Annotated in this window: 58 protein-coding genes and 1 tRNA gene (2 of these 59 cut by a window edge); 24 read left to right on the top strand and 35 right to left on the bottom strand. The window is 63.8% G+C overall.

Features of this window, described 5'->3' with window-relative positions:
- The 5 genes in view from ACXZ1M_RS13945 to ACXZ1M_RS13925 are tightly spaced (at most 44 nt apart) and all read left to right on the top strand, a layout consistent with a single transcriptional unit that may run on beyond the window.
- Positions 1-701 carry the 3' portion of an ABC transporter substrate-binding protein gene (locus tag ACXZ1M_RS13945; RefSeq protein WP_459053727.1) on the top strand. Its footprint begins 604 nt before the window's first position, so 701 of the gene's 1,305 nt are visible here — the last part of the coding sequence; the start codon falls outside the window, past its left edge; its stop codon occupies positions 699-701.
- A gap of 5 nt (positions 702-706) precedes the next feature.
- A complete protein-coding gene (locus ACXZ1M_RS13940; protein WP_459053726.1) occupies positions 707-1,507 on the top strand; it encodes an ABC transporter ATP-binding protein in 801 nt (266 codons plus the stop codon).
- A gap of 8 nt (positions 1,508-1,515) precedes the next feature.
- A complete protein-coding gene (locus tag ACXZ1M_RS13935) occupies positions 1,516-1,866 on the top strand; it encodes an MmcQ/YjbR family DNA-binding protein (RefSeq protein ID WP_459053725.1) in 351 nt (116 codons plus the stop codon).
- Between the two features lie 2 nt (positions 1,867-1,868).
- Complete coding sequence (locus ACXZ1M_RS13930; RefSeq protein ID WP_459053724.1) at positions 1,869-3,131, top strand: phenylacetate--CoA ligase family protein; 1,263 nt, start codon at positions 1,869-1,871, stop codon at positions 3,129-3,131.
- A 44-nt stretch (positions 3,132-3,175) separates the two neighbouring features.
- Entirely contained in the window at positions 3,176-3,745 is a 570-nt protein-coding gene (locus ACXZ1M_RS13925; protein ID WP_459053723.1) for a hypoxanthine-guanine phosphoribosyltransferase, read from the top strand.
- On the opposite strand, the gene ACXZ1M_RS13920 is transcribed toward ACXZ1M_RS13925, so the two are convergent.
- Positions 3,726-4,715: a zinc-dependent alcohol dehydrogenase family protein gene (locus ACXZ1M_RS13920; protein ID WP_459053722.1), complete on the bottom strand. Its 990-nt coding sequence runs from the start codon at positions 4,713-4,715 to the stop codon at positions 3,726-3,728. The two genes, ACXZ1M_RS13925 and ACXZ1M_RS13920, sit on opposite strands and share 20 nt — an antisense overlap.
- Before the next feature lie 99 nt (positions 4,716-4,814).
- Between ACXZ1M_RS13920 and ACXZ1M_RS13915 the strand changes: the two genes are divergently transcribed.
- Complete coding sequence (locus ACXZ1M_RS13915) at positions 4,815-5,702, top strand: LysR family transcriptional regulator (RefSeq protein WP_459053721.1); 888 nt, start codon at positions 4,815-4,817, stop codon at positions 5,700-5,702.
- Positions 5,703-5,708: 6 nt separating this feature from the next.
- On the opposite strand, the gene ACXZ1M_RS13910 is transcribed toward ACXZ1M_RS13915, so the two are convergent.
- From ACXZ1M_RS13910 to ACXZ1M_RS13900, 3 genes are all read right to left on the bottom strand, one after another.
- A complete protein-coding gene (locus ACXZ1M_RS13910) occupies positions 5,709-6,662 on the bottom strand; it encodes an NAD(P)H-dependent flavin oxidoreductase (RefSeq protein WP_459053720.1) in 954 nt (317 codons plus the stop codon).
- 90 nt (positions 6,663-6,752) lie between these two features.
- Positions 6,753-7,661 (bottom strand): MBL fold metallo-hydrolase, encoded by a 909-nt coding sequence (locus tag ACXZ1M_RS13905; protein ID WP_459053719.1) that lies wholly within the window; start codon positions 7,659-7,661, stop codon positions 6,753-6,755.
- Complete coding sequence (locus ACXZ1M_RS13900; protein WP_459053718.1) at positions 7,658-7,807, bottom strand: DUF1289 domain-containing protein; 150 nt, start codon at positions 7,805-7,807, stop codon at positions 7,658-7,660. The genes ACXZ1M_RS13905 and ACXZ1M_RS13900 overlap by 4 nt, the downstream gene beginning before the upstream one ends.
- Positions 7,808-7,967: 160 nt before the next feature.
- Between ACXZ1M_RS13900 and ACXZ1M_RS13895 the strand changes: the two genes are divergently transcribed.
- The gene (locus ACXZ1M_RS13895; protein WP_373989830.1) at positions 7,968-8,381 is read left to right on the top strand and encodes a CopG family transcriptional regulator; all 414 of its coding nucleotides are present in this window, start codon (positions 7,968-7,970) and stop codon (positions 8,379-8,381) included.
- Between the two features lie 32 nt (positions 8,382-8,413).
- Positions 8,414-9,574 (top strand): extracellular catalytic domain type 1 short-chain-length polyhydroxyalkanoate depolymerase, encoded by a 1,161-nt coding sequence (locus ACXZ1M_RS13890; protein WP_459054014.1) that lies wholly within the window; start codon positions 8,414-8,416, stop codon positions 9,572-9,574.
- A 45-nt stretch (positions 9,575-9,619) separates the two neighbouring features.
- On the opposite strand, the gene ACXZ1M_RS13885 is transcribed toward ACXZ1M_RS13890, so the two are convergent.
- Positions 9,620-9,817: a cysteine-rich CWC family protein gene (locus ACXZ1M_RS13885; RefSeq protein WP_459053717.1), complete on the bottom strand. Its 198-nt coding sequence runs from the start codon at positions 9,815-9,817 to the stop codon at positions 9,620-9,622.
- Between the two features lie 176 nt (positions 9,818-9,993).
- Between ACXZ1M_RS13885 and argB the strand changes: the two genes are divergently transcribed.
- Together argB and ACXZ1M_RS13875 are read left to right on the top strand one after the other, a co-directional pair.
- Positions 9,994-10,887, top strand: coding sequence for an acetylglutamate kinase (argB, locus tag ACXZ1M_RS13880; protein WP_139260436.1), 894 nt, complete (start codon positions 9,994-9,996; stop codon positions 10,885-10,887).
- Between the two features lie 46 nt (positions 10,888-10,933).
- A tRNA-Thr gene (locus ACXZ1M_RS13875) sits at positions 10,934-11,008 on the top strand.
- A gap of 33 nt (positions 11,009-11,041) precedes the next feature.
- On the opposite strand, the gene ACXZ1M_RS13870 is transcribed toward ACXZ1M_RS13875, so the two are convergent.
- Positions 11,042-11,947, bottom strand: a complete 906-nt coding sequence (locus ACXZ1M_RS13870; protein ID WP_459053716.1) for a TraB/GumN family protein — start codon at positions 11,945-11,947, stop codon at positions 11,042-11,044.
- A 25-nt stretch (positions 11,948-11,972) separates the two neighbouring features.
- On the opposite strand from ACXZ1M_RS13870, the gene ACXZ1M_RS13865 reads away from it, so the two are divergent.
- The 3 genes from ACXZ1M_RS13865 to pabB are packed head-to-tail and all read left to right on the top strand — an operon-like array spanning position 11,973 to position 15,159.
- Positions 11,973-12,698 (top strand): HAD-IA family hydrolase, encoded by a 726-nt coding sequence (locus ACXZ1M_RS13865; protein ID WP_459053715.1) that lies wholly within the window; start codon positions 11,973-11,975, stop codon positions 12,696-12,698.
- Between the two features lie 32 nt (positions 12,699-12,730).
- Positions 12,731-13,306 (top strand): nucleoid occlusion factor SlmA, encoded by a 576-nt coding sequence (gene slmA, locus ACXZ1M_RS13860; RefSeq protein ID WP_459053714.1) that lies wholly within the window; start codon positions 12,731-12,733, stop codon positions 13,304-13,306.
- Positions 13,307-13,308: 2 nt separating this feature from the next.
- Entirely contained in the window at positions 13,309-15,159 is a 1,851-nt protein-coding gene (gene pabB, locus ACXZ1M_RS13855) for an aminodeoxychorismate synthase component I (RefSeq protein WP_459053713.1), read from the top strand.
- Here the strand turns inward: pabB and ACXZ1M_RS13850 are convergent.
- The 10 genes from ACXZ1M_RS13850 to ftrA form a co-directional block, all read right to left on the bottom strand.
- The gene (locus ACXZ1M_RS13850; protein ID WP_459053712.1) at positions 15,146-15,505 is read right to left on the bottom strand and encodes a DUF1428 domain-containing protein; all 360 of its coding nucleotides are present in this window, start codon (positions 15,503-15,505) and stop codon (positions 15,146-15,148) included. The two genes, pabB and ACXZ1M_RS13850, sit on opposite strands and share 14 nt — an antisense overlap.
- Before the next feature lie 42 nt (positions 15,506-15,547).
- On the bottom strand, positions 15,548-17,260 hold the full coding sequence (locus tag ACXZ1M_RS13845) for a ShlB/FhaC/HecB family hemolysin secretion/activation protein (protein ID WP_459053711.1): 1,713 nt from the start codon (positions 17,258-17,260) through the stop codon (positions 15,548-15,550).
- Between the two features lie 19 nt (positions 17,261-17,279).
- Complete coding sequence (locus ACXZ1M_RS13840) at positions 17,280-25,976, bottom strand: YDG domain-containing protein (RefSeq protein WP_459053710.1); 8,697 nt, start codon at positions 25,974-25,976, stop codon at positions 17,280-17,282.
- 9 nt (positions 25,977-25,985) lie between these two features.
- Positions 25,986-26,492, bottom strand: coding sequence for a DUF6916 family protein (locus ACXZ1M_RS13835; RefSeq protein ID WP_459053709.1), 507 nt, complete (start codon positions 26,490-26,492; stop codon positions 25,986-25,988).
- Positions 26,489-26,986 (bottom strand): GNAT family N-acetyltransferase, encoded by a 498-nt coding sequence (locus tag ACXZ1M_RS13830; RefSeq protein WP_459053708.1) that lies wholly within the window; start codon positions 26,984-26,986, stop codon positions 26,489-26,491. Before ACXZ1M_RS13830 ends, ACXZ1M_RS13835 begins: the two co-directional genes overlap by 4 nt.
- A gap of 1 nt (position 26,987) precedes the next feature.
- Positions 26,988-27,503 (bottom strand): phage tail protein, encoded by a 516-nt coding sequence (locus ACXZ1M_RS13825; RefSeq protein WP_459053707.1) that lies wholly within the window; start codon positions 27,501-27,503, stop codon positions 26,988-26,990.
- A gap of 9 nt (positions 27,504-27,512) precedes the next feature.
- Positions 27,513-28,001, bottom strand: a complete 489-nt coding sequence (locus ACXZ1M_RS13820) for a phage tail protein (RefSeq protein WP_459054013.1) — start codon at positions 27,999-28,001, stop codon at positions 27,513-27,515.
- 52 nt (positions 28,002-28,053) lie between these two features.
- Entirely contained in the window at positions 28,054-28,584 is a 531-nt protein-coding gene (locus ACXZ1M_RS13815; protein WP_459053706.1) for a phage tail protein, read from the bottom strand.
- 18 nt (positions 28,585-28,602) lie between these two features.
- Positions 28,603-28,872, bottom strand: a complete 270-nt coding sequence (locus ACXZ1M_RS13810; RefSeq protein WP_459053705.1) for a DUF6916 family protein — start codon at positions 28,870-28,872, stop codon at positions 28,603-28,605.
- A 132-nt stretch (positions 28,873-29,004) separates the two neighbouring features.
- Positions 29,005-29,961, bottom strand: a complete 957-nt coding sequence (gene ftrA, locus ACXZ1M_RS13805; RefSeq protein WP_459053704.1) for a transcriptional regulator FtrA — start codon at positions 29,959-29,961, stop codon at positions 29,005-29,007.
- A gap of 96 nt (positions 29,962-30,057) precedes the next feature.
- On the opposite strand from ftrA, the gene ACXZ1M_RS13800 reads away from it, so the two are divergent.
- Complete coding sequence (locus ACXZ1M_RS13800) at positions 30,058-30,450, top strand: rhodanese-like domain-containing protein (RefSeq protein ID WP_459053703.1); 393 nt, start codon at positions 30,058-30,060, stop codon at positions 30,448-30,450.
- Here the strand turns inward: ACXZ1M_RS13800 and ACXZ1M_RS13795 are convergent.
- Positions 30,447-31,052, bottom strand: a complete 606-nt coding sequence (locus ACXZ1M_RS13795) for a glutathione peroxidase (protein ID WP_459053702.1) — start codon at positions 31,050-31,052, stop codon at positions 30,447-30,449. The genes ACXZ1M_RS13800 and ACXZ1M_RS13795 overlap by 4 nt on opposite strands.
- Before the next feature lie 130 nt (positions 31,053-31,182).
- Here ACXZ1M_RS13795 and ACXZ1M_RS13790 point away from each other — a divergent pair, with 130 nt between their 5' ends.
- On the top strand, positions 31,183-32,199 hold the full coding sequence (locus tag ACXZ1M_RS13790) for an extracellular catalytic domain type 2 short-chain-length polyhydroxyalkanoate depolymerase (protein WP_459053701.1): 1,017 nt from the start codon (positions 31,183-31,185) through the stop codon (positions 32,197-32,199).
- On the opposite strand, the gene ACXZ1M_RS13785 is transcribed toward ACXZ1M_RS13790, so the two are convergent.
- From ACXZ1M_RS13785 to ACXZ1M_RS13775, 3 genes are read right to left on the bottom strand one after another with little or no spacing between them, the layout of a single operon-like run.
- On the bottom strand, positions 32,186-33,028 hold the full coding sequence (locus ACXZ1M_RS13785; RefSeq protein WP_459053700.1) for a PPK2 family polyphosphate kinase: 843 nt from the start codon (positions 33,026-33,028) through the stop codon (positions 32,186-32,188). The two genes, ACXZ1M_RS13790 and ACXZ1M_RS13785, sit on opposite strands and share 14 nt — an antisense overlap.
- Before the next feature lie 12 nt (positions 33,029-33,040).
- A complete protein-coding gene (locus ACXZ1M_RS13780; protein ID WP_459053699.1) occupies positions 33,041-34,672 on the bottom strand; it encodes an NAD(P)-binding protein in 1,632 nt (543 codons plus the stop codon).
- Positions 34,672-36,183, bottom strand: a complete 1,512-nt coding sequence (locus ACXZ1M_RS13775; protein ID WP_459053698.1) for a polyamine aminopropyltransferase — start codon at positions 36,181-36,183, stop codon at positions 34,672-34,674. Before ACXZ1M_RS13775 ends, ACXZ1M_RS13780 begins: the two co-directional genes overlap by 1 nt.
- A gap of 51 nt (positions 36,184-36,234) precedes the next feature.
- On the opposite strand from ACXZ1M_RS13775, the gene ACXZ1M_RS13770 reads away from it, so the two are divergent.
- Genes ACXZ1M_RS13770 through ACXZ1M_RS13745 form a run of 6 tightly spaced genes read left to right on the top strand, consistent with a single transcriptional unit; the run spans position 36,235 to position 40,087 of the window.
- Positions 36,235-36,621, top strand: coding sequence for a DUF350 domain-containing protein (locus ACXZ1M_RS13770; protein WP_459053697.1), 387 nt, complete (start codon positions 36,235-36,237; stop codon positions 36,619-36,621).
- 17 nt (positions 36,622-36,638) lie between these two features.
- Positions 36,639-37,673 (top strand): SPFH domain-containing protein, encoded by a 1,035-nt coding sequence (locus ACXZ1M_RS13765; RefSeq protein ID WP_459053696.1) that lies wholly within the window; start codon positions 36,639-36,641, stop codon positions 37,671-37,673.
- Positions 37,674-37,677: 4 nt separating this feature from the next.
- Complete coding sequence (locus ACXZ1M_RS13760; RefSeq protein ID WP_459053695.1) at positions 37,678-39,147, top strand: DUF4178 domain-containing protein; 1,470 nt, start codon at positions 37,678-37,680, stop codon at positions 39,145-39,147.
- Positions 39,144-39,323, top strand: a complete 180-nt coding sequence (locus ACXZ1M_RS13755) for a hypothetical protein (RefSeq protein WP_373989812.1) — start codon at positions 39,144-39,146, stop codon at positions 39,321-39,323. Before ACXZ1M_RS13760 ends, ACXZ1M_RS13755 begins: the two co-directional genes overlap by 4 nt.
- Positions 39,320-39,712, top strand: a complete 393-nt coding sequence (gene speD, locus ACXZ1M_RS13750; RefSeq protein ID WP_459053694.1) for an adenosylmethionine decarboxylase — start codon at positions 39,320-39,322, stop codon at positions 39,710-39,712. Before ACXZ1M_RS13755 ends, speD begins: the two co-directional genes overlap by 4 nt.
- 9 nt (positions 39,713-39,721) lie before the next feature.
- Complete coding sequence (locus ACXZ1M_RS13745; RefSeq protein WP_459053693.1) at positions 39,722-40,087, top strand: VOC family protein; 366 nt, start codon at positions 39,722-39,724, stop codon at positions 40,085-40,087.
- On the opposite strand, the gene ACXZ1M_RS13740 is transcribed toward ACXZ1M_RS13745, so the two are convergent.
- Together ACXZ1M_RS13740 and ACXZ1M_RS13735 are read right to left on the bottom strand one after the other, a co-directional pair.
- Positions 40,054-40,740 (bottom strand): CPBP family intramembrane glutamic endopeptidase, encoded by a 687-nt coding sequence (locus ACXZ1M_RS13740; RefSeq protein ID WP_459053692.1) that lies wholly within the window; start codon positions 40,738-40,740, stop codon positions 40,054-40,056. The genes ACXZ1M_RS13745 and ACXZ1M_RS13740 overlap by 34 nt on opposite strands.
- A complete protein-coding gene (locus ACXZ1M_RS13735) occupies positions 40,737-41,366 on the bottom strand; it encodes a glutathione S-transferase family protein (protein ID WP_459053691.1) in 630 nt (209 codons plus the stop codon). Before ACXZ1M_RS13735 ends, ACXZ1M_RS13740 begins: the two co-directional genes overlap by 4 nt.
- Before the next feature lie 78 nt (positions 41,367-41,444).
- On the opposite strand from ACXZ1M_RS13735, the gene ACXZ1M_RS13730 reads away from it, so the two are divergent.
- Both ACXZ1M_RS13730 and rsgA read left to right on the top strand, forming a co-directional pair.
- Positions 41,445-42,260 (top strand): DUF6597 domain-containing transcriptional factor, encoded by an 816-nt coding sequence (locus ACXZ1M_RS13730; protein ID WP_459053690.1) that lies wholly within the window; start codon positions 41,445-41,447, stop codon positions 42,258-42,260.
- 217 nt (positions 42,261-42,477) lie between these two features.
- The gene (gene rsgA, locus ACXZ1M_RS13725; RefSeq protein WP_459053689.1) at positions 42,478-43,530 is read left to right on the top strand and encodes a ribosome small subunit-dependent GTPase A; all 1,053 of its coding nucleotides are present in this window, start codon (positions 42,478-42,480) and stop codon (positions 43,528-43,530) included.
- A 64-nt stretch (positions 43,531-43,594) separates the two neighbouring features.
- Here the strand turns inward: rsgA and ACXZ1M_RS13720 are convergent, their stop codons facing one another.
- The 9 genes from ACXZ1M_RS13720 to ACXZ1M_RS13680 form a co-directional block, all read right to left on the bottom strand.
- On the bottom strand, positions 43,595-44,017 hold the full coding sequence (locus tag ACXZ1M_RS13720; protein ID WP_459053688.1) for a F0F1 ATP synthase subunit epsilon: 423 nt from the start codon (positions 44,015-44,017) through the stop codon (positions 43,595-43,597).
- Between the two features lie 58 nt (positions 44,018-44,075).
- The gene (gene atpD / locus ACXZ1M_RS13715; protein ID WP_373989805.1) at positions 44,076-45,476 is read right to left on the bottom strand and encodes a F0F1 ATP synthase subunit beta; all 1,401 of its coding nucleotides are present in this window, start codon (positions 45,474-45,476) and stop codon (positions 44,076-44,078) included.
- Between the two features lie 30 nt (positions 45,477-45,506).
- Complete coding sequence (atpG, locus tag ACXZ1M_RS13710; RefSeq protein WP_092280726.1) at positions 45,507-46,382, bottom strand: F0F1 ATP synthase subunit gamma; 876 nt, start codon at positions 46,380-46,382, stop codon at positions 45,507-45,509.
- Positions 46,383-46,434: 52 nt separating this feature from the next.
- The gene (gene atpA, locus ACXZ1M_RS13705; protein ID WP_459053687.1) at positions 46,435-47,976 is read right to left on the bottom strand and encodes a F0F1 ATP synthase subunit alpha; all 1,542 of its coding nucleotides are present in this window, start codon (positions 47,974-47,976) and stop codon (positions 46,435-46,437) included.
- 75 nt (positions 47,977-48,051) lie between these two features.
- Positions 48,052-48,597: a F0F1 ATP synthase subunit delta gene (locus ACXZ1M_RS13700; protein WP_459053686.1), complete on the bottom strand. Its 546-nt coding sequence runs from the start codon at positions 48,595-48,597 to the stop codon at positions 48,052-48,054.
- A gap of 2 nt (positions 48,598-48,599) precedes the next feature.
- Positions 48,600-49,070 carry a F0F1 ATP synthase subunit B gene (locus tag ACXZ1M_RS13695; RefSeq protein WP_459053685.1) on the bottom strand — a complete coding sequence of 157 codons (471 nt, stop codon included), beginning with the start codon at positions 49,068-49,070 and terminating at the stop codon, positions 48,600-48,602.
- Positions 49,071-49,112: 42 nt separating this feature from the next.
- Positions 49,113-49,391, bottom strand: a complete 279-nt coding sequence (gene atpE, locus ACXZ1M_RS13690) for a F0F1 ATP synthase subunit C (RefSeq protein ID WP_154375318.1) — start codon at positions 49,389-49,391, stop codon at positions 49,113-49,115.
- A gap of 61 nt (positions 49,392-49,452) precedes the next feature.
- On the bottom strand, positions 49,453-50,247 hold the full coding sequence (gene atpB / locus ACXZ1M_RS13685; protein WP_459053684.1) for a F0F1 ATP synthase subunit A: 795 nt from the start codon (positions 50,245-50,247) through the stop codon (positions 49,453-49,455).
- Between the two features lie 21 nt (positions 50,248-50,268).
- Complete coding sequence (locus ACXZ1M_RS13680) at positions 50,269-50,634, bottom strand: ATP synthase subunit I (RefSeq protein WP_459053683.1); 366 nt, start codon at positions 50,632-50,634, stop codon at positions 50,269-50,271.
- Positions 50,635-51,083: 449 nt separating this feature from the next.
- Between ACXZ1M_RS13680 and ACXZ1M_RS13675 the strand changes: the two genes are divergently transcribed.
- Entirely contained in the window at positions 51,084-52,094 is a 1,011-nt protein-coding gene (locus ACXZ1M_RS13675) for an IS110 family RNA-guided transposase (RefSeq protein ID WP_459053682.1), read from the top strand.
- A gap of 9 nt (positions 52,095-52,103) precedes the next feature.
- Here ACXZ1M_RS13675 and ACXZ1M_RS13670 read toward each other — a convergent pair whose 3' ends face one another.
- The 4 genes from ACXZ1M_RS13670 to mnmG all read right to left on the bottom strand — a co-directional run.
- Complete coding sequence (locus ACXZ1M_RS13670) at positions 52,104-52,973, bottom strand: ParB/RepB/Spo0J family partition protein (RefSeq protein WP_459053681.1); 870 nt, start codon at positions 52,971-52,973, stop codon at positions 52,104-52,106.
- A 9-nt stretch (positions 52,974-52,982) separates the two neighbouring features.
- A complete protein-coding gene (locus ACXZ1M_RS13665; protein WP_459053680.1) occupies positions 52,983-53,753 on the bottom strand; it encodes a ParA family protein in 771 nt (256 codons plus the stop codon).
- A gap of 102 nt (positions 53,754-53,855) precedes the next feature.
- A complete protein-coding gene (gene rsmG / locus ACXZ1M_RS13660) occupies positions 53,856-54,518 on the bottom strand; it encodes a 16S rRNA (guanine(527)-N(7))-methyltransferase RsmG (protein WP_459053679.1) in 663 nt (220 codons plus the stop codon).
- A protein-coding gene (gene mnmG / locus ACXZ1M_RS13655; RefSeq protein WP_459053678.1) for a tRNA uridine-5-carboxymethylaminomethyl(34) synthesis enzyme MnmG crosses the window boundary here: on the bottom strand, positions 54,515-54,737 show its final stretch. 1,703 nt of this gene lie beyond the right edge of the window; only the last 223 of its 1,926 coding nucleotides appear in the window; its start codon lies off the right edge, out of view — the gene reads right to left on this strand; it ends in the stop codon at positions 54,515-54,517. The genes rsmG and mnmG overlap by 4 nt, the downstream gene beginning before the upstream one ends.

Raw genomic sequence — 54,737 nt, 5'->3', positions numbered from 1 at the left:
AGATCCCGGTCACGCCGCCGGGCAGCGAACAGCAATCGCAATGGCTGCAGATCCGCCAGGCGCGGCCCGACCATGTGATCCTGTGGGGCTGGGGCTCGATGAACGCGGTGGCCATCAAGACCGCGCAGCGCAACGGCTTCCCGCGCGAGAAAATCCTCGGCGTGTGGTGGGCCGGATCGGAAGAAGATACCGTACCTACGGGCGATGCGGCCAAGGGCTACAGCGCGATGACCTTCAACACGCCGGGCAATTATCCGGTGCTCGACGAGATCCGCAAAAAACTCTACGACGCCGGCAAGGGCAACCTGGCGGACGCCAACCGCGTCGGCAGCGTGTACCACATGCGCGGCGTGAGCGCGGCCATCCTGTGGGTGGAAGCGATGCGCACCGCCCAGGACAAGTTCGGCAAGGGTAAGCGCGTGAGCGGTGAACAGATGCGCTGGGGCCTGGAGAACTTGAACGTGGACGAAGCGCGCCAGAAAGCCATCGGCGCCTTCGGCATGCTGCCGGTGGTGAAGACCAGCTGCGACGACCATGAAGGCTCGGGCGCGGTGAAAGTGCAGCAGTGGGATGGCAAGAAGTGGAACGCCGTCACGCCGAACTGGATCGTCGGCGACAAGGCGCTGACCCGCAAGCTGCTGGAGGAAAGCTCCGCAGCCTATGCGGCCGAGAAGAAAATCACGCCGGCCTGCGCGAAATGACGACGATGCCCTATCTCTCCGTGAATAACGTGGAAGTCATCTACGACCACGTTATCCTCGTGCTGAAAGGCGTATCGCTGCAAGTCCCGCAGGGGAAGATCGTCGCCCTGCTGGGCGCCAACGGCGCCGGCAAGTCCACCACGCTGAAGACCATCTCCACCCTGCTGCGCGGCGAGCGCGGCGACGTCACCAAGGGCGAAGTCCAGTTCAAGGGCGAACGCATCGACCAGCTGACGCCGAATGAACTGGTCAAGCGCGGCCTGTCGCAGGTGATGGAAGGCCGCCACTGCTTTGCCCACCTGACCATCGAAGAGAACCTGCTGACCGGCGCCTACACGCGCAGCGCCTCGCGCGCGGAGCTGAAGGAGTCGCTGGAAAAGGTCTACCACTACTTCCCGCGCCTGAAGGAACGGCGCGGCAGCCAGGCCGGCTACACCTCCGGCGGCGAGCAGCAGATGTGCGCCATCGGCCGGGCCCTGATGGCCAAGCCATCCATGATTTTGCTGGACGAGCCGTCGATGGGCATCGCGCCGCAAATCGTCGACGAGATCTTCGGCATCGTCAAGGACTTGAACAGCAAGGAGAACGTCTCCTTCCTGCTGGCCGAGCAAAACACCAGCATCGCCCTGCGCTACGCGGACTTCGGCTACATCCTCGAAAACGGCCGCGTGGTGATGGAAGGCGCGGCGGCCGACCTGTCCTGCAACGAAGACGTCAAGGAGTTCTACCTCGGCGTCTCCGGCGCCGGCCGCAAGAGCTTCCGCGACATGAAATTCTACCGGCGCCGCAAGCGCTGGCTTGCATAAGGACTTCAATGAATCTCACCAAGGCCAAGGCCTATTGCCGCAAACTGCCCGGCGCCACCGAAGACATCAAATGGGAATCCAACCTGGTGTTCTCGATCGGCGGGAAAATGTTCGCCGTCAGCGGCGCGGACGGCAGTCAGCGCGGCATCAGCTTCAAGGTCGACGACGACCGCTTCCTGGAGCTGACCGACCGCCCCGGCATCATTCCCGCACCCTACCTGGCGCGGGCGAAATGGGTCTACATCGAAGACCCCAAAGCCATCAGCGACGCGGAACTGGCGGAGCTGCTGCAACGCTCCTACGAACTGGTGTTCGCCAAACTGACCAAGAAGCTGCAACGAGAAATTCAAGGACTCTGAACATGGCCGATACTTTCGACAATCTGGAAACGCGCCCGCCGGAACAGCGCGAACGCGAACTGATGGCGCGACTGTCGCAACTGGTGTCGCGCGCCAAGGCGGCGGCCGGATGGTCGCGCATCCTCAAGGACGTCAACGCCGCCGACATCAACAGCCGCGCCGCGCTGGCCACGCTGCCGGTCACGCGCAAGTCGGACCTGCACGCGCTGCAGCAGCAGCAAACACCGTTCGGCGGCCTGAATACCACGCCGATGGGCCAGCTGTCGCGCGTGTTCATGTCGCCCGGCCCCATCTTCGATCCCGAGGGACGCGGCGCCGACTGGTGGCGTTTCGCGCGTCCCATGTATGCGGCCGGCGTGCGGCCCGGCGGCTTGATGCAGAACTGCTTCTCCTATCACTTCACGCCGGCGGCCTTCATGGTCGAAGGCGGCGCCGCGCGCATCGGCTGCGCGGTGATCCCGGCCGGCAGCGGCCAGACCGAGATGCAGGTACAGGCCATCCAAGCGCTGCGCCCGGACACCTACGTCGGCACGCCCTCGTTCTTGAAGATCATCATCGAGAAAGCGCAGGAGATGGGCGCGGACATCAGCAGCATCAAGCGCGCATTGGTCAGTGCCGAAGCGTTGCCCGAATCGCTGCGCACCTGGCTGGCCGAGCATGGCGTGCCGAATGTGCTGCAGGTGTACGCCTCCGCCGACATCGGCAGCATCGCCTACGAAACGCGCAGCGGCGACGTGCGCGATCCCGGCATGCTGGTGGACGAGGAAGTGATACTGGAAATCGTCCGTCCCGGCAGCGGCGAGCCCGTACCTGCGGGCGAAGTGGGCGAAGTAGTGCTCACCGTCTTCAATCCCGACTACCCGCTGATACGCTTCGCCACCGGCGACCTGTCGGCCATACTCACCGATACACCGCCCTCGCCCTGCGGCCGCACCAACATCCGCATCAAGGGCTGGCTCGGACGCGCCGACCAGACCACCAAGATACGCGGCATGTTCGTCCATCCATCGCAGGTGCACGAGATCGTGGGCCGCCATCCGCAAATCTTGAAGGCACGCCTGGTGGTCTCCGGCCAGATAGCGCAGGAGACCATGACGTTGCATTGCGAAGTGGCCGATCCGGCCAGCGCCAGCGCGGAGGACGGCGCGGACATCGTGGAATCCATCCGCAAACTCACCAAGCTACGCGGCGAGGTGCTGTTTGTCCCGGTAGGCAGCCTGCCCAACGACGGCAAAGTCATCGACGATGTGCGCGACTACCAATAATTGAGGGATAATGTCGTCCTTCACTTTTTTTAGATAAGAAGATCATGCAAGACTTCCACCACAACCGCGCCCGTGCGCTGCTGGAAAACGCCGAAGAACTGTACACCAAGCAGGACGTCGACCGCGCCGTCACCGCCATGGCCGATACGCTCAACGCCCGCTACGATCAACCGGACAGCGAGGAATTCCCGCTGGTGCTGGGCGTGATGGGCGGCGCCGTGGTCTTCACCGGCAACCTGCTGCCGCAACTGAGCTTCCCGCTCGAATTCGACTACATCCACGTCAGCCGCTACGGCGACGAGGACAAGGGCGGCGAAGTGGTGTGGAAAGTGGTGCCGCGTTCGAACGTCAGCGGCCGCACCGTGATCGTGCTGGACGACATCCTCGACGAAGGCGAAACGCTGGCCCACGTCAAGCAACGCCTGCTGGACATGGGCGCCAAGGAAGTAATCCTGGCCGTGTTTGCGGACAAGGCGATCGGCAAGGTCAAGCCGGTGCAGGCCGACATCGTCGGCATCACCATCCCCAACCGCTTCGTGGTTGGCTTCGGCATGGACGCTTACGGCTACTGGCGCAACCTGCCGGGCCTGTGGGCTATTCGCACCGAGAGCTGAGCACCACCTTGCCGTAAGGGCTGGACCCGAGGTGGTCCAGCGCCGCATCCACCTGGTCGAGCGGGTACAACGCATCGACGACGGGATGCAGGTCGTGCTCCAGCATGAAACGGTTCATGCGCTCGAACATGGCGCGTGAGCCGGTTTCCACGCCGCGCACATTGAGGTTCTTGTTCATCACCGTGTAGATATCGAGCGGGTTGGTCTGCTCCTGCACCACGCCGATGATGGCCACCGTGCCTTCATAGGCCGCTGCGCGCGCCGAACGGCGCAGCGAATCGCTCAACCCCATGTCCAGTACCAGTCGCGCGCCTGCGCCGTCGGTCAGCGCCAGCACCTGCTGGTCCCATTCCGGCGTGGTTGCCGTGTTGATGGTGGCCCAGGCGCCGGTGCGCCGCAGCTTGTCCTCCGAGCGCGACACCACGATCACGCGCGCGCCCAGCGCCTGCGCGAACTGCATCGCAAAGACCGCCACGCCGCCGGTGGTTTGCACTACCACCGTATCGCCTTTCCGCACCACGCCCAGTTCCGCCACCGCATGCCACGCCGTCAGTGCGGCCACCGGCAGCGTAGCGGCTTCGATGTCGCTCAAGTGCGGTGGCGCGGCCACCAGGTCGTTTTCGTGCGCGTCGACATACTCGGCCAGCACCGCCGGTGAGCGCGCCATGCTGCGCGCGGTCAGCGGTCCGTCGATCCAGTCCGGTAAAACCGTCGAGCACACGCGGTCTCCGACCTTGAAGCGCGTGACGGCATCACCCACTGCCGTCACCACACCGGCGGCGTCGGTCATCGGCACGCGGTCGACCTCCGCCGCACGATGGCGGTTGCCACGGATGACATACACGTCGCGGAAATTCAGTCCGATGGCGCGCACGGCCACCCGCACACCATCGGCCGGCAGCGGCGCGGCGCTGGTCAGCGCGCGCCGCAAACCGCCCTGGCCGTCGGTACGATATTCGATGTAGTTCATGGCTTCCTCCTGAAAAACCTAGTATCGATCTACGCTAAAAATTCCACAATCCGCTTAAAATGCAAAGGCTTGTTGATCTGATCGCAACGGAGGAATGGCATGGACATGCTGAAGGAAATGGCGATTTTCGCCCAGGTGGTGGACAGTGGTGGCTTTTCAGCGGCGGCGCGGCATTTGGGCGTGACCACGTCGGCAGTGAGCCGTCATGTCGGGCGGCTGGAGGCGCACCTCGGCGGGCGGCTGCTGTTGCGCACCACGCGTTCCCTGTCGCTGACGGAGTTGGGCGAGCAAGTCAACGCCGCCTGCGCACGCATGCTGAGCACCGCGCGCGAGGTGCACGCCATGGCCGGCAGCTACAGCGCGCGTCCCAACGGCGTGATCCGCGTCAGCGCGCCGGTGGTGTTCGGCCAGACCTGGCTGGCGCCGCGCCTGCCGGGTTTTCTCGATGCCTACCCGGAAGTGGATGTGCGGCTGACGCTGATCGACCGCACGGTCGACCTGGCAGAGGATGGCGTCGACCTGGCGATCCGCATCGCCCGCGAGCTGTCGCCGGGACTGGCGGCGCGGCCCTTGTGCGCCATGCGGTATGTTCTGGTGGCTGCGCCTTCCTACCTGGCGCAGCACGGCGCACCCGCAACGCCTGCTGAACTGGCGGCGCACCGTTGCTGCTATCTGGGCTATGGCCGCTTCGGCCCTGAGTGGACTATGCGGCGCGGCGACGAAGAAGCGACGGTCAATGTCGCCTCGCGCCTGACCATCAACAACAGCGCGGCGATCGTGGCGCTGGCCGAAACCGGCGGCGCCATCGGCCTGGTGCCCGATTTTGCCGCAACCGCAGCGCTGGCGGCCGGTCGCCTGCAGCCGGTGCTGGCCGACTGGGAGTTCGGCGAGCCCTACACCGGCAGCATCCACGCGGTCTACACACCGGGCCGCCACCTCGCACTCAAGGTGCGCGCCCTGATCGACTACCTGGTGCAGGCAGCGTAACGGAGATTACAGCGCCAGGCGGGCGCGGGCGGCGTCGTATTCGCGCTTGAGGCGTTCGACCATCTCGCCGGCCGACGGCACGTCGTCCATCAGGCCCACGCCCTGGCCGGCGCCCCAGATGTCGCGCCAGGCCTTGGCGCTGGCGGAACCGAAGTTCATCGCGGTTTTGTCGGCGCTCGGCAGCGCGTCCGGATCGAGGCCGGCGGCGACGATGGATTTTTTCAGGTAGTTGCCGTGCACGCCGGTGAACAGGTTGGAGTAGATGATATCGGCGGCCGTCGATTCGACGATGGCTTCGCGGTAGCCGTCGCTGACGTTCGATTCCTTGGTCGCCAGCCAGCGCGAGCCGATGTAGGCGAAGTCCGCGCCCATGGCCTGCGCCGCCAGGATGGCGTCGCCGGTGGCGATGGAGCCGGACAAGGCGATGGGGCCCTTGAAGAACTTGCGCACCTCGCCCACCAGCGCGAATGGCGACAGCGTGCCGGCATGGCCGCCGGCGCCGCTGGCCACCAGGATCAGGCCGTCGACACCCGCTTCCAGCGCTTTTTCAGCGTGACGGATCGACACCACGTCGTGCAGCACGATGCCGCCGTAGCTGTGGATCGCGTCCAGCATTTCTTTCGGGGGCGCGCGCAGCGAGGAAATGATGATCGGGATCTGGTGCTTCACGCACACTTCCACGTCGTGGGCCAGGCGGTCGTTCGACTGGTGCACGATCTGGTTGACCGCGATCGGGCCGACCTTCTTGTCCGGGTTGGCGGCCTGGAATTCGGCCAGTTCCTTTTGCAGGTCGGTCAGCCACACATCCAGCAGCTCTGCCGGACGCGCATTCAGCGCCGGGAAGGAACCGACGATGCCGGCCTTGCATTGCGCCGCCACCAGCGCGGGGCCGCTGGCAATGAACATCGGGGAAGCGATGACTGGAAGGGAGAGGTTTTGCAACACTGCAGGCAGGGTCATGGCGGGCTCGCGGACGTGAGTTGATCGATGCAAACGATTATAGATCGAAAATAGTACGATCGTGCCTAAACTAGGGCGCTTCCTCTATATTTACTCGTTGAGTAAGTACTCACCCTCGACGCGGGCAGCCGAACTGCGCACCAACTGGGTGACGGCCCAGCGGCCCAGCTCTTCCGGCGATTGCTTGAGATAGTTGCTGTTGGCCGCAGCGAACACCGGCATCGAGGTCAGCAGCACCGGCACATCGGTCAGCGCGATCCGCTGGCGCTCCAGCAGCAGGAACTTGAGCAGTACTTTCAGGGCGTTCTGCGCGTTGCGCACCGGGTCGGCGGCCAGGTATTCCAGCCGCGAACGGGCGCGCGCCAGGGCACCGGCGACATCGGTGAACGGTGCGCCGTGGCCGGGGATGACCACGTTCACGTCCAGCCCGGCGATCAGGTCCAGCGTGGCGCGCTCCTCGGCGAAGCCGGACTTGCCGTCCAGCTCGGGGAAGATGACGCCGAAGCCGTTTTCCCACAGGGCGTCGGCGGACACCAGCACTTTTTCCTGCGGGCAGTAGAAGATCAGCGAATGCGGATCGTGGCCGGGCGCGGCCAGCGCCTGCCATTCCATGTCGGCCAATTGCAACACATCGCCGGGGGCGATGGTGGCGTCGAAGGTGAAGCGGTCGCAGCGCTGGCCGGTGGCCTTGAAACTCAGCGCCTCCACGTCCCAATGCCGCACCTTTTCCGCTTCCGCCACGGGTATCGAGGTCTTGCCGCCGTAATGCGCCTGCAGGATGGCGTTGCCGCCGCAGTGGTCGGAATGCAGGTGGGTATTGATGATCTGGTCGAGATGGCGGCCGTGCAGCGCGTGGCGCACCAGCTCCAGCGTCTGCTGCGCGTGGCTGACGTAGCCGGTGTCGATGATGGCCGTATCGTGCCGGCCCAGCAGCATGACGTTGTTGGACGACAGCCAACCGCGTTCAAACACCTGGATCGATTCGGGCAGCGCGTTCATTCTTCCTCGTCGAAATGCACCGTCAGGCGGCGCTGGGGCAGTTCGGCCCAGACGCCGCGTTTGAAGTCGTCATCGGCCTTGCTCCAGGCAATGATTTCCGGAATGGTCCGCAGGCAACCCATGCAATAGCGGCGTTCTGTATCCATTTTGCACAGACTGACGCACGGCGAGGGCACGGGGGATGGAATTATGTTGGTTGCTTCACTCATGGCGACATTATGCCGCGAAGCCGCTTGACTTGGGGACAGTACCGCGTAGACTACCATCCATATAGATGGCGAATAGATGCCAATCGGATGGAGACATATGGCCAAGCAAGAAATAAAGCTGAAGATCGCTGAATCAGAAAAAATCACCATCAATCTGGGCCCGATCGATCTGGGACAGATAGACCTGCTGGTGCAGGAAGGGTTTTACTCGAACCGCACCGATCTGATACGCACAGCGATCCGCAACCAGCTGAACCAGCACGCCGAGGTGGTCAAGCAGACCGTGGCGCGCAAAAGCCTGGTCCTGGGCATGCAGCACTACTCGCGCGCCGACCTGGAAGCGATCCAGGCGGCGGGTCAAAGGCTGCAGATACAGGTACTGGGGTTGGCCAGCATTGCCAGCGACGTGTCCGTCGAACTGGCGCTGGCGACTATTGAATCCATTTTTGTCCTCGGCTCGCTGCATGCCAGCGCTGTCCTCAAGACTGCCCTGGCAACACGCATCCACTAAGGAGTGCCATGAAGCTCAATTTTTTAACGCAAATGCGCGAAGCTGCCCAGCAATTAATCAGCAAAGGCATCCCTCTGCAACGCGGTGCGCCCAAGGCGCCCACCATGAGGGATATTAACCCGCCGCCGCCGAGCGCGGCGCCATCCACGCCTGAGCCGAAGCCGGCGCCGGAGCAAACGCGAGCGCAAGCAGCACCGCCAACGGCCACGCCGAATCCTGCCACCCATCCGACCGAGTATGCGCAGGATATTCTCAACCGCATGGGCATCAGCGTCGATTTGCAGGCCAACCTGGACCGCGCCATCGATTTCGGCACGCTGCTGCACCCGGCGCCGGCCCAGCCGCTGCCCGATGGCGCGCAGTTTGTCGGCGGCAGCTACGTCAACCATGCGGGCAGCCGTAGTTACAAACTGTACATCCCGGCCAGCTACCACGGCCAGGCCATGCCGCTGCTGGTGATGCTGCACGGCTGCACCCAGAATCCCGACGACTTCGCCGCCGGCACGCAGATGAACCAGTTGGCCGAGGAGATGGGCTGCTTCGTGGTCTACCCGGAGCAGACCGCCAACGCCAACCACTCCAAGTGCTGGAACTGGTTCAACGCCATCGACCAGCAGCGCGGACAGGGCGAGCCGTCCATCATTGCCGGCATTGCGCAGCAGATCATCGACGAGTATCCGGTCAACGAGCGCCAGGTGTATGTCGCGGGGCTGTCGGCGGGCGGGGCGATGGCGGTGATCGTCGGCACGCTGTATCCGGAACTGTTTGCGGCGGTGGGCGTGCATTCGGGGCTGCCGTTCGCCTCGGCGCAGGATCTGCCGTCGGCGTTGATGGCCATGAAGCGCGGCGTGGACGGTGCGGCCAAGGCCGGCAACGGCTCGCAGCCGATCATCGTATTCCATGGCGACAGCGACACCACGGTGAACCCGGTGAATGGCGAACAGGTGATGGCACAGCGGCTGCACAACCATCGCGGTGCGCGGCCATCGGTGCAATCGGGGGCGGTGCCGAACGGCTACAGCTATACGCAAACCACGCACACACGGCAGGATGGCACGCCGCTGGGCGAGCACTGGGTGGTGCACGGCGCCGGCCACGCCTGGTCGGGCGGCAGCGCCTCGGGCAGCTATACCGACGCCAAAGGACCGGACGCCAGCCGCGAAATGCTGCGCTTTTTCCGCACGGTGAGCTGATCAGGCGATTGCCATCCGCACGAGCCAGCCGCGCCACTTTGCTTGTCAAGCGAGGTCGGGTTGAGGATGGTCCTTGATGTGCTGCCTCAGGCAGTCCGGGCACCAGCAGCTGGCGCCGGCGGCGGCGGGGACAGCGACGGCGGGCGGCAGGTAGGTGCACCAGCAGGGCTGCGCGGGGGCCGACGGATCGACGTCCGCCATGCCGCACGAGAACGCCGCGCCGCAGCGGGAACAGGTACTCATGGCTTCATCCCATTATTTCGATGACAATCATGACCAACGAGCCTAACCGAGCTTCCGGGAAATTACAACCGGAAGGCCCTATAATGCGTACTTGATGCGCTCGCAGGCTGTAAAATTGCGCCCAAAATCTTTCTACCGGACTCGCCATGACCCAACTGACCAACTTGAACTTAGGCATGAATGACGATTTGACCGCGGTCTCTCCGCAGATCAAGGCGCAGATTTTGGCTGAGGCTCTCCCCTACATCCGCAATTACCACGGCAAAACCATCGTCATCAAATACGGCGGCAACGCCATGACCGACGAACGCCTGAAACACGGCTTCGCACGCGATGTCATTTTGCTCAAGCTGGTGGGCATGAATCCGGTGGTCGTGCACGGCGGCGGTCCGCAGATCGACAACGCCCTGAAGAAAATCGGCAAGCAAGGCACTTTCGTGCAGGGCATGCGCATCACCGACGAAGAAACCATGGAAGTGGTGGAGTGGGTGCTGGGCGGCGAAGTCCAGCAGGACATCGTGATGCTGATTAACCACTACGGCGGCCAGGCAGTCGGCCTGACCGGCAAGGATGGCGGCCTGATCCGCGCCCGCAAGATGGCCATGCCGGACAAGGAAAACCCGGGCCAGACGCTGGACATCGGCTTCGTCGGCGAAATCGAAGCGATCAACCCGGCCGTGGTCAAGGCGCTGCAGGACGACGCCTTCATTCCGATCATCTCGCCGATCGGCTTCGGCCAGGACGGCCAGGCCTACAACATCAACGCCGACGTCGTCGCCGGCAAGATCGCGGAAATCCTGAAAGCCGAAAAGTTGATCATGATGACCAACATCGCCGGCGTGCAGGACAAGCAAGGCAACCTGGTGACCGACCTGTCGGCCCGTGAAATCGACGAGATGTTCGCCGATGGCACGATCTCGGGCGGCATGCTGCCTAAAATTTCATCAGCCCTGGATGCCGCCAAGTCCGGCGTGAACACCGTGCACATCATCGACGGCCGCATCGAGCACTCTTTGTTGCTCGAGGTCTTGACCGAACAAGCATTTGGCACTATGATCCGGTCTCACTGAAAAAAAGGCGGTCTCGCCGGACTTCGGTGAACCGCCACATTTGTATGCCCTTTTAGCTCAGTGGTAGAGCACTCCCTTGGTAAGGGAGAGGCCACGTGTTCAATCCACGTAAAGGGCACCATCTCTCCTGTTGTGCCCTCCCCCACAAAAAAATCTAGTAGATCCGCTCCACGGTCAGCCCGCGTTTGCGCAGCAGTTCCGGCACGCTGGTTTTGCCGACCAGATGCAGCACGCCGATCGCCGCCACACTGTTGTTTTCACGCGCCATCAAGTTGACCACACTATCGGCCAATGCCGGATTGCGTCCTTCCAGCAGCACCTGCTGCACAAAGCGGCCTGAAAACGTATCGTCCTGCTCGGCCTTGCGCGCCAGCGCGTCCAGCGCCTGCACGTCGGCGTGGCGCCAGGCGTCGGCGATCTCGCGCGCCTGGCCGGCCTGCTCCTTGTCCTCGATGCCGGCGATGGCCTCCTGCAGGAACTGCAGTTGTTCAGCCGCCGTCATCCTGTCGAACAGCGCCATCTGGCTGTCGGCCGATTCCAGCTCGACGATTTTCTGGCCGGCGGCGTGCGCCTGCTTCGACAGGTGCGCATCCACCGCCAGCGAGGCCTCATAGCCTTGCGTGGCGAATTCGCTCACGGTCAGCAGGCTGGCGAGCAGCCAGGGCTTCATGCTCGCCACCGCGTCCGCGTCGATGTTGTACTGCCGGAGCAAACGATCCAGGCGCTGGCGCAGGACCGGCGGCATGGCCGCCGCAGCCTTGTTGCTCAAGCCGTGGCGCTGCACCGCGCGCGCCAGCTTTTGCGGATCGCCCAGCGGATCGATCTCCAGCGCCAGCACCGGCGCCTGTTTCAGCAGGCCGGCCAGACGCGGTTCGAGCGGATAAAAATCCTTGGCGCCGACATGGATGGTGCCGAACAGGTAGATAGTCTGCCCGCTCTGCTGCTGCTGCACCTTGAACAAAGCGCCACGATTTTGCGCCGGCGCCTGTTCAGCGGCGCCAAGGCTTCCCACCACAAAAAAGAACAAACTACAGAACATCAATATAATCTGCCGCTGCATGATTTCCTTTATTGGTAGGTATGACGTGAATATTACTCGCTCCTCGCCCGTGTGGCTGTTTGATCTGGATAACACGCTGCACAACGCCTCGCACGCCATCTTCCCCGCGATCATGGCCGGCATGAACAGCTACCTGGCCCGCCTGCTCGGAGACGGTGTCACGCCCGCCGGCGAAGAGCTGGTCAACGCCACGCGCACCATGTACTGGCAACGCTACGGCGCCACCACGCTGGGCGTGGTCAAGCACCACGGCGTGACGGCCGCCCACTTCCTCGAAGAGACCCACCGTTTCGACGACCTGCCGTCCATGATCCGCGCCGAGCGTGGACTGCGCCAGCTGCTGCGCCGCCTGCCCGGCCGCAAGATCCTGCTCACCAACGCGCCGCACCGCTATTCGACGCAAGTGCTGCGCCACCTCGGGCTGCAGCGCCAGTTCCAGCACCACGTGTCGGTCGAAGCGATGACCGTGCACCGCCACATGCGGCCCAAGCCCTCCAAGCTGATGCTGCACAAGCTGCTGCGCCGCCACCAGCTCCCGGCCGGCCGCTGCATCCTGGTCGAAGACACGCTGGCCAACCTGCGCAGCGCACGCGAAATCGGCATGCGCACGGCCTGGGTCACGCAATACCTGACGGTCGGCGACACGGCCGGCCTGGCCCATCCGCAAAAGCGCTTAATTCGCCCCGCTTACGTCGATGTCAAAGTAAAATCTGTCAGGAACCTGGCGGCGCGTGTGCACCACCTGCGTTGACAAGAACCTATTCATTTAACCTGCGAGACCATATGGCAAGCACACCGCCGGGCCAGCGCCGTTTGCAAATCCTGCAGGCGCTGGCGGAGATGCTGGAACAGCCCAAGGGCGACAAGATCACCACCGCCGCCCTGGCGCGCAAGCTGGAGTTTTCCGAGGCCGCGCTGTACCGGCATTTCGCCAGCAAGGCGCAGATGTTCGAGGGCCTGATCGAATTCATCGAGTCCACCGTCTTCGGCCTGATCAACCAGATCGCCGAACGCCAGGACGACGGTTTGGCGCAGGCGCGCGATATCGTCGCCATGCTGCTCAACTTCGCCAGCCAGAATCCCGGCATGACGCGGGTGCTGATCGGCGATGCGCTGGTCAATGAAGACGAACGCCTGCAACTGCGCATGAACCAGTTCTACGATCGCGTGGAGCTGGCGCTGAAACAAGCCTTGCGCGTGGCGGTCGGCGAAGGCCGCGCGCACGAGGCCGACGTGGCGGCGCGCGCCGGCATGTTGGCCAGCTTCGTCATCGGCCGCTGGCATCGTTACGCCAAGAGCGGCTTCAAAAACAATCCGGCGCAGGACGCGGCGGTGCAAATCACTCTGCTGTTATCGTAAAAATGACCACCGAAGTATTCGCCCTGCTGGACGACGCCAGCCCGGAAGCCACCCAGACCGGCAGCCGTTCCCGCCTCTACACCGGCCACACCGCCACGCTGCGCTGCGACGACATCGCCGCCTGGCCGCATGTGCTGGCGCAGATGCAGGCGGCGCTGGCGCGCGGCGAATACGCGGTCAGCGTGTGCAGCTATGAACTGGGCGAGGAGTTGCTGACGCTGGGCCCGGCCCAAACTCCCACGACACGCAGCGTTCCGCTGGCGCAGATCCTGCTGTTCAACTGCTGCACGCTGCTGACGGCCGCCGAAGTGGCCGACTGGCTAGCGGCGCGCTCGTTCCCGATCGACCGTCCGGCCGGCATCGCCAACATCCGCGCCAATATCGACCAGGAGGCGTTCAGCGCGGCGCTGGCGCGCATCCACGACTACATCGCGGCCGGCGACACCTACCAGGTCAATTACACCTACCGGCTGCGCTTCGACGCCTTCGGCGGCATCCACGCCTTGTACGCGCGCCTGCGCGGCCGTCAGCCGGTGCCTTACGGCGCCCTGATCGGCCTGGACGACGGCGGCGCCGTGCTGTCGCTGTCGCCCGAGCTGTTCGTGCGCCACGCCGGCGGCGTGCTGACCGCGCGGCCGATGAAAGGCACTGCACCTGCAGCGCCGTCCACGCAGCAAGCCGAAAACATCCTGCGCGCCACCAACCTGGCGGCCGATCCGAAGAACCGCGCCGAGAACTTGATGATCGTCGACCTGCTGCGCAACGACATCGCGCGCGTGGCCGTCACCGGCAGCGTGGAAGTACCGGCGCTGTTCGAGGTGCACCGCTACGCCAGCGTGCTGCAGATGACCTCCACTATCACCGCGCAGCTGCGCGAGGACGCCACGCTGGCTGACATCTTCGACGCGCTCTATCCCTGCGGTTCCATCACCGGCGCACCCAAGCGCCGGACCATGGAAATCATCCGCGAGCTGGAACCGGATGCGCGCGGCGTCTACACCGGCGCCATCGGCTGGTTCGATCCGCGCCAGGATGGCCAGGTCGGCGACTTCTGCATGTCGGTGCCGATCCGCACGCTGACCTTGCAACCGCAAGGCGCGGACGGCGTGCGCGACGGCGAAATGGGCGTGGGCGCCGGCATCGTCTTCGACAGCGACGCGCTCGACGAATACGCCGAGTGCAAGCTCAAGGCACGCTTCCTCACCGGCCTGCAAAACGACTTCGATATTTTCGAGACCATGTACGCCACGCCCGGCGACGGCATACGCCACCGCGAGCGTCATCTGCAGCGCCTGGCGGCATCGGCCGGCTACTTCGGCTTCCCGTGGGACGAGCAGGCGGCCAAGGCCTATATGGACGCCGCCAGCGGCATGCTGGAGCCGGAACACGCGGCCTACCGCGTGCGGCTGGCGCTCAATCCTGCCGGCGCGTTCTCGGTGCAACACGCGCCGCTAACGCCGTTGAACGAACCGGTGCGCGTGCTGCTGGCCGACGACGCCACCAGCAGCGACGACCTGTTCCTGCGCCACAAAACCAGCATCCGCGCGCGCTACGACGCCGCCTGGCGCGACGCCGAAGCGCAAGGCGCGTTCGACACCCTGTTCTTCAACGAGCGCGGGGAATTGACGGAAGGTGGACGCAGCAGCGTGTTCGTGAAAGTGGACGGCCGCTGGCTCACGCCGCCGCTGGGCAGCGGCGTGCTGCCGGGCGTGATGCGCGGCGTCCTGCTGGACGATCCGGACTGGAACGCCGGCGTCGCCGTCATCACGCGCGCCATGCTGGACGCTGCGGAAGACCTGGTCATCTGCAACGCCCTGCGCGGCGCCGTGCGCGCCGTGCTTACAGGTCGATAACCATCTCGAAGCCGCCGTAGATCATGCGCTTGCCGTCGAAGGGCATGTTGGCGGGGTCCATGTAGCCGGCGATGCGCGGGTCTTTCATGACCTTGTCGTTGATCTCGTCCCGTTTCGCGCGCGACTCGTAGACGATCCACGAGAACACCACCACCTCGCCATCCTCCAGGTTCACGCTCTGCGGGAATGAAGTCACCTTGCCGGGCGGGACATCGTCGCCCACCGTCTCGCGGAATTCCAGCGCGCCGAATTCCTTCCAGACCGCGCCGCATTCCCGCGACATTTTCTTGTACGCCTCAAGATTTTCCTTGGGCACCGGAATCACAAAGCCGTCTACATATGCCATGGTCGCCTCCCGAATTGTGAGAGGCTTAGGTTAGCACGAAGCCTAGAAATAGGTCGAGACGTTGAACCATGCGCGCTTGCGGGCGGAGCTGCCATCGGCATCGTTGCCTTTGAGGTTGCGGCCGGGGTTGTCGCCCAGCTTGGCGGCGACCTGCAACTGCACCACGGTACGCTCCGCCACACGCCAGCTCCAGCCCACGCCCATGCCTTTCAGGCTGTAGCTGTTGCCCGGACCGCCAGCCGCCAGCGCGCCCTGGTACACGTCGTGGTTCAGCGTGATGTGGCCGTAATCGAAGAACAGCGACACGTCCGACTTCAGCTCGCGCAGCTCGTAGTGGCCTTCCAGCGTCAGCACATAGCCTTCATCGCCGCTGGCTTCGCCGGCCGGGTAGGCGCGCACGCGGCCTGGGCCGCCGAGCGACATCTTCTCGCCCGATTCCAGATTGGCCGTGGCCAGCTGGCCGCTCAGGCTCACCATCCCGGTCACGCCGCCGCCCAGGCGCTGGTAGCGGTTCAGCTGATAATTGGTGTGGGCAAACTGGCCCTGTGTACCGGCGGCATCGGCCAGCAGCGACGCCGCATTGGCCGACAGGTCCACCTTGCCGCGCGTGACATCCAGCGCCGCGCTGGTAAAGCCGCCGCCCAGCCATTGGTCCTGGCGGGTGTAGCTGATCCCCAGCGGCACCGTCTCCACGCGCTTGTCGCTGGTGCGGATGCCGTTGGCGTTGTTGGTGTAATGCTTGTTGTCGTACCCGGCGCGCAGCTGGATGTTGATGTCGCCCGTGCGCAGCAGCGGATGCGTCACCAGCAGCTGCGCCACCTTGGCGCCGCCGAAGCCGTTCAGCGCTTCAAACTCCGCGCCCAGATGGTAGCGCAGCGCCGAGTAGGCGGCGCCGACACGGGTGCCGTAGCTCCCGAGCGGCATCACATAGCCGGCACGCGCGTACTTGAAATCGGAACCGGTGGTGGACCCCAGCAGCGAGGCCTGGCCGCCGAAGCCGCCGATATCGTTGAAATTCAGCCCGCCTTGCGCGCGTACGCGGCCGGTATAGCGGTTGGACGAGTTGTCCACACCCAGCGTACCGTTGACCAGCGGGCCTTCGCTCAAGCCGATATCGACTTCGGTCTCGCCCTGCTTTGCCCCCGGCGCCAGTTCGGCGCGTGCCGACAGGCCGGGGAAATCGTCGGTCAGCAGCAGCGCGCGTTCCAGCGCCGAATCGCGCAGCGGCTGGCCTACCGGCGTCAGCGCGTCGAAATAGCGGCGCGCCTGGCCGGGATTGAGGCGCACGCTGGCGTCGGGCAGCAGATTGATCTTGCCCACGCGGCCTTCCAGCACCGTGATGCGTACTTCGCCCTGTCCCAGTTCCTGCGGCTGCAGCGTGGCGTAGGCGACCAGGTAGCCCTGCTGGCGGTAATACGCCGTGATGGCATTGGTGGCGTCGCTCAGTTCATCGAAGCTCAGTTCACGGCCGGTGTAGGACTTCAGCAGCTCCTGCAAGGTCGCCTCCGGCACCACGGTGGCGCCATCGAACACAAAGCGGCGCACCAGCACGCGCTGCGCGCCGGTCAGTTGCACTCCCTTGGCCGCTTTGGTGTCCGGCAGTACCGGACCACTCGCCTTGGGCGCCTGTATCAGCGCCGGTGCGCGGTTGGTTTCCAGCAGACGGCCAGCGTCCGGCGTCGCTTGCGCATACACCAGCGCGGGGGGCAGCAGGATGGCCAGCGCGATCGCGCCTGCGGTTTTCGTGTGATGCACAAGAGTCCTTTGTATCGAATTATTCCGCATTGCGGATGCCGCCATTGCGCGAGGCGATCTGCGTGCCGCCCGGCAGCAACGTGGTTTTCACCTCATCCGGCGCCGGCGCTCCGTTGACGCCATTGCCACCGTTGCCGCCATTGTTGTTGACGCCGATGGCGGCGGCACCGTTGTTGTTGCCGTTGCCGTTGCCACTGCTATTGCCGCTGCCGCCACCGCTGCCGTTGTTGCCGCCGGCATTGCCACCAGCGTTCGCATCAGCCAGCAGCAGTTGCAGCCGGCTGACAGGATTGGACGGCACGCTGAAACCGGCATTGCTGCCCGCCGGCGCCGGCGGCAACACCGGATTGACCACGGAAGCGATCGTATCGATCACCGGCGCGGTCGGGATCACCGGCGTGACCGGTGGTGCTGGATCGACCGGCGTGACTGGCGGCGTCGGATCGACCGGCGTCACCGGAGGCGTCGGATCGACCGGCGTCACCGGAGGCGTCGGATCGACTGGCGTGACGGGCGGCGTCGGGTCCACTGGCGTGGTTGGAATCACCGGCGGGCTCACCACCGTCAGCACGCCGTTCACCAGATTGACCTTGTAATTCGGCAGATCGGCGCCGGCCAGCGTGATCGGATAGCTGCCCGCCGCCGACTGCGCATCGGCGCTGGTGCTGGCCGTTACCGCGCCCACGCTGTCGCCGGCCACCAGGCCGCTGACGGTATAGCCGAACGCCGGATTGGCGGCGCCCGTGTCGCGCACCTGGTTGTTGGCCGTGATGAGCAAGTCCTTCTGCCCGACGCTGGCGATGGTTTCGCCGCCGGTCGAGGCCAGCGTGTAATTGCCCGCATCCGCGCCGCTCAGCGACAGGCCGCTGACGGTGACCGTCTTGCCGTTGCCGGCGTTCTTGTCGTTGAAGGCCGCACTGCCGCCGCCCACCTGCAGCACGTCGCCGGCCAGGCGGTTGTCGGTCACGGCAAACTGCGCCACCACCGTGCCGTCGTACACCTTGTCGCTGGCGGTGACGCTGGTGCTCAGCGTGCGCGGCGCGATCGAGGCGTTTGCCTGCAGGCCGGCGCTGCTGAAGGTGTAGTTGCCGGCGTCGGCGCCGGACAACTGCACGCCGCTCACCATCACGGACTTGCCGACACCGGCATTTTTGTCACTGAACGCACCGCTGCCGCTGACCTGCACCAGGTCGCCGGCCAGCGCCGTGCTGCTGAACGCGATACTGGCGGCGGTGGTGCCGTCATAGACCTTGTCGCTGGCCGTCACGCTGGCGGTCAGCGCGCGCGGTGTGATGGCCGCGCTGCCGGCGCTGCCCACGGACAGCGTGTAGTTACCGGCATCGGCGCCGCTCAGGCCCACGCCGCTCAGCGCCAGCTGCTGTACGCCGACGTTCTTGCTGGCGAAGCTGGCTTTGCCGCTGAGCGACAGCGCATCGCCGCCGACACGGTCGTCTGTCAGGTCGACCGAGGCCGCGATGGTGCCGTCGTACACCTTGTCGTTGCCGCTGGCGCTGACGTGCAGCGTGCGCGGCGTGATGGCGGCGCTGGCGGTGCCGCTGGTGCTGGTCAGGGTGTAGTTGCCGGCATCGGCGCCGCCCAGGGTCACACCGCTGACGTTGATGGCCTTGGCCGCGCCGACATTCTTGTCGGCGAAGGCGCCACTGCCCGACAGCGTGAGGCTGTCGCCCGACAGGCGGTCGTCGCCGAAGCTCAGGCTCGCGCTGGTGGTGCCGTCGTACACCTTGCCCTGGCCGGTGGCGCTGAAGCTGAGGCCGCGCGGCGTGATGTTGCCGCTGCCGCTGGCCACATTGGACGTCAGGCGATAGTTGGCCGCATCGGCGCCGGCGATGCTGATCGCCCTCACCGTCACCGTCTTGCCATTGCCGGCGTTCTTGTCGGCGAAACTGGCCGCACCGCCGCTGACGGTGAGCGCATCGCCGCCGATACGGTTGTCCTTCAGCGTGGCGCTGGCCGCGGTGCTGCCGTCGTACACCTTGCTGGCGGCGGTGGCGCTCACCAGCAGCACGCGCTGCGTGATGCTGGCCTGCGCCGTGGCGTTGGTATCGGACAGCAGGTAGTTGCCGCCGTCCGTTCCACCCAGCGTGATGCCGCTGACGGTGACGGTCTTGCCGTTGCCGGCGTTTTTGTCGCCGAAGGCCGCAGCGCCGCCGTAGGTCAGCACGTCGCCGTTCACGCGGTCGTCCTGATAGGCGACGGTGGCGACGGTGGTGCCGTCGTACACCTTGTTGACGCCGGTGGCGGTGACGTTCAGCGTGCGCGCCGTGATGTTGCCGGTGCCGACGGTGGTGTTCAGGTCCACCGTGTAGTTCTGCGCATCAGCGCCGGTCAGCGTGGCGCCGCTGATGGTGATGCCCTTGCCGGTGCCGACATTCTTGTCCACATAGTTGGCGCTGCCCAGGGCCACCATCAGGTCGTCGCCGCTCAGGCGGTCGTCGCTCAGGGAGACATTGGCGTGGGTGCTGCCGTCGTACACCTTGTTCATGCCGGTACCGCTGATCACCAGCGTGCGCGCCGTGATGGCGGCCTGCGTGGTGGCGCCGGCCGCGGTCAGCACGTAGTTGCTCGCGTCCCAGCCACTCAACGCAATGCCGTCCATGGTGATGGTCTTGGCGGCACCCACGTTCTTGTCGGCGTAGCTGCTGCCGTTGCTGCTGAAGTTGAGACGGTCGCCGTCGACGCGGTCGTCGCTGAGGGTAACCACGGCCTCGGTGGTGCCGTCGTACACCTTGCCGGCACTGGCGATGGCCACCGTCAGCGCGCGCGCCGAGATGCTGGCCGTGGTGCTGGCGGAGTTCGACGCCAGCACATAGTTGCCGGCGTCGTTGCCGCCCAGGGTCAGGTTGCTGATGTTGATGGTCTTGCCGGCGCCGGCGTTTTTGTCGCTGAAGGCGGCGCTGCCGCTGACGGCGATGGTATCGCCGGCCACGTGGTCGCTTTCGCTGTAGCTGACGGTGGCGGCGGTGCTGCCGTCATACACCTTGTCGCTGCCGCTGACACTGACGGTCACGGTTTTCGGCGCGATGGTGGCGGTGCCGCTGGCGGTGCTCGACGCCAGCACATAGTTGCCGGCATCGGCGCCGGCCAGCGACAGGCCGCCGATGGTGATGGTCTTGTTGACGCCGGCGTTCTTGTTGGCGTAGGCGGCGCTGCCGCTGGTGTTCAGCGTCAGCTGGTCGCCGTCGATGCGGTCGTCGCCGAGCGTGGCGATGGCGCTGGTGGTGCCGTCGTACACTTTGCCTGAACTGCTGGCGGTGGCGGTCAGAGTGCGCTGGCTGATGTTGGCGCTGGTGGTGGCGCTGGTGCCGGCCAGCGAGTAGTTGCCCGCGTCGGCGCCGGTCAGCGTGATGCCGCCGATGCTGATGGTCTTGCCGGTGCCGGCGTTCTTGTCGTCGAAGGCGGCGCTGGCGGTAAAGCCGACGTTGTCGCCCTGCACGCGGTTGTCGCTGTAGCTGACGGTGGCGCTGGTGCCGCCGTCGTAGACCTTGTTCACGCCGGTGGCCGCGATCACCAGCGCACGCGCGGTGATATCGCCGCTGCCGACGGCGCTGCCCGGCGCCAGCACGTAGTTGTCGGCATCCACGCCGGACAAGCTCAGTCCATTGATGGCGATGCTCTTGCCGGTGCCGGCGTTCTTGTCGCTGTAGGTGGCGCCGGTCGAGATCACGGTCAGCTGGTCGCCGGACAGATGGTTGTCCGACAGCGTGATGGCGGCCGTGGTGGTGCCGTCGTACACCTTCGTGTTGCCGCTGGTGGTCACAGTCAGGGTGCGCGCCGTGATGTCGCCGCTGGCGTGCGCCGTGTTCGAGGCCAGCACGTAGTTGCCGGCGCCGGCGCCGGTCAGGCCCATGCCGGTCACGGTGATGTCCTTGCCGATGCCGACGTTCTTGTCGGCGTAGGCGGCGCTGCCGGTGAGGGACAGCACATCGCCGCCGATGCGGTCGTCGCTCCAGGTCACGGCGGCGGCCGTGGTGCCGTCGTAGATCTTGTCGCTGCCGGTCGCGGTGGCGTTCAGCGTGCGCGCGGTAATGTTGCCGCTGGTGGTGGCGGTGGCCGAAGCCAGCGTGTAGTTGCCGGCGTCCGCGCCGCCCAGCGCAATGCCGGCGACGCTGATGGTCTTGCCGTTGGCGGCGTTCTTGTTGTTGTAGCTGGCGCTGGTGGACGACAGCGTCAGGGTGTCGCCGTCGATGCGGTTGTCGCTCAGCGTCACGACGGCGCTGGCGTTGCCGTCGTACACCTTGTTGCTGCCGGCCGCGCCGACGCTCAGGCTGCGCGCGGTAATGGTGCCGGTGGCGCTGGCGTGGTCCGTCGCCAGCGCGTAGTTGCCGGCGTCGGTGCCCGACAGCGACAAGCCGTTGACGGTGATGGTCTTGCCAACGCCGACGTTCTTGTCGGCGTAGCTGGCGCCGCTGCTGTCCACCGTCAGCACGTCGCCGCCGAGGCGGTCGTCGGCCAGCGTGGCGCTGGCGCTGGCCAGGCCGTCGTAGGTCTTGCCGCTGCCGGTGGCGGTGATGGCCAGCGCGCGCGGCGTGATCGCGGCGGTGGTGCTGCCGGTGCTGGCGGACAGCGTGTAGTTGCCGGCATCGGCGCCGCTCATGCTGATGCCGGTGACGTTGACGGTCTTGCCGCTGGCGGCGTTCTTGTCGGTGAAGCTGGCGCTGCCGGCCAGGCTGATCGCGTCGCCCGCCACCGCATTGCTGGTGTAGTTGACGGTGGCGGCGGTGCCGGCGTCGTAGGTCTTGTCGATGCCGTTGACGTTGACGTTGAGCGCTGCCTTGGTCACGGTCTGCTTGGCGCTGTTGGCAACAAAGGTCAGCGTATAGCCCATGGCGTCGGCCAGCGAGCCTTGGTTGACGTTGTACACGCCGACATTCTTCGAGCCGTTCACCAGGCCCAGCTCACCGCTCAGCGCTTTGGCGGCGGTATCGCCGTCGATGTAGCCGGTGGCGGTGTAGGTGATGCCGCCGATCACGCCATCATAGGTTTTGGTCGACGTGGTCGCGGTCACCGTCAGGGTCGGCGCCACCGAGTACAGGAACCAGTTGCCGCTGGCCGCGTAGGCCGGCGTGGTGCCGGTGTAGCTCTGGGCATAGTGTTTTTTGTAGCTGCTGCTGGTGTTTTCCAGGGTCAGGGACGGATCGCTGGAGTACACCAGGTAGCGGCCGCTGCCGCCGAGCGTCAGGGCGTTGGTGCCGTTGTTGTTGGTGAACTTGCCCAGGCCCTTGCTGACCACGACAATCGCGTCGCCGCTGCCGCCGCTGGCCAGCCTGCCGGTGGTGCCGAACACCACGTCGTTGCCACTCTTGGCGCCGAGGTTGCGCACCTGCACCGAGTTGCCGCCATTGACAGCGGCATTGATGGTGAGCGCGCCCGACGCGGTATTGGTCTTGAAGGAGCCGGCTTGGTCGAGCGTGAGGCTGATATCCTTGGTCGCGGACAAGTCGGCGTTGACGGTCAGCACCGCCGTGCCGCTGTCGCGGTCCTTGTCGACCGGGCCGGTATTGGCGTTCGGCTTGCTGGCATTGGCGGTGAGCACCAGGCTGCTGTCGCTGCCGAACAGCGACACCTTGGAGTTGAGCACGATGCTGCGGCCGGCCTCCAGCGTCAGCGACCCGGTGGTGGCAATATCGGCGCCGGCGTTGAGCGTGATGTCGTTGCTCGCTTGCAGCGTCACCTTGCTGCCGAGGTTGAGCAGGCCGGCCAGGGAGCCGGCGGAGATCAAGGTGGTGCCGCTGCTGGCACCGGGTTCGACATAGCCGAGATCGGGCACGGCACTGCCGCCGCTTTGCAGCGCAAAAGCGTACACGCCGCCGCTGGCGCCGCTCTGGTTGGCGTCGTCGGCATAGGGGGCGCCCACGATCAGGCGATCGCCGGCGCCGTTCAACGCGACGGCGAAGCCGAAGTTGTCGTAGCTCTTGGAACCGATGGTGCCATCCGGCGCAAACGTGTAACCGCGGCCAACGGTGCTGGCCAGCGTGGCCGAACCGTAGCTGTTATTGGCGAAATCGAAAATGCGCACGCTGCCCGGTCCCAGCGTGGGGCCGGCATATTGGGGCGCATTCGGCGCACCGACCGCCAGGCGGGTGCCGGCGGCATTGAAGGCCAGCGCCGAACCGAAATATTCACCATCAAGCAGTTTCACTTGGGTATTGATGCCGCTGGTGGTGGCGTTGCTCAGCGTGGCGCCCAGCGTCGTGGTGGCGCCGGACACGGTGTACAGATACACCTTGCCGCTGCCATTGTTTTCGTTGATGGCGCCCACCGCCAGATGGCTGCCGGCGCTGTCGAGCGCCACGGCGGTGCCGAACAGGTTGCTGCCCGCGCCATTGAGCGTGTAGCTGACGCTGGCCAGGTGGTTGCTGAAGTCATTGTTGAGGCCGTAGACGGCGCCGGCGCTGTTGCCCTGGTATAGCGCGCCGACGGCCAGCTTGCCGCCGTCGCCGTTCAGGGCCACGGCGGAGCCGAAAGCGATCGCTGCGCCGTTGACGTTGGCGGTGTTGTAATGACTGCCGATGTCGATCTGGTCGGAGAGCGTGGTGAAGCCGGCCGCCGCGTAACGGTACTCATGGACGGCGCCGGCGCCGCCGTATTGGCCGGGCGCGCCAACGGCCAGCACGCGGCCGTCGCCGCTCAGCGCCACGGCCGCGCCAAACAGCGAGTCCGCAGCCAGCGCGACGTTGAGGTTGCCGCCGCCGGTATAGCCGGAACCGATGGTGCCCTTGAGCGCGGCGCCGGAAAAATCGTTGCCGTTTTCGAAAGTGTACAGCCGCACCGCGCCGGCATTCGGCGTCGGATTGGTTTGCGCCGGGGTCTGCCCCTGGGCCGCGATGGTGGCGCCGCCGTCGAAGGGCGCGCCCACTGCCAGCTGGGTGCCGTCGGCGCTCAGGGCCACGCCGAAGCCGGCGCCGTCGCCCGCTTCCAGCGTGGCGTCCGTCCCCAGCAGCTTGCTGTACACCCACTGCGCGGCGTTGCTGGTGATGATGATGTTCTTCGGATCGAGCAGCAGGCTGCCCCCGGCGCCCAGCGCCAGCTGGTCGAGGTTGACGTAGCGTAGCGACTCGGCCGAGGAAATTTCCACGGCGCCGCCGGCGGCCGCGCCGGTCGCCTTGAGCGCGCCCAGCATGGTGGTCTGGTCCTGCGACCACACGATCGCGGTGCCGCCCTGCCCGGCCGTGCCGCGCGCGCTGACGTCGATGGCGGTGCTGTCGTTGATGAACACGCTGTCGGCATTGGCGATGGCGGCGCTCTGGCCCCAGCGCTGCAGGAAGCGGTCGGCGTCGGGCGCGTCGGGACGTGCGTTGCCGCCCTGGAAGGCGCCGCCGATGCGGACCAGGCCGCCCTGCGCGCCGCCGCTGGCGTCCAGCGTGCTGCTGAACAGCGTGACATCCTTGGCGGTGACGTCGATGCGGCCGCCCGTGCCGCTGCCGCCGCGCGCGCTGTGCGCGCCGGACGAGGTCAGGCCGGCGCCGGCGCTCAGCGTGGTGCTGCCGCCATCGGTGGCGCCGTCGACGCTGGTGACGGCGCCGGTGTTTTCCACCAGCGCGTTGCCGGCGCTGTAGCGGATCACGCCGCCCGCGCCGCTGCGGCCGGCGGCGCTGGCCGTGGCCGCCGCCGACAGGTTGCCGCTGCTGCTGACCGCAATGCTGCCGCCGCTGGCGCCGTCCGCCTTGAGCGCGCCATCCACCGACACGAAGCGGCCCTCGGCCGCGATGCTGCCGCCCTGGCCGGCGGCGCTCGACGCATCGAGCGCGCCGGTGTACACCTCGTCGGCCACCAGGCGGATGCTGCCGCCGTCGGCGACGATGCCGCGCGCCTGCACGATGCCGGTGTTGTTGACGGTGGCGCGGGTCAGCGCGTCGGCCGCCGTCGCGCTGAGCAGCACGCTGCCGCCGTCGGCGCTGATGGCGCCGCTGTTTTGCGCCAGCGCCTGCAAGGCGCCGCGCGTGGTGCGCACGCCGATCAGGCCATCGCCACGCAGGTCGATGCTGACTTGCTCGCCGGCCGCCAACGCCACGCTGCCCTGCGCCGCGCTGATGCTGCCGCTGTTGCTGACCGACGGCGCGATCAGCGCCACATAGCCGCCCTTGGCCGCGTTGATGCGGCCGGCATTGCTGACGGCGCCGGCGCTGCTGCCGCCGGCGAAATCGTATTGGCCGCTGAGGAAGGCCTGGTCGGACAGGCCGAGCGAGGAGGCCGTCAGCGCGCCCACGTCGACTTGGGCGCCGGCGTTGAACAGCACGCCCTGCGGGTTGATCAGGAACACGCTGCCGTTGGACGACAGCTTGCCGTAGATCTGCGACGGGTCGCTGCCGACCACGCGGTTCAGCGCCACCGCCGACGCCGACGGCTGGTCGAAGCGCACGGCCGCATTGGCGCCGATATCGAAACTCTGCCAGTTGACGATGGCCTGGTTGGAGCTTTGCGTCACCGTCATCTGGTTGCCGCTGGTGGCGATGCTGGCTTGGCCGGCCACCAGTTGCGCGCCGCTCGGCAGCGCATTCACGGCGGGTGGCGGCGCCGCCAGGGCGCCTCCGGCCAACACCGCTCCCGCCAGCACGGCGCCCAGGCGGCGCGCGGCGCGCACGCTGGAGTTGCTCTTGCCACGGCCGCGCGCGCTTTCAGCGACGACGACCCAGCAGGCATGGACGTGACTCCAGACGAGACGGTAGAAACGGTTGGCGGAGGCGTGTTTGTGCATGGGAGATCCTTAAACCAGCAGGCTGAATTCAGCGCGGTAGGTGTTTTCGAGGGTGCGTTTTTCACCCGGGACGAGGTACAGCGCGAAATGGCCGACCACGCCGTTATCCATTTCGTAGCTACCGGCGCTGATGCCGGCGCCGCCGGGACCGGTGAACAGCAGGGAGAATTGCTCCAGTGGCGGCGCGCTGGCGGCGGCCAGCGCCAGCTTGAGGGTGGCCGCGCTGTCGGCAACGCCGGGATCGGCAGGCGCCGGCGCCGCAGCCGGCTGGGCGATCACCGCTTCCAGCTGCAGGCCGATGGCGCCCTGCTCCGGATGATTCAGCCAGAACTGTTGGCCAAGCAGCGCCTGCGCGCCGGCCTGCGACCAGCGGTAGGCATTGCCGGCGGCCGCTTCGACGCCGGTTTGCGCATCGGCCGCGCGCGCCGGCGCAGCCAGGCCCAGCCCCAGGCCGGCTCCCAGCCCGGCCAGCGAGCCGCCGCCCATTTTCTTCAACAGATCGCGCCGATTCATCATGCTGTTTCTCCGTAATGTAGGGCAGTGGCGGTCGCGCGCCACTGCATCAGGCGGTACAAGCCTGCCGTGCTGATTTCTTGAAAGCCCAGCCGCTGGTACAGCGACTGCGCCGGATTGTGGATTTCAACGTGGATGGTGACGCTGGCGTCGCTGGCCTCGGCCTCCGCCATCAGGGCCGCCAGCAGCTGCGTGCCGAGGCCGCGTCCACGCCACGGCGGCAGGATCGCGATGTCGATGACGTGGATGCGCTGCGGCATGCGCTTGACGTACAGGCGGCCGATGGCCTCGCCATCGAGCTCGATCACATCGAAACGCGCCTCAGGATGGTGCGCGTGGTAATGACGGTGTTGGGCGTCGAACTGCATGCGCACAAACGCTTCGGCCTGCGCCGCGTCCCAGCCGGTCTGGGCGATTTCGTCGGCCCGCACCGACGCATACACGCTCAGCAAGAACGCGTCGTCGTGCGGCAGGCAGGGGCGCAGGGTGCAGGCCATGTCAGCCGCGCGGCGGGAACACGCCCTGCAGCGCGATGCAGAAACTCAGCGCCAGGTAAGGCGGCAGATTGTTGTGCGCCTGGCCGGCGCCGGCCGCAGCCAGGCTACCGCGCGCCACCGGTGCGCCGGCGGTGCTGTAGACCGGCACCGACCCGGTGTTGGCCTGCGTCACCGAGACGCCCGGCGTGCTGACCGTGGCCGCCGTGTCCTGCGCCCGCATCAAGTGCGTGTGGGATGGAATTTGCGATGCGTTCAAGCTGACGCTGGCGGAACCGCCCTGTTCGCCCAGGTCGTGCAGGCTCAGGCCCGGTCCCTGTCCGGGATGCATGGGCGCGCGGCCCTGCAGGTTGGGCAGCGCGAAGATGCTCTTGCCGTCGCCGCCGTAGGTGGTGCCCAACAGCGAAAACAGCGCCGTGTTCTGCGAAATCGGCAACAGCTGCCCCTGGCAAAAGGCCCAGCCATTGGGGGCGAAGTTGAATCCGACGATGCGGATTTCTGCTACAAATGGATCTGCCATTGCGGTTCCTTAATTCTGACTCGGGAAAATGCCGAACAGGCTGATGATGAAATTGACGCACAGGTAGGGCGCCATATTGCTGTGCGGCTGGCTCTGTCCGTCGCTGGCGCCGATCGCATCGACCGCCATATCGACCGGAGCGCCGCCCGCCATGGCGTAGGCCGGCGTGCCGCCGGTGCTGGCCAGCACCCCTGCGCCATTGGCGCCATACTCGGCATTGCCACGCGCGACGGTCGACGGTACGCCGCCGTGGTTGTGCGCCGGAATCTGCTGCACGGTCAGCGTGACTTCCTCCACGCCGCCGGTCTCGGCAAGAATGTAGCCATTGCCGTTGTGAACCGGGATGCGGCCGCGCAGGTCGGGCAAGCAGTACGTCTCCTGGCCATCGCCGCCGTAGGTGGTGCCGATGAGATTGAACAAGGTCTCGTTCTCGGAAATCGGCAGCATTTGTCCCTCGCAGAACATCCATCCGGCAGGGGCGAAGTTGCCCGCAAAAATGCGAATTTCGCCTACAAAAGGTAGTGGCATGGGCTGATCCTGTGAAATGTAATTAGTTCCGGCTGGGGAAAATGCCGGTCAACGCGATAACAAAGTGCAGCGTGAGGAAGGGCTGCATATTCAAGTGGGGCTGGCTACCGCCGATATTGGTGACCGTGGCCGGCGCCAGCGTGTCGCCGCCCGCCGCGCCCAGCATGTCGCGGCCGAAGCGGCCCTTGGCCCCGAGCAGGTTGCCGGTCGGCGTGCCGGTGTTGGCCAGCGAACTGCGGCCATTGAGCGCATGCGTGTGCTGCGGCATTTCCTGCTGAGACAGCGTATGCGCCTCCTCGCCGCCGCGCTGGCCCAGGGTCAGCGGCTCGGTATCGCTACTGGTACCGTCGTAGCCCATGCTGAACGGCGTGCGCCCACGCAAATCCGGCAAGGCGAAATTAACGCGGCCATCGCCGCCGTAGCTGGTGCCCAGCAGCGAGAACAGCGCCTGGTTCTGGTTAATCGGCAGCAGCAGTCCGTCGCATCGCGCCCAGCCCTTGGGCGCAAACCCAAAGGAGAGGATGCGGATTTCGCCCATGAAGGGTTCGCTCATGTCGGTGTCCTGTCGGTGTCAGTTGAAAACTGCTTGGTAATGGATGGTCTCGCCCTGGCGGGCGACCGGGACCAGGAAAATGTCCAGTGCGCCGTGCTCGGGGTCTTCCAGGGTGTAGGTCGCCTGCGGCAGGGCCGGCAGCGGCCCGCTGAACAGCAGGTTGTACGCGTCCACGCCCGGCATGCTGGCGGTGGTGCGCTCGGCCTGCAGCAATTCCAGCACGACGCCGGAATCGCCGCTCAGGCGGAAACGCTGCTGCAGGCGCTCAGCGAAGAATGTATAGGACAAGGCGGCAACCATAATATTTTTACAATGAAAATACCGGCCATTATATATCGAATATTCCTCTCGGAAACTATCGATTTGTTGCGCGAGACGATAACCGGCCAGCCTGCAAACCGCATCAATACTGGGTTTGCGCTAATCCGTATGGCCGAAGCGGCGGCGGTAGGCGCCCGGCGTGGTGGCCGCCAAGCGGCGGAAATGGTGGCGCAGCGATTCTTCCGAGCCGAAGCCGGCGCGCTCGGCAATCTGCGCCAGCGGCACATCGGGCTGCTCCAGCATGTCCTTGACGATGGCCACGCGTTCGCGGATCAGCCATTCGACCGGGCCGAAGCCGGTGGCCTGCTGGAACTGGCGCTGCAAGGTGCGCGGGCTCATGGCGGCACGCTCGGCCATGCTGGCCACGGTGTGCGGCTGCGCCGGATGGCTGCGCAGCCAGTCCATCAACTTCGATAGGCGGCCCTGCTCGCCCTGCGCCATGGGGCGCGGCACGAACTGCGCCTGCCCGCCCTCGCGGTGCGGCGCCACCACCAGCCGCTGCGCCACCAGGTTGCCGACCTTGGCGCCGTGGTCGCGCCGCACCAGGTGCAGCAGCATGTCCAGCCCGGCGGCCGAACCGGCGGCGGTGATAACCTGGCCGTTATCCACATACAGGTCGTCGGGCTGCACGGCGATCCGTGGATAACGCCGCGCCAGCCGTTCGGCGTAGCGCCAGTGGGTGGTGGCGCGCTGGCCGTCCAACACGCCGGCGGCGGCCAGCACGAACACGCCCGAGCAGATCGAGCACAGGCGCGCGCCGCGTGCGTGGGCCGCGCGTATCCAGTCCAGCAACTGCGGCGGCGGCACTTCGTCGGCGTCGCGCCAGCCGGGGATGATGATGGTGTCGGCCAGCGCCAGCAGCTCCGGCGCGTAGGGCGCCTGCACGGTGATGCCGCCGGCGGCGCGGATCGGCCCCTGCTCCACCGCGCAGACGGCAAAGTCGTACCAGTCCACGCCCAGTTCCGGGCGCTCCAGGGCGAACAGTTCGACCGTGCAGCCGAACTCGAATGTGCACAGGCAATCGTAAGCCAGCGCCACCACCAAATGTTTTTTCATGGCGCAATCTTACCGCATCTTGGCATATGCGCCACTTCTGGCCGTGGTGGTGGCGCCGCACAATGACGTCATTGCCCACCACCACAGGAGATCAGCATGTCCCACGTTACCGCCATCCCAGCCGCCGCCAGCGCCGACGCCCTGGCCCACTTTGAAGCGAGCTTCAGCTACGAAACCGATTGCTGGGACGTGCACGATGCGCTCGCCGGCGGCAAGCAGGATTTCGTGTTGCTGGATGTGCGCGGCACGGAGAAGTATGCGGCCGGCCATGTGCCGGGCGCGCTGGACCTGGCGCACCGCAAGATCATCGGCTCGAAGATCGCCGAGTTCCCGGCCGAGACGCTATTCGTGGTGTATTGCGCCGGGCCGCACTGCAACGGCGCGGCCCGCGCCGCCGTGCGGCTGGCGCAGCTGGGCCGCCCGGTCAAGGTGATGCCGGGCGGTATAACCGGCTGGATCGATGAAGGATTCGAACTGGCGCGGGCTTAGGAACCCAGCGCTTTTTCGACGGCGCTGACCAGCTGCTTGTCGCTCGGCGTGGTCTTGCTGCCGAAGTTGGTCACCACATTGCCCTGGCGGTCGATCAGGTATTTGTGGAAATTCCATGCCGGGGCTTTGCCGGTGGCCTTGATCAGGTTGGCGAACAACGGATTAGGTTCCTTGCCCGACACCACCGATTTGGCGAACATCGGGAACTTCACGCCGTAGGTGTTGAAGCAGAAATCGGCGATTTCCTTGCTGGAGCCCGGCTCCTGCTGGCCGAAGTCGTTGGATGGGAAGCCCAGCACCACAAAACCCTTGCTGCCGTATTTGGCGTACAGGCCTTCCAGTCCTTCGTACTGGTTGGTGAAGCCGCAGTAGCTGGCGGTGTTCACCACCAGGATCACCTTGCCGGCGTACTGGCACAGGTCCTGCGGCGCTTCGTCCTGCAGGCGCTTGAAGGTTTGCTTGAGGATGGCCGGGCAGCTGGCCGGCGCAGCGGCAGCCGCAGGCGCGGCGGCAGTGACGGCCGGCGCTTGCGCCAACGCGGAAGCGCTGGCCAGCATGGTCAGCGAAGAAACGAGGCACAGCTGGGCGAAGGATTTGGACATAGTGGTCGGCCGGAAATGATGAAATTAAATTCATTCTAGTCCAATTTAGTGCCCCTCGCACGATTGACCCAGATTAAGCAAAGTTCACACAAGCGTCCTATCGTCATAGCAGTGGGACGCGGGAGGTGCTATGCGTATTTTCTGGCTGTTAATGTTGCTGGCCGGCGCGGTCCACGCGCAGGTGGCGTCGTTGCCGGCAATGCGCGCGAGCCAGGTCAGCGTCTCCGGCCTGTCCTCCGGCGCCTACATGGCGGTGCAGTTCGAGGTGGCGTTTTCGCGCACCGTGATCGGTGCGGGCGTGGTCGCCGGCGGGCCGTATTACTGCTCGCAGGGCAGCGTCTTCACCGCCACCACCAGCTGCAGCTGTACCAGCGACTTGTTCGAATGCCGCGTGCGCCCCGGCGGCACCCGCGTTTCGGAGCTGATCGCCCTCACCGACTGGTTCGCCGCATCGCAAACCATCGATCCCACCAGCGCATTGGCCGGCCACCGCATCTGGATGCTGTCCGGCAGCATCGATACGGTGGTGCCGCAGGCCGTCATGAACGACCTCAACACCTACTACCGCCACTACGTCGACGCCAGCCGCATCTTCTACCGGCGCAGCCTCAACGCCGAACACGCCATGCCCACCGATAGCTACGGCAACAGCTGCCGCTCGCTGCGTTCGCCCTACATCAACAACTGCAACTACGACGCCGCCGGCGAATTGCTGACCTGGATCTACGGCCCGCTCGACGCGCGCAACACCGGCGCGCTGCGCGGCCGCTTCATCGCTTTCGACCAGTCGGAATTCATCGCCCTGCCCGGCTGGCACGGCATGGCGGATTTCGGCTACCTCTACATTCCGCAAGCGTGCGGCATCAGCGCGGGAGCGGGCTGCAAGCTGCACGTGGTGTTCCACGGCTGCCAGCAAAATCCCGACAGCATCGGCGCCGATTTCGTGCGCCACGCCGGCTACAACGCCTGGGCAGACAACAACCGTTTGCTGCTGCTGTATCCACAGACCGCCGCCACCTTCACCAATCCGAATGCGTGCTGGGACTGGTTCGCCCACGACGACACGCGCTACGCCCAAAAAACAGGCCGCCAGATGGCGGCCGTCAAGCGCATGGTGGACCGCCTGACCGGCACTAATCCACCGTGAAGGACGACAGGTCCGGATGCGGCGGCGGGTAGCTGAGTTCCATGCCTTCCAGCGTTTCCAGCAGCAGGCTGGCGATCACCAGGTTGCGATGGGTTTTGGAATTGGCCGGCACCACGTACCACGGCGCGTGCGGGACATTGGTCTCGCGGATCGCCTTTTCGTAGGCGCGCAGGTAGTCGTCCCACTTCGCGCGTTGCTTGATGTCTTCCGGATTGAATTTCCACTGCTTGTCCGGATCGTCCAGCCGCTCCTGCAGGCGCTCGCGCTGTTCTTCCTTCGAGATGTGCAGGAACACCTTGACGATCACCGTGCCGGTTTCGGCCAGCATGCGTTCGAAATCGCGGATCTGCGCGTAGCGGCGCTTGCATTCGTCGTCGTCGATCCAGCCCTGCACCCGCGTGATCAGCACATCCTCGTAATGGCTGCGATTGAAGATGGCGATCTCGCCCTTCACCGGTACATGCTGGTGCACGCGCCACAGGTAGTCGTGCGCCAGTTCGTTGTCGGTCGGCCCCTTGAAGGCCACCGCGCGCAGGCCCATGGGGCTGATGCGGCTGAACAGCGCGCGCACCGTGCCGTCCTTGCCCGAGGTGTCCATGCCCTGCAGGACCAGCAGCACCTTTTGCTGGTGCTGCGCATACAGCTTGTCCTGCAGCGCGGCGATGCGGTCGATCAGCGCGGCGGTGCGCTCAAGATCGAGCGCTTTGCCGCGCGACTTACCGAGCTTGGGATTGGCGGCGCGGCTGGAGAAGGTGGCGTCGTCCGCATCCTCGTCGCGCAGTTTGAGTTTGGCGGAGGCGCGGAAGCGCTGGCGGGCATCATGTGTCATTGCCTCAGGATATCACCTGGCGGCCAACTGCGCAGCACGGTAGCCCCACCATGCGGCCTCCTCGAAGACCGAGAAGCCCGACAGGTCGGCGTGCGCGAACAGGATGGGACCATCCACCTCGCGCAACGCCTTCATGCCGGCGTTGCTGCGGAAGTTGGGCCAAGGGACCGCCATCGCATGGCCGCGCAGCGTGATGTCGACCCGTTCGACGCAGGACGCGAACTGCGCGCCGTAAGCGGTTTTCAGGTCGGCGCTGGCCAGCGCCAGCAGCTCCTCCGGCTTGGCCGACGCCATCCAGCCGCGCGCGCTGCTGGCCTTGCGGTCCGACAGCGCCACGTAAGCGCTGAACACGGTCTTCTCCGGCGGCCGCACGCGGATGTCCTGGTGGGTGGAGACCACGAAGCCCAGTCCCGGCTCGCCGTACACCACGTTGTCCCAGGACAGCGGTTGCGGATTGGCGCCGCCTTGCAGCTCTTCCGGGAAGCGCTTGAGCAGGAAATTCGCCACCATCCACGGCGCGTATTCCGGCACGTGCTTGGCGGGGTCGAAACCGTAAGCCGCGATATTCTCCACCACGCGCGCCGCCACATAGGTCGGCATGGCGCAGATGGCTTTGCGGGCGCGCACCAGATAGGTGGACGGCTTGCCGTTTTCCAGCTTGAAGCACAGCGCCTCGACGCCGTCCGCCGTTTTCTTCAGCGACAGCGCCGTTCCCGCCATGCGCTTGACGGCCGCCGCACGCTCCATGCCGGAAGCCAGCGGTTGCAGGCCGCCCGGCCACGTGAGCCAGGCGCCGTCGCCGGCATTGGCCGCCTGTCCCCAGCGGCTGCAGTAGTAATGCAGGCCGGCCCACGCCGATACCTTGTCGTAGCGCGTGCCGTAGTCGTCGCGGCAGCAGTAGTTCAGATACCAGTGCAAGGTCGGCGACTTGTAGCCTTGCTGGTCCATCCACTGCTTGAGGGTGATGCGGTCCAGCGCCTGCCACTGCGGATCTTCCGACGACATCACGGTCGGGAACACGAACACGCGCCGGCCGTCCGCACCGTGCATGCCGCGCAAGCGGTGCACCTCATCGAAAAAGCGCTTGTGCTCATCGAGCTCCCACTGCGGCACGCCTTCGGTGGGGATGAAGCCTTCCTGCCAGTGGCCGTTGTACAGCAGGCGTTCCTCCGGCGCGTGCAGGATGAAACGCTCGTCGTAATACGGCTTCTCGGCCATCGCATCTTTTTGGATGATGCCGAGGTCCGCCAGGATCTCGCGCACGTGCGTGGATTCCGGCGACGGCAGCGGCAGATAGTGGCCGCCGGTCGGATACTCGTATTCGCCGAAGGCGCCGCCGGCGGCGTTGCCGTAGGGTTGGGGGCCGTCGATCATCAGCACATCGGTCTTGCCCAGCTTTTTCAGCTTCCATGCGGCCGTCAGGCCGGACATGCCCGAGCCGAGGATGGCGATGTCGGTGTGGATAACTTGCGACGGCGGCGGCAAGGCGCCGCGCGAGGCATGGTCGCGCAGGAAGTGGCCCTCGTCGCGGCCGACGTAGTGCACCTTCGGCGTGATCTCCTGCCAGCGCTGGAACGCCAGTCCGCTGCCGGCGGCGGCCAGCCCGGAAGCGCCGGCCCACACCAGGAAAGAGCGGCGCAGCATCAGCGGATCACCCGGCGCCAGTCCTGCTCGAATTCATGCACGAGCGACTGGGTGTTGAGACGGTTCGGCGCCATCGGCAGCGGCTTCATATCGGGCGGGAAGATGAACATCTCGCGCGTGGTGTCCGCGTTCAGGTAGCGCATCGGCAGGCGGTAGCTGGTGGGCGGCGTGTAGTTGGCCTGCGGCGTCGCCAGGATGAAGCCCCACTCGCCGAACGACGGCACGTAGGCGTGGAAAGGATAGGTTTTCAAACCCACCTCGCGCAAGGTGGAGTCGATGGTCCAGTAGGCATGCGGCGCGAAGAACGGCGACGTCGATTGCACCACCATCAAGCCGTTGGCCGCCAGGTGCTTGCGCACCATGCCGTAGAACGGCACCGAGTACAGCTTGCCCAGCGCGAAGCTGGAGGGATCGGGGAAGTCGACGATCACCGCGTCGAACATATCGTCGTTATGCTGCAGCCAGATGGCGGCATCGGCGTTCACCACGCGCACGCGCTTGTCCTTGAGCGAGCCGTGATTGAGCTTGACCAGTTCTTCGCGCTGCATGAAGGCGCCGGTCATGGCCGGGTCCAGGTCCACCAGCGTGACGTGCTCGATGTTCGGATAGCGCAGGATCTCGCGCAGCGCCAGGCCATCGCCGCCGCCCAGCACCAGCACGCGCCGCGCCCACGGCATGGGCTGCAGCACCGGATGCACCAGCGCTTCGTGGTAACGGTATTCGTCGCGCGAAGAGAATTGCAGGTTGCCGTTGATGTACAGGCGCGTGTCATCCTTCCAACGTGTGATCACCAGGCGCTGATAAGGCGTGGTGGTGGCGTAGACGATTTCATCGCCGAACAGGCCATGCTCGCCCCAGTAGGTCAGCTTGTCGGCGAAGGCGAAGCCGAACACCAGCACGCACAGCACGCCGCAGGCGCGCAGCATGCGGCCGGCGACATTTTTCAGCTCTGTGGAAAACACCTTGATTGTCCACAGGGCCACGCCGACGTTGAGCATCCCGAACAAAAAGCCGGTGCGCACCAGCCCCAGATACGGCGCCAGCACCAGCGGGAACAACAGCGATACCGCCAGCGCGCCGAGATAGTCGAAGGTCAGCACCTTGCTGACCAGTTCATTGAATTCCGTCTTGCGCTCGTTCAGCGCGCGCATCACCAGCGGCACTTCCATGCCGACGAAGGCGCCGATCAGGAACACCATGGTGTACAAGAGCGTGCGGAACGGCGCCGGCATCCAGGAAAACGTCAGGAACAGCAGCGCCGCCGACAGGCCACCGACCAGGCCGACCGCCAGTTCGATATCGACAAACCGCGCCAGCACATCCTCGTCGCGCACATACTTGGAGAAGTGCGCGCCGACGCCCATGGCAAACAGGTAGCATCCGATAATCGTGGAGAACTGCAGCACCGAATCGCCCAGCAGATAGCTCGACAGCGCGCCGGCGATCAGCTCATATGCCAGCCCGCAGGACGCCACCACGAAGACGGACAAGATCAGAATCTTTTTGGTCATTTACGTTCGTTTGCATTATTATCAAGTAATCACTTTACCTGAAGGTGCGCCGTGCCCGCCATCCTAAACTATCTGATTCACCTGCTATTGGCCGCCGTGCTGCTGGCGGTGTTCTTCAAAGCCTACACCTGGATGACGCCGTACGACGAGGTGAAGCTGATCCGCCAGGGCAACCACGCGGCGGCGCTATCGCTGGGCGGGGCGCTGATAGGTTTTTCCATCACCATCGGTTCGGCGCTGATGCATACTGCCGATTACCGCGAATTCTTCGCCTGGGCTTTCGGCGCCATGGTGGTACAGGGACTGGCCTACGCCATCACCACCCGTGTGCTGAACATGGCGAAAGACCAGATCGAAGCAAACAACACTGCGTTTGGCGGCCTGCTGTCCGCCATCGCCATTTCCATCGGCGTGATCAACGGCGCCTGCATCTCCTAATTCAAGCGAGGACCATCATGGGTATCGGCAGCTTTATCAAGAAGCAGTTTATCGATGTACTGCAATGGAACGAGGACAGCGACGGCGTGCTGGCGTGGCGCTATCCAATGGCCGACCAGGAGATTCAGAACGGGGGCCAGCTGGTGGTGCGTGAATCGCAGGTGGCGCTGTTCGTCAACGAGGGCCAGATCGCCGACGTGTTCGGACCCGGCACCCACACGCTGACCACGCGAACCCTGCCGGTGCTGACCAACCTGAAAAACTGGGACAAGCTGTTCGACTCGCCGTTCAAGTCGGATGTCTATTTTTTCAGCACTCGCGTGCAGACCGGCCGCAAATGGGGCACGCCGCAACCGATCACCATCCGCGACAAGGATTTCGACATGGTGCGCGTGCGCGCCTTCGGCATGTACTCGTACCGTGTGACCAATGCGCGCGCCTTCTTCACGGAGATCAGCGGCACCCGCGAGACCTACACCCGCGACGAGGTGGAAGACCAGCTGCGCGGCATCCTGATGGCGACCATGGCCAGTTCGCTGGGCGCGTCGCAAGTGCCCTTCCTCGACATGGCGGCCAACCAGGCCCTGATGGCGCAGCAGGTCAAGGGCGACCTGACCACCGCCTTCGCGCGCTACGGCATCGCGCTGGATGAATTCAACGTCGCCAGCGTCAGCCTGCCAGAAGAACTGCAGGCGGCACTCGACGATCGCATCTCGGCCGGCATGAAGGGCGGCCTGAGCGCCGACAAGATGGCCGGCTTCACCAAGTACCAGGTGGCCAGTTCGATTCCTCTGGCGGCCGGCAATGAAGGCGGCCTGGCGGGCATCGGCGCGGGTTTGGGCGCCGGCCTGTCGGTCGGCCAGGTGATCGGCCAGAGCATGGGCGCGGCGCTGGCGCCGCAGGCTGCACCTCCGGCTGCGGCTGCGGCGGTTGGTGAAGAACCGATCGAAGCGCGCCTCGAAAAACTCAAGGGCCTGCTCGACAAGGGCCTGATCTCGGCCGCCGACTACGACAGCGCTAAAGCCGAACTCCTGAAAAAACTGATCGGCTAAGCACGTGCAAATCGTTTCCTGTCCCAGCTGCGGCGCGGAGGTCAAATTCCGCTCGCATGCCTCGGTCATGGCCGTCTGCGAATATTGCAGCACGCGTGTGCTCAAGGATGCGGACGCGGTCAAGGACCTAGGCAAGATGTCGTCCGTGCTGGAGGACTATTCGCCGATCCAGATCGGCACCGCCGGTGTGCTGGGCGGGCGGCCGTTCACGGTGGTGGGCCGCATCCAGCTGCGCTATTCGGCCGGCATGTGGAACGAGTGGTTCCTGTTTTTCGACGATGGCAAAACCTCGTGGCTGGGCGATTCATCCGGCATGTACACCATCACCGCCGAATACCAAGGCGAGGCGCAACTGCCCTCCTTTGAGGAACTGACGCCGGGACGGACTTACCCGATCAACGGCGCGCCCTACCTGGCGGCCGAGATCCGCGTCGCCGATTGCGTCGGCGGCCAGGGCGAGCTGCCGTTCAAAGTGGGCGACGGCTATCAGGCGCGCGTGGCCGATTTCCGGCGCGGCGCGGAATTCATCACGCTCGATTATTCGGACTCGCCGCGCCCCGTGATCTACACCGGCCTGGCGGTGACGCTGGACAGCCTGCAATGCCAGCTGCTGCGCGACGACGACACCATCCAGCGTGCCGCAGGCCGTTATCGCGGCAAGCTCGATGCGCTCGATTGCCCGGCGTGCGGCAGCCCGATCAAGTACCTGCCGGGCGTGACGGCCAACCTGGTGTGCCCGGCGTGCGCCACGCAAGTCGATGCGGCCAGCCCGAAAGCGCAAGTGGTGGCGGCCGGCGAACGCGTTGCCGCCGTGCCGCTGACGCTGGAACTGGGCGCCACGGCCAAGATCAACAACCAGGAGTTCACCATCATCGGCATGATGCGCCGTGCCGACGATGAAGGCACGCAGTGGAACGAATACCTGATGTACGGCCCGCGCTCGGGCTTCTCGTGGCTGGTGGAGACCGACGAAGGCTGGTCCGGCGCCAACGTGCTGGCCGAGTGGCCGCTGGCCTATCAGCCGGGTGCACCGACGGTGCTTGTGGATAAAGTCCAGTTTTCCCGCCTGTACGATTACGGCTCGGTGGTCACCTACGCGGTCGGGGCCTTCAACTGGCGCGTGGCCGTCGGCGACCGCACCCAGGTGGAGGAATTCCAGGCCGGCCAGCTGCGGCTGGCGGCCGAGACCAGTGAGCATGAAATGACGTGGTCGCGCTCGTCGCCGGTGTCGGCCGACCAGCTGGCGCTGTGGTTTGGCGCGGCCTTCAAGGGCCGGCTGAAATCGCCGTCGAAGTCCAAGCCGTTCGCCAACAACCGCTATCGCAACACCGCCAAGTACATCATCTGGTTCATGCTGGCGGTGAACGCGATTCCGTTGTTGGCCAATTTTTCCGAGACCTGGTTCTTGAGCGCGGTCGGCGCGCTGGCCATCTACCTGCCGGCGGTCTTCCTCGATAACAATGACAAAGCATGAGTAAATATTTCATCTACGCGATCATCGTCACGCTGCTGACTTCCGGCAGCAGTTGGCTGCGCATGGGTGCAGGCGGCGGCGGAGGTAGCGGCTATCGCGGCAGCACCTGGAGTTCGCACACGGGCGGCGGCGGTGGCAGCTGGGGCGGCGGTTCCGGCGGCGGAGGTCACAAATGAAGCGCGAAGCCATCCCGACGGATACAGTGGCGGGCGCGGTGCACGCGCCTTCCGGCACTCACATGCTGGCCGACCTGAGCGGCATCGCCGCCGAAAAATTGTGCGATTGCGGCGCGCTGGAAGCGCTGTTGCGCAGCGCCGCCGAAGCGGCCGAGGCGCGCGTCCTGTTCAGCCACTTCCACGGCTTCGGCGAAGGCCTGGGCGTGACCGGCGTGGTGCTGCTGGCCGAATCCCACATCACCATCCACACCTGGCCCGAATGCGGCTTCGCCGCCGCCGACATCTTCATGTGCGGCAAAGCGCAACCGGAGTTAGCGCTCGCTCTCATTCAAAGCGCTTTACAGCCTCAGACAACGCATATTCACACCGCGCGGCGCGGGCCGCCATAAGGAGCCATCATGGGATTGTCCACCCTGGGGCAGATCGCCCTTCCCGTCACCAGCGCAGATCGCGCGGAGCAGTTTTATGGCGAAGCACTAGGCTTGCCCAAGCTGTTCCGCTTTGGCGACCTGGTGTTTTTCGACTGCGGCGGCGTGCGGCTGATGCTGGAAGGCGGCAAAGACAAGATCGACGCCGGCACCGGCGTCTGCCACTACTTCAAGGTCGAGCAGATCGAGGCCGTGGCCGCCGACCTGCAAGCCAAGGGCGTGAAGTTTGAACGCGAACCGCACCTGGTCGCCAAGATGCCCGACCACGAACTATGGATGGGCTTCTTCCGCGACCCGGACGGTCATCTGCTGGCGGTGATGGAAGAAAAACGCTGATCCTGGCGCGCTGCCAGTTTTTTCAGCAGCAGCGGCAAAAAGATCAGCGCTGAATCGATCAGCGCATGGGCGATCATGCAGGCGACCAGATCGCGCTGCCAAAGGTAGAGGCCGGTCAGCAGTACGCCGCCCATGGCCACGCCCACCAGATGGCTCCACGACCAGCTGCCCAAATGTGCGAGCGTGAACACGACCAGCGGTATCAGCGCCGCCAGCCACAGGCTGCCCGTGAGTTCATGAAGGCGTTCCATCGGGTAGCCGCGGAACATGATTTCCTCGGTAACGCCGGCCGTGATCGGCACGGCCCAGTGAAACCAGCGTGGCATGTCCAGCAGTTGCGCCAGCCCTTCCGATTTGATCTCCTTGCCCGCGCGGCTGGCCTGGATCACGCCGATGACGGACATCGCCAGCATGGTCAAACCCAAAGCCGCACCACCCAGCCAAGCCACGTAGTTGCCCCAAACGATGCCGATGCTGGCCAGCGTCCGCTGTTCCCACAGCAGCACCAACGCCAGGACCAGCAAACAGCCGGCCCAAGCCGTCGTCAGGCGGCGTACCTGCTTGGCAGGCCCGCTCTTTTCCCGGCGGCGGACATAGGCCAGCAACGACGGCAAGCCCAGGGTAAGCAGCAGGCCGACGATGGTCGCTGTCATGCGGCGGCTTGTTCCGCCGCCAGCGCGTTTTCTTTTTCGTGCGCGGCAACGGTGGCCGGACGGCTGTTGAAGCGCTCCACATACTGTTCGATGATGGGTAGCTTGGGGATGATGCCGAACATCAGCATCCAGCCGAAGGCCGTTCCCCACAACACATCCAGCGCGCTGAACTGTTCGCCCAGCAGGTAGGGGCCTTTGGACAACTGTTCCACCAACGTGTTGAACATGGTGTCGAAGTCGCCGTAGTGGCAGGCGGTTTTATCGGCCGGTTTGTTTTTCGACCACTGGTCGATGATGGCCGGTTCGAAGCAGCTGCCATAGAAGGCCATCCAGCGCAGGTAAGGGCCGCGCAGCGGGTCGCCCAGCGCGGGGGCCAGCTTGGCTTCAGGGAACAGGTCGGCCAGGTAGAGGTAGATGGCCACTTGCTCGGTCACCACGGCGTCGCCATGACGGATGGCGGGCACCTTGCCCATCGGGTTGATCGCCAGATATTCGGGCGCGCGGGTCTCGCCTTTTTTCATGTTCAGCACGTGCAGCTCGTAGGGCGCGTGCAGTTCTTCGAGCAGCGTCAACACGCCGGTCGCGCGCGAGTGGGGGCAGTAGTACAAGGTCAGTTGCTGGTTCATGCGTTTCTCCTGTCGGGGGATGAAAAACTCACGATAACTCTTGCTAAGATGGCGGTCTTGTAAAAACGCGAATACATCATGACAACGCTGCAAAGTGTACCTCGTCCTACCCGTGGTGTGGTCAATCCGGCGGCCGGCGAGAAGAAATTCCGGCTTGAGCAATACCTGCCTGATGCCGACCTGGCGCCATTCGTCGAGCACTTCTGGCTGGTGGCGTGGTCGCTGCCGGAAGGCGTGGTGCATGTGCAACGCACCCTGCCCTCGCCCTGCATCCACGTGGTGTTCGACGCCGGCCGCACGGCGGTGTTCGGCGTGATGACGGGCGCGTTTGAATACACCTTGCGCGACAGCGGCCGCGTGATGGGCGCGCGCTTCCGGCCGGGCGCGTTTCGCGCTTTCCTGAAGGCCGAGGTGCAGTCGATTACCGACCGCGAGCTGCCTTTGTCGGCGTTGTTCGATTGCGACGATGCGGAGGCCGAGCAGCGCGTGCTGGGCGCGGCGGATGATGCCGGCATGGTGGCGGCCTTCAGCGACATCCTGCGCACGGCCAAGCCCATGGAAGATCCGCAAACCACGCGCATCGCCGCGATACTCGACACCATTCAGCAGCATCCCGACATCACGCAGGTGCAGCAGTTGGCGGACCAGGTCGACATCAGCGTGCGCCGCTTGCAGCTGCTGTTCAAGGACTATGTCGGCGCCAGCCCCAAATGGGTGATCCGCCGCAACCGCCTGCTCGACGCCGCCGACCGCCTGGCCAAAGGCGATGACATCGACCTGGCCGCCCTCGCCCAGCAACTCGGCTACTACGACCAAGCCCACTTCACCACCGACTTCGAAAAACTCGTCGGCAAACCACCTGCCGACTACCGCCGCACTTGCCAACAAAGTTAAGCAATGAGACACTGCCTACTCCACTCAAACCACAGGAGATAAATCATGCGCCACGTAGATATTGCCCTCCTGTCGGCTGCCTGATTACGTCGGGACTCCCCTTCTTCCATTGGTGTTGACCCGCGCGTTATCGCGCAGCTGACTTCCCGTATTCGTCGCCCGTTCGCCTTGCTGCGAAGGGTATCGCTCGTCTTACCGGAATCAGGATATTCACACCATGATCGACATCGATTTTGAATCGCTGCGCCTTATCGGCTTAACCAACACCATCACCAGCCAGCTGCACCTTCTGCACGACGCACCGCCTGAAGCGCGCCTGGTCCGCATCACCGAAATCCAGCGCGAATGGCTGACCGTCCACGACGGCAACGCCGAGTTCCGCGCACGCGTGCTACCGGCGTTGCATCAGGCAACGCTGGCGGTCGGCGACTGGGTGCTCGACACCATGCTGGCCCATGACGAGCACTGGCTGTGCGCCCTGCTACCGCCTATCACACACATCAGCCGGCGCGGCAACAACGGCCGGCATCACGGCCTGGTCAGCAATGTGGACACCGCGTTGCTGGTAATGGGGCTGGACCATGATTTCAATCCGCGCCGCCTGGAACGCTACCTCGCCATCGTGAAGACGGCCAACGTTGAACCAGTGGTTGTGATGAGCAAAGCCGATATCGGCGAAGATGTGGAGGCGCGCATAGAACTGCTGCAACAGCGGCTGCCCGCCAGCATTCCGCTGCTGGCCGTGAACACGCTCAGCGAGGACAGCGCGTCGCAACTGTCGCCCTGGCTGGGCGCCAGCCAAACGCTGGTGTTGCTCGGGTCTTCGGGCGCGGGCAAATCATCGCTGACCAATACGCTGACGCAGGCCGGGCAGCAAACAGGCGGCGTGCGCAAGGGCGACGGCCGAGGAAGGCACACCACCACCTCGCGCTCGCTGCACCTATGCCCCGGCGGCGCCTGCATCATCGACACGCCCGGACTGCGCAGCTGGCAGCCCGACGCCGACGAAGCCGGCATCGCCGCCAGCTTCGAAGACATCGACGCATTGTCGGCACACTGCCAGTTCCGCGATTGCCGCCACGCCAGCGAACCCGGTTGCGCCGTGCGCGGCGCAGTCGATCCGGATCGCCTGCAGAACTACCACAAGCTGCTACGCGAAGCGCACCGCAGCGAGCAAACGCCGCTGGAGCGCATCGCCGAAGTCGCCAAGTGGAAAGTCATGCAACGCGCCGCCACTGCCCGCGCGAAACAAAAGGCCGGCGGACGATAAACGGACGACGCAATAAAAAAGGCAGCCGAGGCTGCCTTTTTTGCGGGTGCTGCTGTTGCGTTGCTTAGTGCTTCGCGCGCAGTTTGGCGATGGCTGCCAGCTGACCGATGGCCGCTGCCAGTTCCGCTTGTGCTTTCGCGTAGTCGATGCCGGCGGTGTTGTTGGCCAGCGCTTCTTCAGCGCGTTTCTTGGCCGCGGCCGCTTTGGCCTCGTCCAGATCCGCACCGCGAATCGCGGTATCCGCCAGCACCGTCACCGCGCCAGGCTGCACTTCCAGCAGGCCGCCGGCGACGAAGACGAATTCTTCTTCAGCCTGACCTGGAACCTGGATGCGCACCGCGCCCGGACGGATGCGGGTGATCAACGGCGTGTGCTTCGGGTAGATACCCAGCTCGCCCTGCTCACCCGGCAACGCGACGAATTCGGCTTCGCCAGAGTAGATCAACTCCTCTGCCGAGACCACGTCAACGTGAATAGTGTTTGCCATGTGTGTCCTATCGGGTAGAACGGCCCCGCCTTACAGCAGGGCCGAACAACTCAAACAATTAGTTGAGCTTCTTGGCTTTTTCGATGGCTTCTTCGATCGTGCCAACCATGTAGAACGCTTGTTCCGGCAGGTGATCGAGCTCGCCCGACGCGATCATCTTGAAGCCTTTGATCGTGTCTTTCAGCGAAACGTATTTACCAGGCGCGCCGGTGAATACTTCAGCAACGTGGAACGGCTGCGACAGGAAACGCTGCATCTTACGGGCGCGAGCCACCAGCAGTTTGTCTTCCGGCGCCAGTTCGTCCATACCCAGAATCGCGATAATGTCACGCAGTTCCTTGTAGCGCTGCAGGGTGCCCTGAACAGCGCGCGCGGTGTCGTAGTGCTCTTGACCAACGACCAGCGGATCCAGCTGACGCGAGGTCGAGTCCAGTGGGTCCACCGCAGGGTAGATACCCAGCGAGGCGATGTCACGCGACAGAACCACGGTCGAATCCAGGTGACCGAAGGTGGTCGCTGGCGACGGGTCGGTCAAGTCATCCGCTGGAACGTACACGGCCTGGATCGAGGTGATCGAACCGGTCTTGGTCGAGGTAATGCGCTCTTGCAGACGGCCCATCTCTTCGGCCAGGGTAGGCTGGTAACCCACTGCGGAAGGCATACGGCCCAGCAGTGCGGATACTTCGGTACCGGCCAGGGTGAAGCGGTAGATGTTGTCCACGAAGAACAGAACGTCTTTGCCTTCGTCACGGAACGCTTCCGCCATGGTCAGACCGGTCAGCGCGACGCGCAGACGGTTGCCTGGTGGTTCGTTCATCTGACCGTAGACCATCGCTACTTTCGAATTCTCTGGGTTTTCCAGATCAACGACTTTAGCGTCAGCCATTTCGTGGTAGAAGTCGTTACCTTCGCGGGTACGCTCACCAACACCGGCAAACACGGACAGACCCGAGTGTGCTTTAGCGATGTTGTTGATCAGTTCCATCATGTTCACGGTCTTGCCTACACCTGCACCGCCGAACAGACCGACTTTACCGCCTTTGGCGAACGGGCAAACCAGGTCAATAACTTTAATACCGGTTTCCAGCAGGTCCTGCGATGGCGACAGCTCGTCGTATGCAGGAGGAGCGCGGTGGATCGAAGCGATCTGGTCGTGAGCGACCGGGCCGCATTCGTCGATCGGGTTACCCAGCACGTCCATGATGCGACCCAGGGTAGCTTTACCCACTGGCACCATGATCGGCTTGCCGGTGTTCTGGATCATCATGCCGCGACGCAGGCCGTCCGACGAACCCAGTGCAATGGTACGCACGATGCCGTCACCCAGTTGTTGTTGTACTTCCAGCGTCAGCTCGGAGCCTTCCATCTTCAAGGCATCAAATACCTTAGGCATTGCGTTGCGTGGAAACTCAACGTCAACCACCGCGCCGATACACTGAACGATTTTGCCATCAGCCATGTTCGTTCCTTCAAATATAGTTAAATTCGTTTAAACCGCTGCCGCACCGGCGACGATTTCGGAGAGTTCTTTGGTAATCGCGGCTTGGCGGGTCTTGTTGTAGATCAGCTTCAGTTCGCCGATCACACTACCTGCGTTGTCGCTTGCCGCCTTCATCGCCACCATCCGCGCCGATTGCTCGGACGCCAGGTTTTCCGCAACCGACTGGTACACCAGCGCTTCTACATAGCGCTCCAGCAGTTCATCGATGACAGTTGCCGCGTCTGGCTCGTAGATGTAATCCCAGTTGTGATTACCTGCATCAGCCTGTTTCTTCGCAGCGGGCAGTGGCAGCAATTGCTCCACTACCGGTTCCTGTTTCATCGTGTTGATGAACTTGGTGTAGCACAGGTAAACCGCATCGACTTCGCCGTTCTGGAACTTTTCCAGCATCACTTTGACGGGGCCGATCAGTTTTTCCAGGTGCGGGGTGTCGCCGATCTGGGTTACTTGCGCAACCACCGGCACGCCGACGCGATTCAGGAAACCCAAACCTTTATTACCAATCGCCACTGCAGCAATCTTGTTGCCAGCGGCTTCCAGCTCACGCGTTTTGTTCGTCACCAGACGCAGCACGTTGGTGTTCATGCCGCCGCACAGACCCTTGTCGGTCGTGACGACGATGAAACCTACGGCTTTCGCCTCGTCCTTGGCTTCATCGGCCAGGAACGGGTGCGTGTACTCTGGATTTGCGTTCGCCAGATTAGCAGCGATGTTACGAATCTTTTCACTGTAGGGACGGGCGGCGCGCATGCGATCCTGCGCTTTGCGCATTTTCGATGCGGCGACCATTTCCATCGCCTTGGTGATCTTCTTCGTATTTTCTACGCTTTTGATCTTGCCACGTATCTCTTTGCCTACTGCCATGAGTCCTTACTCCTTCTGCGCTGAAGGCGATCCCGGAGGATCGCCCCTACACTTAAAATGCGCCGGATTTCTTGAAGTCGGCAACGGCGGCGGACAGCGCAGCTTCGCCATCCTTGTCCAGTTGCTTCGACGTTTCAATCTTCGACAGCAGGTCAGCTTGTTTGGTCTTCAGGTACGCATGCAGGCCGGCTTCGAACGACAGCACTTTCTTGACTTCGACATCATCCAGGAAGCCCTTGTTCACTGCGAACAGCGAAGCGGCCATCAGGGAGATCGACAGTGGCGAGTACTGTTTCTGCTTCAGCAGTTCGGTCACGCGGGCACCACGGTCCAGCTGCTTGCGGGTCGATTCGTCCAGGTCCGAAGCGAACTGCGCGAACGCAGCCAGTTCACGGTACTGGGCCAAGTCGGTACGGATACCGCCGGACAGGTTTTTGATGACCTTGGTCTGCGCAGCACCACCGACGCGCGACACCGAGATACCGGCGTTGATCGCAGGACGGATACCCGAGTTGAACAGCGAGGTTTCCAGGAAGATCTGACCGTCGGTGATCGAAATCACGTTGGTTGGCACGAATGCCGACACGTCGCCAGCCTGGGTTTCGATGATCGGCAGTGCGGTCAGCGAACCGGTCTTGCCGGTGACGGCGCCGTTGGTGAAGGCGGACACGTAGTCGGCGTTCACGCGGGCTGCACGTTCCAGCAGACGGCTGTGCAGGTAGAACACGTCGCCTGGATACGCTTCGCGGCCTGGTGGGCGGCGCAGCAGCAGGGAGATCTGACGGTAGGCAACTGCTTGCTTCGACAGGTCATCGTACACGATCAGGGCGTCTTCGCCGCGATCGCGGAAGTATTCACCCATGGTGCAACCGGAGTAGGCCGAAATGTACTGCATGGCAGCCGATTCCGACGCCGACGCGGCGACCACGATGGTGTACTCGAGCGCGCCGTGCTCTTCCAGCGAGCGCACGATGTTCTTGATGGTCGAAGCTTTTTGGCCGATTGCAACGTAGATGCAAGTCATGCCCTGGCCTTTTTGGTTGATGATCGCATCAACCGCAACAGCCGATTTACCGGTTTGACGGTCGCCGATGATCAGCTCGCGCTGGCCACGGCCGATCGGTACCATCGCGTCGATCGATTTCAGACCGGTCTGCATCGGCTGCGAGACGGACTCACGGGCGATAACGCCTGGCGCGATCTTTTCGATTGGCGAGGTCAGCTTGGCATCGACTGCGCCTTTGCCGTCGATCGGCTGGCCCAGCGCGTTGACCACGCGGCCTTTCAGTTCAGGACCTACTGGAACTTCCAGAATGCGACCGGTGGTTTTGACCGTGTCGCCTTCGGAGATGTGCTCGTAAGCACCCAGAATCACGGCGCCGACCGAGTCGCGCTCCAGATTCATCGCCAGGCCGAAGGTGTTGCCTGGGAATTCCAGCATCTCGCCCTGCATCACGTCCGACAGGCCGTGGATACGGACGATACCGTCGGCGACGGAAATAACCGTGCCTTGGTTACGTACTTCAGCGCCACCATCAAGGCCTTCGATACGGCTCTTGATCAGCTCGCTGATTTCAGATGGGTTGAGTTGCATACTAACTCCTAAAAGTGTTTCTCTCAGCTTGCGCGAGATGAAGAATCTGTTCTAAGCCGGTCGCCGAGGATGAGCTCAGGCGACCAGTGCAACACGCATTTGCTGCAGCTTGGCGCGCACCGAAGTGTCCAGCACTTCGTCGCCGACCACCACGCGTACACCACCGATCAGGGCTGGGTCCACGGTCACGACCGGGTTCAGCTTGCGGCTGAATTTCTTTTCCAGCGTGGCGATCAGGGTGCTCACTTGCGCAGCGTCCAGGTCGAATGCGCTGGTGATGACCGCGTCTGCGGCGCCTTCCGCGGCGTTTTTCAACGCCAGGAATTGCGCGCCGATTTCCGGCAGCAGACTGATACGGCCGTTTTCCACCAGCATCGCCAGGAAGTTTTCCACTTCCTTGTTGACCGGGGATTTCACCAGCGCCTTGAAGGCGGCGACGATATCGCTGTCCGACGCTTTCGGGTTGCGGGCAAATGCTTGCACCTCGGGGTGGGCACCGATCTGGGCCAGTTCGGCCACCAGTTCGGACCACGCCGCGAGGTTGAACGATTCCTTACCTGCTTGGGCTACGCGGAACAAAGCTTCCGCGTAGGGACGGGCGACGGTTGCGTTTTCTGCCATGATTACAGCTCGACAGCCAGGCGCGACAACAGTTCGGCGTGGGCCGAGGCGTTGACTTCGCGCTTGAGGATTTGCTCGGCGCCCTTCACAGCCAGGTCAGCCACCTGAGCGCGCAGCGCTTCGCGCGCCTTGGCCAGTTGCTGCTCGGCTTCGGCCTTGGCTTGCGCAATGATGCGGTCCGCTTCAGCTTGTGCATTCGCTTTGATTTCTTCCGCTACCAGTTGCGCGCGCTTTTCAGCGTCAGCAACACGTTGCGAAGCTTCTTCGCGTGCACCGGCCAGTGCTTCACTGGCGCGCTTTTCAGCGACCACCATGGCTTGCTGGCCCTGGTCGGCCGCAGCCAGACCGTCAGCGATACGCTTGGCACGCTCATCCAACGCTGCATTCAGCGATGGAAATACGAACTTCATCGAAACCCAGACCAACACCGCGAAGGTGATCATCTGACCGATGAGAGACATATTGATGTCCATACCTTTGCTCCTAACTAAAAGTTTCTCCTAGGGTGGAGCAGATTACTGAGCAGCGGCCAGAACAGCAGCCAGGAATGGGTTGCTGAAGGTGTACAGCAGAGCAACACCAACGCCGATCATCGAGATCGCATCCAGCAGACCAGCGATAACGAACAGCTTGGTTTGCAGTTGTGGCATCAGTTCTGGTTGACGTGCCGACGCTTCCAGGAATTTACCGCCCAGAATGGCGAAACCCAGAGCGGTGCCGATAGCGGCCAGGCCGATGATGATAGCGGCTGCCAGAACGGTCATGCTTTGTACTTGTGCGATCAGAGCTTGCATTGAAATTTCTCCTAAGATTTAAAAAAGACTACAGATACTAAAAAGTTAAAACGAAAGTTGCTTAGTGCTTCTCAACCGCAATGGCCAGATACACAACCGTCAACGCCATAAACACAAACGCTTGCAGGGTCACCACCAGGATGTGGAAGATAACCCAAGGACCACCCAGCAGCCACTGCGCCCACCATGGCAACAGAGCGATCAGAATGAACAGCAGTTCGCCGGCGTACATATTGCCGAACAAACGCAGCGACAGCGACAGTGGCTTAGCCAGCAACTCGATCAGTTGGAACGCCAGGTTGATCGGCGCCAGGACGATGGCCATGAAACCATGCGCGTGGAACGGCGCGGTCAACAGCTCTTTACCCCAGCCGCCCATCCCTTTGGCTTTGATCGAGAAACCAATAATGCACAGCATGACGCCGAACGACATGCCGAAAGTGTGGTTGACGTCGGCGGTCGGCACGACGCGCAGCTTGTGGACGCCGGCATAGCCGAGCAGCTTAGGCAGCAGGTCGACCGGCAGGAAGTCCATGGCGTTCATCAGCCAGACCCAGCAGAAGATGGTGATGGCCAGCGGTGCGATGACCTTGCTCTTGGCGTGGAAGGCCGAATTGACCACTTCGTTGACCAGTTCCATCACGGCTTCGACGAAGTTTTGCAGCTTGCCCGGCACGCCGGCGGTGGCGCGGCGCGACGCCATGTAAAACACGCCGAGGAAAACCAGGCCCAGAATGGCCGAAACCCAGAACGTGTCCAGGTTAAAGGTGCCGTCGGCCGATTTCAGGTGGCTTAAGTGGTGCTGAATGTACTCGATATTGGTGGGCGCTTCGTGCCCGACGTTTTCAGTGGTCATAAAAGTATAAGATTTTGGTGATTAAATTGCGAGCAGTGAAAACCAGTACGCCAAGGTTGCCACCGCGAAACCCAAGATCAGCCATAACCATGAGGCCGACTGAAACAACGCTAGTGCCACGACGAACAGCACTACCGTGATAAATATTTTTGTCACTTCGGCGCGCACATGCGCGCGAAAGGCTTTTTTGGCGTCATTTGTTCCGCCCGCAACAATCATCGCGTACATCAGGCTCCCGATGACTGCGATTGCTCCGCCATAGGCGGCCGACCAAGCTTTGTTTACTCCGCCGAGGTTCCAGGCGAGCAAGGCGAATCCAGTCGCAATGGCGAACTGGAGGGCGACGACACGAAACACCGGCTTCGAGATGCTCGTCGAACTAGTCATTGCCGAGCTCCTTAAAAACCGATTAAAACCAAAAGACGCGTGATTATATGTGTCTTTCATGTATCACGTCAAACATGCTGCACCGCAGCAGAGCATTTGGTGCACGAATGAGACGCTTTTAGAAACATTTCCGCTGTCGTTGCACCAAGTTGGAGTCAGTTAGACGTTTACCCAATTCGGGGTCAGTTCCAACATTCGGACACGAGCCCAGCCGTAATGAGCATTACGGCTGGGTTCGTGTCCGAATGTCGGAACTCGTATATTGAACTTACCGCCTCGCCCTCGGATAATGTGGAAGGTGAAGCGGTCAAGCAGGGTGATGCCGATCGGAATTTGGGTAGTTGAACCCGTGGGTCAGATAGGCGCCCCTGCTTGTTTCATTTTATAAGTCCGAACGGTATCTTGGGCCATCGCCTCGCGCGTAAGCCCGCATACTAGAGAGGTCAAAAATGAACGAGTCAAATGGGGTGGTGGGAATCGACGTTAGCAAAAAGAAGCTTAACGTCGCGTTGCTAGTGGACGGCAAGATCAAAGCCAAAGTGGTTGAAAACACCGCTGCTGGCCATCAAGCACTTTTGGAGTGGCTGGGCAAGTCCAAAGTGCCCAAGAACGCCTTGCACGTGTGCATGGAAGCTACCGGTGTGTATTTTGAGGCTGTCGCGACCTCACTTCATGATGCCGGGATGACGGTCAGCGTAGTCAACCCGGGGTGCATCAAAGGCTTTGGTCGGAGTGAAAACCTGCGCAATAAGACGGACAAGGCCGACGCGGCATTGATTGCACGTTACTGCGCGGCCATGGCGCCAACGGCTTGGGCGCCGCCACCGTTGGAGCAGCGGCAACTGCGGGCATGGTCGCAGCGGATCCAGGCATTGAAGGATATGCGCCAGCAGGAGCAAAACCGGCTGGAAAGCTATGTGATCAGCGGCATGATCGAAGTGGCCGCGCATGCGCGCTCGCTTATTGCATGGTTTGACGCTGAGATAAAACAACTTGAGGATGACGTGGATGACCACATCGACCGTCATCCGGGCCTCAAGCACGACGCTGAACTGATCACCAGCATTCCTGGTATCGGCACCACGACAGCGGCGCGTTTGTTGGGGCAGCTGGGTGATATTCGGCGCTTTGGCAGCGCCAAACGATTAGCAGCCTTTCTGGGCGTAACGCCGAGACAGCGCAGCTCCGGCACTTCAATAAAAGGCCGTACGATAATGAGCCGGAGTGGTAACACGGCGATACGTGCGGCGCTCTACATGCCTGGCCTGGTGGCAAGCCGCCATAATCCATTGCTCAACAAATTTGCGCAGCGCTTGGCCACAACTGGCATGGCAAAAAAGGCTGTGATCGGCGCCGTCATGCACAAACTTGCACATCTGATTTACGGGGTCATCAAAACGGGCAAGCCCTTTGACGCCAATTACTCAGCGAAAGGGCTTGCTATTCAAGACGGTATCTGACCCCGAAGTTCAGGCGCGAAGGCGGGCGAGGACGCCGTCGAGAATGTCGAGGTCGGCGAAGTCGATGATCATTTGACCGCGGCCTTTGGTGCCCATCTTGAACACCACCGGCGTGGCCAGCTTGTCGGACAGCTCTTCTTCCAGGCGCGTGATGTCGCCGGACTTTTCCTTGGCCCGCGCTTCCTTCGGCGCCGACTTCAGTTCTTCCACGGTTTTGGCCACCAGCTTCTCGGTTTCGCGTACCGATAACCTTTTGGCAACCACCATGTTCGCCAGGTTGATCTGAGTGGCTGCGTCGACCGCCAACAGCGCGCGGGCGTGGCCCATGTCGATATCGCCGGCCATCAGCATGGTTTGCACCGGGCTGGCCAGATTCATCAGACGCAACAGATTCGACACCGCGCTGCGCGAACGGCCAACGGCCGTGGCCGCCTGTTCGTGCGTGAAGCTGAAGTCGGTGATCAGGCGGTGGATGCCCTGCGCTTCTTCCAGCGGATTGAGATCCTCGCGCTGCATGTTTTCGATCAGCGCCATCGCGGCGGCGGCCTGGTCGTCCACATCGCGCACCAAAACGGGGAGCACTTCCAGTCCGGCCAGTTGCGCGGCGCGGAAACGGCGCTCGCCGGCGATGATCTCGTATTTGTCCTTGCCGACCGGGCGCACCAGGATCGGTTGCATGATGCCCTGGCTCTTGATCGAGGCGGCCAACTCTTGCAGACCGCCCTCGTCCATGCGGGTACGCGGCTGGTATTTGCCGGCCTGCATTTGCGCGACGTTCAGTTCGGACGGCGTGTTGGCGTCCGGTGTGGTGATGTCGCCGTCGCCGCCGAGCAGCGCTTCCAGGCCGCGACCCAGGCCTTTGAGTTTTTTGGTTGCCATGTGATTGCCTTACATTTTCTTGATGCGCTTGACCATCTCGGCGCCGAAGGCGATGTACGCCTGGGCTCCCTTGGAGGTCGGATCGAAGGTGACGCCCGGCACGCCATACGACGGCGCTTCGGCCAGACGCACATTGCGCGGGATGATGGTCTTGAAGACTTTGTCGCCGAAGTGCTGTTCCAGCTGTGCCGACACCTGTTGCGACAAGGTCATGCGCGGATCGAACATCACGCGCAGCAGGCCGATGATCTTCAGGTCCGGGTTCAGGTTGGCGTGCACCTTCTTGATGGTGTTGACCAGGTCGGACAGCCCTTCCAGCGCGTAGTACTCGCACTGCATCGGGATGATCACGCCGTGCGCGGCGCACAGGCCGTTCAGTGTCAGCATCGACAGCGCCGGCGGGCAGTCGATCAAAATAAAATCGTACTCTTTATCCACAGCCGCCAGCGCATCCTTCAGGCGGCGCTCTCGGTTGTCCAGTTCCACCATCTCGACTTCGGCGCCGGCCAGCTCGCGGTTCGATGGCAGCACGTCGAAGTGGCCCGGCTCGGAACGCTGGCGCGCGGTGGCCACGTCGGAACTGCCGAGCAGCACTTCATAGGTCGATGCAGGCAGGCCTGCCTTGTTGATGCCCGCGCCCATCGTGGCGTTGCCCTGCGGGTCCAGGTCGACCAGCAATACGCGCTGGTCCAGTTTTGCCAAACCGGCTGCGAGGTTGACGGTGGTGGTGGTCTTGCCTACGCCGCCCTTTTGATTTGCTACGCAAAAAATTTTTGCCATGTATTTCTTATGTGTGTTGTTGCTTTTGATTTATACGGTATAAACGATATAAACGATTTATACTATTTATATGATATAAATCATTTATACCGTATAAACCGTTTACTCTGTTTCGGCGTTTTCATCTGCCTTGATGAAAACCAGATGGCGCTCCGCATCCAGCCCCGGCACCGCCAAAGGCTGCAATTCCTGCACTTTCCATGGTGCTGGCAGTCGCTCACGCTCCTCCGCCGGCGCCGTGCCTTTCAAGGCGATGAATTGACCGCCCTCTTGCAGCAGGTGCCCGGACCAGTTGACGAAGTCCGACAGGTCCGCGAAGGCCCGCGAGGTGATGACGTCGAACTTCGTCTTCACTTCCAGCTCCTGCACCTTCTTGGTGTACACCGTCACATTGCCCAATCCCAGCTCAGCCTTCACCTGGTTGAGGAAGGCGGTCTTCTTGTGCACCGTGTCGATCATCGACACTTTCATGTCCGGGCGGCTGATGGCCAGCACCATGCCCGGCAATCCGCCCCCTGCTCCCACGTCCAGCACATTGGCCGCACCTTTGAAGGCGGCCACGGCGGTCAGCGAGTCCAGCAGGTGCAGCTTCACCATTTCCATCGGGTCACGCACCGAGGTCAGGTTGTACACCGAGTTCCACTTGTTCAGCAGGGCCAGGTAGTCCAGCAGCTGTTCCACCTGCGCCTCGCTCAGCTCCAGTTCCAGCTGCTTGATGCCCTGTTTCAAAACACCCACTACTGCATTGCGGTCATACACCTTCATGCTGCCTCATCTTTCTGAACGAATCCACCGAAACCCGCCTTCTTCAAATGCACCAGCAGCAGCGAAATTGCCGCCGGTGTCACGCCCGAAATGCGCGATGCCTGGCCCAGTGTTTCCGGACGCTGCGCGTGCAGTTTCTGGCGCACTTCCACCGACAAGGCGGTGATGTCCAGGTAGTTGAAACCTTCCGGCAATTTCAGGTTTTCGTAGTGCTCGTGG

It is taken from the genome of Duganella paludis, from assembly GCF_054461335.1.
This window is presented reverse-complemented; position numbering and strand designations above follow the sequence as displayed.

Excerpts from the sequence above, each read along its gene's own strand:
- ACXZ1M_RS13940 (WP_459053726.1), top strand. The coding sequence starts at position 707 with ATGCCCTATCTCTCCGTGAATAACGTGGAAGTCATCTACGACCACGTT.
- ACXZ1M_RS13935 (WP_459053725.1), top strand. The coding sequence starts at position 1,516 with ATGAATCTCACCAAGGCCAAGGCCTATTGCCGCAAACTGCCCGGCGCC.
- ACXZ1M_RS13930 (WP_459053724.1), top strand. The coding sequence starts at position 1,869 with ATGGCCGATACTTTCGACAATCTGGAAACGCGCCCGCCGGAACAGCGC.
- ACXZ1M_RS13925 (WP_459053723.1), top strand. The coding sequence starts at position 3,176 with ATGCAAGACTTCCACCACAACCGCGCCCGTGCGCTGCTGGAAAACGCC.
- ACXZ1M_RS13920 (WP_459053722.1), bottom strand. The coding sequence starts at position 4,715 with ATGAACTACATCGAATATCGTACCGACGGCCAGGGCGGTTTGCGGCGC.
- ACXZ1M_RS13915 (WP_459053721.1), top strand. The coding sequence starts at position 4,815 with ATGGACATGCTGAAGGAAATGGCGATTTTCGCCCAGGTGGTGGACAGT.
- ACXZ1M_RS13910 (WP_459053720.1), bottom strand. The coding sequence starts at position 6,662 with ATGACCCTGCCTGCAGTGTTGCAAAACCTCTCCCTTCCAGTCATCGCT.
- ACXZ1M_RS13905 (WP_459053719.1), bottom strand. The coding sequence starts at position 7,661 with ATGAACGCGCTGCCCGAATCGATCCAGGTGTTTGAACGCGGTTGGCTG.
- ACXZ1M_RS13900 (WP_459053718.1), bottom strand. The coding sequence starts at position 7,807 with ATGGATACAGAACGCCGCTATTGCATGGGTTGCCTGCGGACCATTCCG.
- ACXZ1M_RS13895 (WP_373989830.1), top strand. The coding sequence starts at position 7,968 with ATGGCCAAGCAAGAAATAAAGCTGAAGATCGCTGAATCAGAAAAAATC.
- ACXZ1M_RS13890 (WP_459054014.1), top strand. The coding sequence starts at position 8,414 with ATGCGCGAAGCTGCCCAGCAATTAATCAGCAAAGGCATCCCTCTGCAA.
- ACXZ1M_RS13885 (WP_459053717.1), bottom strand. The coding sequence starts at position 9,817 with ATGAGTACCTGTTCCCGCTGCGGCGCGGCGTTCTCGTGCGGCATGGCG.
- argB (WP_139260436.1), top strand. The coding sequence starts at position 9,994 with ATGAATGACGATTTGACCGCGGTCTCTCCGCAGATCAAGGCGCAGATT.
- ACXZ1M_RS13870 (WP_459053716.1), bottom strand. The coding sequence starts at position 11,947 with ATGCAGCGGCAGATTATATTGATGTTCTGTAGTTTGTTCTTTTTTGTG.
- slmA (WP_459053714.1), top strand. The coding sequence starts at position 12,731 with ATGGCAAGCACACCGCCGGGCCAGCGCCGTTTGCAAATCCTGCAGGCG.
- pabB (WP_459053713.1), top strand. The coding sequence starts at position 13,309 with ATGACCACCGAAGTATTCGCCCTGCTGGACGACGCCAGCCCGGAAGCC.
- ACXZ1M_RS13850 (WP_459053712.1), bottom strand. The coding sequence starts at position 15,505 with ATGGCATATGTAGACGGCTTTGTGATTCCGGTGCCCAAGGAAAATCTT.
- ACXZ1M_RS13840 (WP_459053710.1), bottom strand. The coding sequence starts at position 25,976 with ATGCACAAACACGCCTCCGCCAACCGTTTCTACCGTCTCGTCTGGAGT.
- ACXZ1M_RS13835 (WP_459053709.1), bottom strand. The coding sequence starts at position 26,492 with ATGATGAATCGGCGCGATCTGTTGAAGAAAATGGGCGGCGGCTCGCTG.
- ACXZ1M_RS13830 (WP_459053708.1), bottom strand. The coding sequence starts at position 26,986 with ATGGCCTGCACCCTGCGCCCCTGCCTGCCGCACGACGACGCGTTCTTG.
- ACXZ1M_RS13825 (WP_459053707.1), bottom strand. The coding sequence starts at position 27,503 with ATGGCAGATCCATTTGTAGCAGAAATCCGCATCGTCGGATTCAACTTC.
- ACXZ1M_RS13815 (WP_459053706.1), bottom strand. The coding sequence starts at position 28,584 with ATGAGCGAACCCTTCATGGGCGAAATCCGCATCCTCTCCTTTGGGTTT.
- ftrA (WP_459053704.1), bottom strand. The coding sequence starts at position 29,961 with ATGAAAAAACATTTGGTGGTGGCGCTGGCTTACGATTGCCTGTGCACA.
- ACXZ1M_RS13800 (WP_459053703.1), top strand. The coding sequence starts at position 30,058 with ATGTCCCACGTTACCGCCATCCCAGCCGCCGCCAGCGCCGACGCCCTG.
- ACXZ1M_RS13795 (WP_459053702.1), bottom strand. The coding sequence starts at position 31,052 with ATGTCCAAATCCTTCGCCCAGCTGTGCCTCGTTTCTTCGCTGACCATG.
- ACXZ1M_RS13790 (WP_459053701.1), top strand. The coding sequence starts at position 31,183 with ATGCGTATTTTCTGGCTGTTAATGTTGCTGGCCGGCGCGGTCCACGCG.
- ACXZ1M_RS13785 (WP_459053700.1), bottom strand. The coding sequence starts at position 33,028 with ATGACACATGATGCCCGCCAGCGCTTCCGCGCCTCCGCCAAACTCAAA.
- ACXZ1M_RS13780 (WP_459053699.1), bottom strand. The coding sequence starts at position 34,672 with ATGCTGCGCCGCTCTTTCCTGGTGTGGGCCGGCGCTTCCGGGCTGGCC.
- ACXZ1M_RS13775 (WP_459053698.1), bottom strand. The coding sequence starts at position 36,183 with ATGACCAAAAAGATTCTGATCTTGTCCGTCTTCGTGGTGGCGTCCTGC.
- ACXZ1M_RS13765 (WP_459053696.1), top strand. The coding sequence starts at position 36,639 with ATGGGTATCGGCAGCTTTATCAAGAAGCAGTTTATCGATGTACTGCAA.
- ACXZ1M_RS13755 (WP_373989812.1), top strand. The coding sequence starts at position 39,144 with ATGAGTAAATATTTCATCTACGCGATCATCGTCACGCTGCTGACTTCC.
- speD (WP_459053694.1), top strand. The coding sequence starts at position 39,320 with ATGAAGCGCGAAGCCATCCCGACGGATACAGTGGCGGGCGCGGTGCAC.
- ACXZ1M_RS13745 (WP_459053693.1), top strand. The coding sequence starts at position 39,722 with ATGGGATTGTCCACCCTGGGGCAGATCGCCCTTCCCGTCACCAGCGCA.
- ACXZ1M_RS13740 (WP_459053692.1), bottom strand. The coding sequence starts at position 40,740 with ATGACAGCGACCATCGTCGGCCTGCTGCTTACCCTGGGCTTGCCGTCG.
- ACXZ1M_RS13735 (WP_459053691.1), bottom strand. The coding sequence starts at position 41,366 with ATGAACCAGCAACTGACCTTGTACTACTGCCCCCACTCGCGCGCGACC.
- ACXZ1M_RS13730 (WP_459053690.1), top strand. The coding sequence starts at position 41,445 with ATGACAACGCTGCAAAGTGTACCTCGTCCTACCCGTGGTGTGGTCAAT.
- rsgA (WP_459053689.1), top strand. The coding sequence starts at position 42,478 with ATGATCGACATCGATTTTGAATCGCTGCGCCTTATCGGCTTAACCAAC.
- ACXZ1M_RS13720 (WP_459053688.1), bottom strand. The coding sequence starts at position 44,017 with ATGGCAAACACTATTCACGTTGACGTGGTCTCGGCAGAGGAGTTGATC.
- atpD (WP_373989805.1), bottom strand. The coding sequence starts at position 45,476 with ATGGCTGATGGCAAAATCGTTCAGTGTATCGGCGCGGTGGTTGACGTT.
- atpG (WP_092280726.1), bottom strand. The coding sequence starts at position 46,382 with ATGGCAGTAGGCAAAGAGATACGTGGCAAGATCAAAAGCGTAGAAAAT.
- atpA (WP_459053687.1), bottom strand. The coding sequence starts at position 47,976 with ATGCAACTCAACCCATCTGAAATCAGCGAGCTGATCAAGAGCCGTATC.
- ACXZ1M_RS13700 (WP_459053686.1), bottom strand. The coding sequence starts at position 48,597 with ATGGCAGAAAACGCAACCGTCGCCCGTCCCTACGCGGAAGCTTTGTTC.
- ACXZ1M_RS13695 (WP_459053685.1), bottom strand. The coding sequence starts at position 49,070 with ATGGACATCAATATGTCTCTCATCGGTCAGATGATCACCTTCGCGGTG.
- atpE (WP_154375318.1), bottom strand. The coding sequence starts at position 49,391 with ATGCAAGCTCTGATCGCACAAGTACAAAGCATGACCGTTCTGGCAGCC.
- atpB (WP_459053684.1), bottom strand. The coding sequence starts at position 50,247 with ATGACCACTGAAAACGTCGGGCACGAAGCGCCCACCAATATCGAGTAC.
- ACXZ1M_RS13680 (WP_459053683.1), bottom strand. The coding sequence starts at position 50,634 with ATGACTAGTTCGACGAGCATCTCGAAGCCGGTGTTTCGTGTCGTCGCC.
- ACXZ1M_RS13675 (WP_459053682.1), top strand. The coding sequence starts at position 51,084 with ATGAACGAGTCAAATGGGGTGGTGGGAATCGACGTTAGCAAAAAGAAG.
- ACXZ1M_RS13670 (WP_459053681.1), bottom strand. The coding sequence starts at position 52,973 with ATGGCAACCAAAAAACTCAAAGGCCTGGGTCGCGGCCTGGAAGCGCTG.
- ACXZ1M_RS13665 (WP_459053680.1), bottom strand. The coding sequence starts at position 53,753 with ATGGCAAAAATTTTTTGCGTAGCAAATCAAAAGGGCGGCGTAGGCAAG.
- rsmG (WP_459053679.1), bottom strand. The coding sequence starts at position 54,518 with ATGAAGGTGTATGACCGCAATGCAGTAGTGGGTGTTTTGAAACAGGGC.